Below are 57,671 nucleotides of genomic sequence, written 5' to 3'. Positions count from 1 at the left end.
CGGGGCACACCGCCCGCGCCGCGTACGTACGTCTCGACGACCTCGCGGTCGAGGAAGCGGACGAGCCGGGCGGCGGCGGCCACGGGCCGGACGAACAGGGCGCTGTAGACGGCGTCGAGGTGGAAGCCGACGGCCGCGTGGCGGTGCAGCGGGCCCAGGAGCAGCCGCCCGGGGTCGGCGGGGTCGCTGGCGCCCGCGATGGAGCCGTAGGCCGCCTCGTGGGTGGCGATGGCCTCGGCCTCGGAGACGGCGTCGGCGGCTTCGGGGTGGGCGGCCACCGCGCCGAGCGGGACGTGGGCGGCCCGGGCCGAGCTGTGCCGCCAGGCGCCGTACATGACGAGGGCGCCGGCCAGGGCCAGCCCGGTGCCGAGGACGGAGGTGGTGAGGGTCGGGGTGAGCGTCTCGCCGTCGAACCAGTCGGGCAGCGTGCCGTAGGCGAGGCCGAGGGCGGCCGTGGGGATGAACAGCACCCACAGGACGGCGTTCATGGCCACCGGCTGCTTGCCGTGGTCGGGGACGGGCTCGCCCCGGCCGCGGAAGGCGAGCAGCCACAGCCGGGCCGCGTATCCGGCGGTGAGGAGCGCGGTAAGGAGCCCGGCGAGGAGCACGGTCCAGCCGACGCCCTCGGGGACGCCGGGGGTGTGGCCGGTCGCGGCGTGCTCGGCCGTGCCGAGGACGGCCTCCTTGGAGAAGAAGCCCGCGAAGGGCGGGATGGCGGCGAGCGCGAGCAGCGCGACCGTCATCGTCCAGAAGGCGTCGGGGATGCGCTGGGCGAGGCCGCTCATCCGGGACATGGCGGCGAGGGAGTTGCTGCCGGCGGCGTGGATCACCACGCCCGCGCCGAGGAAGAGCAGCGCCTTGAACGCGCCGTGGGTGATGAGGTGGAAGACGGCGGCACCGCGGTCGTCGACGGCCAGCGCGCCCGTCATATAACCGAGTTGGCCGACGGTCGAGTAGGCGAGGACGCGTTTGATGTCGTCCTGGGCGAGCGCGGCGAGCGCCGAGCCGACCATCGTCACGGCCGCCATGGCGGCCAGGACGGCGAGCGCGGCGGCGGAGGAGGCGAAGACGGGCAGCAGCCGGGCCACGACAAAGACACCGGCGGCGACCATGGTGGCCGCGTGGATCAGCGCGGAGACCGGGGTGGGACCGGCCATCGCGTCCGGCAGCCAGGTGTGCAGCGGGAACTGCGCGGACTTGCCCGCGACCCCGGCCAGCAGCAGCAGCGCGATCAGGGTGGGGTGGTCCAGCGGCACCCCGGCGGTCTCGGAGGTCAGCCGGGTGTGGATCTCGCTGATCCGGAACGTGCCGGTGTCGCCCGCGAGCGCGAAGATGCCGATCAGGAACGGCACGTCGCCGAGCTTGGTGACCAGGAACGCCTTCAGGGACGCCGAGCGCGCGGCCGCGGTCTCCCAGTAGTGGCCCACCAGGAAGTACGAGCAGATGCCCATGATCTCCCAGCCGACGAGCAGCACGATCAGGTCGTCGGAGTAGACGACCAGGAGCATCGCGGCGGTGAAGAGGGAGACGAGCGCGGCGTAGGAGGGGTAGCGGGGGTCGTCCCGCAGGTAGCCGGTCGAGTAGATCTGCACACAGCAGGCGACGACGGCGACGAGGACCGCGACCAGGGCGGCGAAGCCGTCGACCTGCAGGGCGAGGTCGATGGGGACCGAGCCGGTGTCGGCGAGCCGGGTCGCGGCGGTGAGCGGGGCCGTGCCACCGCCCGCTCCCCCGCCCTGCCGTACGGCGACGAGCACGGCGAGCCCGGCCGCGGCGAGGGTCGGCAGCACCGCGAGGGGGCGGACGAAACCGGGGGCGCGGCGGCTCAGCAGGAGCCCGGCCACGGCGCCGAGGAAGGGCAGCAGGGGGACGAGAACGGCGGCGGTCGTGGTCGTCACGCGGTCTGCCTCCGGGCGCGTCGTGCCTGGTCGGCGGCGTTGTCAGTGGGGGCTGCCATGCTGTCGTCCATCGGGTCCTGGCCGTCCGACGGGGGGTCGGCCAGGTCCCGGAGTCTGTCGACGTCGGCGGTGCCGCGGTTGCGGTGGACGAGGAGGACGATGGCGAGGCCGATGCCGATCTCGGCGGCGGCGATGGCGATGGTGAAGAGGGTCAGGGCCTGGCCCGCGTGCAGGGTGTCGCGGAGCCAGACGTCGAAGGCGACGAGGTTGAGGTTGACGGCGTTGAGCATCAGCTCGACCGACATCAGCATCAGGATCGCGTTGCGGCGGGCGAGGACGCCGTACAGGCCCGTGCAGAAGAGGAGGACGGCGAGCACGGCGGGGTAGGCGAGGTGCATCAGCGCTTCTCCTTGCCGCTCTGGGCGTCCCGCGGTTCGGCGGTCTTACGGGACAGGACGATCGCGCCGACGAGCGCGGCGAGGAGGAGCACGGACAGCGCCTCGAACGGCAGCACCCAGTGGCGGAAGAGGCTCTCACCGGAGACGGCGGTGGAGCCCTGGACGCCCTTGTCGAGCTCGATCCAGGTGGTCCGGAAGGCGTCCACGACCACCCACACCAGGACGCCCGCGGCGGCCACGGCCACCGCGAGCGCGGCCGGGCGGTTGCCCGAATCGGCGTCCGGGGAGGGGCCGATGGGCGCCTTGGTGAGCATCAGCCCGAAGAGGAGGAGGACGACGACGGAGCCGACGTAGATCAGCACCTGCACCCAGGCGATGAACTCCGCCGTGAGCAGGAGGTACTCCACGGCGATGCCGCCGAGCGCCACCACCAGCCATAGGGCGGCGTGCACCAGTTGCTTGGTGGTGACGGTGAGGACGGCCGCGCCGAGGGTCGCGATGCCCACCAGCAGGAAGGCGATCTCGACGCCGGTCGGCGACAGGAACCCGTGGCCGGTGGCGGCCAGGTGGACCGCGGGACTCACGTGGCGGCTCCGTTTCCGTCGGATCCGTCGGTGCCGTTGGTCCTGTCGGCCCCGTCGCTCGCGTTGGGCCCGTCGCTCGCGTTGGTCCCGTCGCTCGCGTTGGTCCCGTTGGGCCCGTCGCTCGTGTCGGAGGCGTGCTCCGCCTCGGCCTGCGCGGCCTCGGCGGCGGCCGCGGCCTCCGCGGCGGCGAGCTTGTCGGCGGCCTTACGGGCGGCGCCGATCTCCTTGGGCTCCTCAGCGCGCGGGTCGAGCGCGGGCGGCGCGGGCACCGTCCACATCCACTCGCGGAGCTTGTCCCGCTCATGGGTGAGATCGCGGATGTCCTCCTCCGCGTACTCGAACTCCGGCGACCAGAAGAGCGCGTCGAAAGGACACACCTCGATGCAGATACCGCAGTACATGCACAGGGCGAAGTCGATCGCGAACCGGTCCAGCACATTGCGGCTGCGCTCGCGCCCGCCGGGGGCGGCCGGGGGGACGGTCTCCTTGTGCGAGTCGATATAGATGCACCAGTCCGGGCATTCGCGGGCGCACAGCATGCAGACCGTGCAGTTCTCCTCGAACAGCCCGATCACCCCGCGGGTACGGGGCGGCAACTCGGGCTGCGCGTCCGGATACTGCGCGGTGTGCGACTTCCGGGTCATCGTGCGGAGGGTGACGGCCAGGCCCTTGGCCAGGCCGGATCCGGGGATGCCCATCAGGAGATCACCACCTTGACGACGCCGGTGAGGGCGATCTGGGCCAGTGAGAGCGGAATGAGGCAGGTCCAGGCGAACCGCTGTAGCTGGTCCTCGCGCAGCCGCGGATAGCTGACCCGCAACCAGATCACGACGAAGGCGAGGACGGCCGTCTTCAGCAGCGTCCACAGCCAGCCGAGGCCGTCGGCGAACGGACCGTGCCAGCCGCCGAGGAAGAGGACGGTGGTCAGCCCGCACAGGATGACGATGCCCGCGTACTCGGCGAGCAGGAAGAGCGCGAACCGCAGCCCGGTGTACTCGGTGTACGCACCGAAGATGATCTCGGAGTCGGCGACCGGCGCGTCGAACGGCGGACGCTGCAGCTCGGCGAGACCGGCGGTGAAGAACACCACCCCGCCGACGATCTGCCACGGCACCCACCACCACTCGAACGCCGCGAGGATGCCGGGCAGCGAGACCGTGCCCGCCGCCATCGCCACGGAGGCGGCGGTGAGCAGCATCGGCAGCTCGTACGCCATGAGCTGGGCGGCCGTACGCAGGCCCCCGAGGAGGGAGAACTTGTTCGCCGAGGCCCAGCCCGCCATCAGCGAACCCAGCACCCCGACGCCCATCACGGCGAGCACGAAGAAGATGCCCGCGTCCACGACCTGGCCGACGGCGCCCTCGGCGGGGCCGACCGGGATCGCGACGAGGACGAGCAGGTACGGCAGCAGGGCGACGGCGGGCGCGAGCTGGAAGATCCGCCGGTCGGCGCCGGTGGGTACGACGTCTTCCTTCTGCGCGAACTTCACCCCGTCCGCGACGAGCTGGGCCCATCCGTGGAACCCGCCCGCGTACATCGGCCCGAGGCGGCCCTGCATATGGGCCATGACCTTGTGCTCGGTCTGCCCCACGAGCAGGGGCAGTATGAGGAAGGCGAGCAGGAGGGCGAGCAGTCGCAGCGCGACGTCGAGGACGTCGTTCACGCGGTGCCTCCTGGCTGGTCGTCGGAGTTGGTGTCGGGGGTGTCGGGGGTGTCGGAGGCGGAGTCGGGTTTCTCCCCGCCTCGTCCGTCTCCGTCTGCCCCGGCCTCCGGTGCCTCCGCTGCCTCCGGCTCGCGCGGGGACTCGGCATCCTCGTCCCGCGCGGGGCGCGCGTGATGCCAGGGGGCATCGGACGATCGGGTCCGCGGCGCGGGGCGCCGCGGGTGCGCCGGGGACGCGGATGCGGTCGATTCGGGCTCGACGACGCCATCGGCCGCGGGGGCTTCGGGCGCCGGGGCTTCGGCCGCCGCGCCTTCGGGCGCCGGTGGCTCGGCGGGGGCCGAGGGCTTATCGGCTGCGGCCTGCCGACTGGCGGCCGCGTCCGAGGCCGAGGCTTCCGCCGTGGGCTCCGCACCCGCCGAACGCCGGCTCGCGGACCCCTCACCGGCGGTACGGGAGCGCCGCGCCGGACGCTCGGCCTCTGGAGCATGGGTCTCCCCCGCCGCCTCGGCGCCTGCCGGGCGTTCGGCCGCTGGGGTCTGATCGTCCGCTGTCGGCTCCGCACCGCCCGGGCGCCGGCTTGCCGAACCCTCGCTCACGCTGCGCGAACCCCGCGCCGGGCGTTCGACCGGACCCGGGGCCTCCGCACCCGCCGAGGCCGGAGTCTCCCCCGCCGCCCCAGCCCCTCCCGGACGCTCCGCCGCCGGGGTGTGCGAGTCGGCCGCCGACTCGCCGCTCCCCGGACGCTGGACCACCGAGCTCTGAGCATCCGCCGCCTCCGCACCCCCCGGGCGCCGGCTCGCCGAACCCTCGCTCACGCTGCGCGAACGCCGCGCCGGGCGTTCGGGTGCCGGAGTCGGAGTGTCCGCCGTTGGCTCCGCGCCTGCCGGGCGCTGGCTCGCGGAGCCGGCTGTCGCGGTGCGGGTGCGGCGGGCGGGGCGCTCGCCCGCCGCGGCGCCTGCCGCGCGGGGGCCGCCGCGGGCCGGGCGGGCCGGGGCGGGGGGTAGCTGGCCCTTGAGGGGGCCCCACTCGTTGGGGTCGGGGACGCCCGGCGGCAGCATCTGCCGTCGCTTGGGGGCGTGGCCGGTGCCCGACTCCCCCGGCTCCTTCGCGCCCGGCCATGCCTTGACGACCCGGGCCGCCAGCACGAAGTCCTTGCGCAGCGGATGCCCCTCGAAGCCGTCGGGGAGCAGCAGCGGCGCGAGACCGGGGTGGCCGGTGAAGCCGATGCCGAACATCTCGTGGGTCTCGCGCTCATGCCAGGCCGCCCCGGCATAGACGCCGGTCGCGGTCGGCAGCGCGGCCGCGTCGTGCGGCACGGTGGTGCGCACCAGCAGACCGCGCACCGCGCGCCCGGCCGCACCCGCGCCCCCGCTCCCGGCCGCACCCGCGCCCCCGCTCCCGCCGAGGGCGACGACGTACGCGGCCACCCGGAAGCCGGTGCCCGGCTCGTCGACCGCGCTCAGCCAGTCGAAGTAGCTGCAGCCGAGGGTGTCGCGGGCCGTCTCCAGCGACGCGATCCAGGAGTCGGCCGGGACGTCGACGGTGAGCAGGTCGTACGCCTCCTCCGCCGTGGCGCCCTCGCCGAACAGCTCGGTGGCGGAACGCGGCAGCCAGCCCACGGGCGGGGCGGCCACCGCAGCGGGCTCCGCCACCTCCGCCGGCTCGACCTCTGCGGGCTCGACCTCTGCGGCCTCCGGCGTCTCGTTCCGCTCCGGCGTCTCGTTCGGCTCGGTCATGTCGTGTCTTCCCGCCCCGGAGGCGTGACCAGCCCGCTGCGCAGCGCGGCCGCGGACGGGCGGCCCGAGGCCGTGGATTCGGCACCGCGCCCCGACGTCCCGTAGCGCTCGCCCAGCGACTCGCGCGCGATCTTCTCCTGGAGCTTGAGGATGCCCTGCAGCAGCGCCTCGGGCCGGGGCGGGCAGCCGGGGACGTAGACGTCGACGGGGATGATCTGGTCGACGCCCTTCGTCACGGCGTACGAGTCCCAGTAGGGGCCGCCGCAGTTCGAGCAGGCCCCGAAGGAGATCACGTACTTCGGCTCCGGCATCTGCTCGTACAGCCGCTTGACCGCGGGCGCCATCTTGTCCGTGACCGTGCCGGAGACGACCATCAGGTCGGCCTGGCGCGGCCCCGGCGCGAAGGGGATCACGCCGAGCCGGATGAAGTCGTGGCGGGCCATCGACGCGGCGATGAATTCGATCGCGCAGCAGGCGAGCCCGAAGTTGAAGACCCACAGGCTGTAGCGGCGGCCCCAGTTCAGGACCACCTTCATCGGCTCGGGAGCCAGCCGGGCCAGCGTGCCGAGACGGCGCGGCTCCGGCAGGTCCACCGGAGCGGAGGCGGGGACCGATGCGGGGACCGGCGCGGGGACCGCCGAGGCGGCCGGCGTCGGCGTCGGGTTCGGCGTCGGGTTCGGTGTCACGTCCACTCCAGGACGCCCTTCTTCCATGCGTACAGCAGACCTACGGCGAGGAACCCGAGGAAGATGAACATCTCCACCAGCGTGGCGGCCCCGAAGCCGGGCGCCGCGAAAACCGTCGCCCACGGGAACAAGAAGATCGAGTCCACGGCGAAAATCACATACAGAAAAGCGTAGACGTAGTAACGGACCTGGGTGTGGGCCCAGCCCTCGCCCACCGGGTCCACTCCGCACTCGTAGGTCAGCAGCTTCTCCGGCGTCGGCACGACGGGCCGCAGCAGCCGCCCGGCCCCGAAGGCCACGGCGACGAAGATCACGCCGATCGCCGCCAGCAGTCCGACTACCGTATAGCCGTAGAAGTAGCCGTCCGCGAGCTGGACGCCGGCGCCACTCATGGTGTGTACGGTCGTCGCCTCCGGCACGTCCGCCCTCGCTCCCTGGTCTCGTGGTCCCTGCCCGCTCCTCGTCGACCTCGCGTGTTCGACGATCCGTACGGACGGGAAGTCTAGGCCCTGCCGGCGCCCGGCCGAGCGGCCCGTCCGCCATGCGGTAGGGCTACCCCCATGGCGATCCCCCCGCCGGGCCGGGCAGTCTTGCTGCCATGACCTCCAGTTCCCCCGTCCACGACCCCGACGGCGGCGGCCGTGGCCGCGGCGACGAGCGGCTGCCGCGGCCGCCCGCGTTCGCCTTTCCCGCGCAGACCTGGAAGGAGATCGCCTATCTCCTGGCCAATCTGCCGGTGGGCATTCTCTGCTTCATCTTCACGCTGGTCTGGCTTGCCGTAGGGCTGGGGCTGTCCGTCACGGTGGTGGGGCTGCCGCTGCTGGCCCTGGGGCTGCGCTTCAGCCGGCTCCTCGGCCGGTTCGAGCGGAACCGCGCCAGGTCACTGCTCTTGGTGCGCATCGATGAGCCCAGCCCCCTGCCGTACCGGCCGGGCAGTGGCGTCCTCAGCCGGTTGTGGACGAGTCTGCGGGATCCGGTCGGCTGGCGTGCCACGCTGTACGCCCTGGTCCGGCTGCCGTGGGCGGTGGTCACCTTCGCTCTCACCCTGACCTCGCTGTTCATCGCCTGGCCGGTGCTGCCGTGGATTGCCCGGGGGCTGACGCATGTGGACCGGGCGATGGTGCGCGGGCTGCTGTTCCCCTCCGATGAGCTGGAGCGGCGGATCGCCGAGCTGGAGTCGGACCGGGGCACGGTGGTCGACACCGCCGCCGCGGATCTGCGCCGCATCGAGCGCGACCTCCACGACGGCGCCCAGGCCCGGCTGGTCGCCCTCGCCATGGGGCTCGGTCTGGCGAAGGAGAAGCTGGACGAGGACCCGGAAGCCGCCGCCAAGATGGTCGACGAGGCCCACGGCGAGGTGAAGCTCGCCCTCCAGGAGCTACGCGACCTCGCCCGCGGCATCCACCCCGCGATCCTCACCGACCGCGGCCTCGGCCCCGCCCTCTCCGCGCTCTCGGCCCGCTGCACCGTCCCTGTGACGGTGACGGTCGAGCTGCCGGAACGTCCGGCGCCCGCGATCGAGGGAATCGCCTACTTCACCGTCTCCGAACTGCTCCAGAACATCAGCAAGCACAGCGGCGCCCGCACCGCCGGGGTGGACCTGTGGCGCACCGAGGACCGGCTGCTGATCCAGGTACGGGACGACGGACACGGCGGGGCGTCCACCGACGGGGGCACGGGGCTCGCGGGGCTGACGGAGCGGCTGGGCTCGGTCGACGGGCTGTTCGCGGTGGACTCGCCGCCCGGCGGGCCGACCTCCGTGACCGCCGAGCTGCCCTGGCGCCACCGGACGGGGTCGGCGGCGGGCACGGCGGTGGCACGTTCCCGGTAGCGCGCCTGACGCCGGAGGGCAGGGCCGGCCCCCGGGGGCGAAGCACCTGCCCCCAAAGACAGAGCCAGCCCCCGGCAAGGCCCCTGGCCCGCCCCCGAAGGTAGGGCTAACCCCCCGGTGAAGAGGCCGATCCGCCCGATGGTCGGGCCGACCGCGCTCCGGGACTCTTGGGGGTACGCAGACGACGCGACCACCTCACCCCGGATCGCGTGACCGACCAGGCTCCCGGAGGACGGACGAGACGATGGCCACCGCATACCGACCCTACGAGCCGGGGACCGAGCCCCGTGGCCATCTGGTGCCCGCGGCACTGAAGGCGCCGTTCCAGGACCGGGTCTGGCGTGAGTTCCTCTATCTCGTGATCAGCCTGCCGATGGCCATCCTCACCTTCGTCTACACGATCACGATGATCGCGCTCGGCGCCGGGCTGCTGATCACTTTCCTCGGCGTCCCGGTGCTCGGCGCCGCCCTCGCGGGCTGCCGGGCGCTCGGCGTCGTCGAGCGGGCCCGCGCCCGTGCGCTGCTGCGGCTGGACGTGGCCGAACCCGAGCCCGTCCTCGGCCGGAGGGGTGGCCGCGGGGGCAGGCGCGGGCCGGTCGCCTGGGTGGGCGCGCTGCTCAGGAGCGGCACCTCCTGGCGTCATGTGATCTACGCGCTGATCCATCTGCCCTGGGCGGTCTTCTCCTTCACTTTCGCGATCGCCTTCACCAGCTACGGCTGGGGCTTCGCGACCTATCCGCTGTGGCGCTGGGTCTTCCCCCGGTACGTGGACGAGCCGGGTCTGCAGGTCTTCGGGGACGACCACGGGCGCGCGTTCTATCTGGACACCCCGTTCGAGATCACCGCGACCTGTGTCGTGGGTGTGCTGGTCCTGCTGCTGACCCCGTGGGTGATGCGGGCGCTGACCTCGGTCGACCGGATCATGGTGGCCGGGCTGCTCGGTCCGTCCCGGCTGGCGAGCCGGGTCTGGGAGCTGGAATCGGACCGGGGCACGGTGGTCGACACCGCCGCCGCGGATCTGCGCCGCATCGAGCGCGACCTCCACGACGGCGCCCAGGCCCGGCTGGTCGCCCTCGCCATGGATCTGGGCCTGGCGAAGGAGAAGCTGGACGAGGACCCGGAAGCCGCCGCCAAAATGGTCGACGAGGCCCACGGCGAGGTGAAGCTCGCCCTCCAGGAACTGCGCGACCTCGCCCGCGGCATCCACCCCGCGATCCTCACCGACCGCGGCCTCGGCCCCGCCCTCTCCGCACTCTCGGCCCGCTGCACCGTCCCCGTGACGGTGACCGTCGACCTTCCGCAACGGCCCGCGCCCGCGATCGAGGGAATCGCCTACTTCACCGTCTCCGAACTGCTCCAGAACATCAGCAAGCACAGCGGCGCCCGCACCGCCGAGGTCGATGTCTGGCGCACCGAGGACCGGGTGATGCTGCAGATCACGGACGACGGGCGGGGCGGGGCCGGCACCTCCGCCGGTTCGGGTCTGGCGGGGCTGTCGGAGCGGATCGACGCGGTGGACGGGATCCTCGTCGTCAATTCCCCGGCGGGCGGTCCGACCACCGTGACCGCCGAGCTCCCCTGGCGCTGAAGGCGCACGACCCGACCGACCGACGCTGAGGGCGCACGACCGCACCGGTCGTACGCCCTCGGCGTCGGCCGGTTCTGTGCGACGCGGGCGGCCCAACCCTGGGATGCTGGTCCCCACGGAAACAAGCGAAACGGGGGCCGAGTGGAACGGGGACCGAGCATCGTGCCGGACAGAGTACGGGTGGTCATCGCCGAGGATTCGGTGCTGCTCCGGGAGGGGCTGACCCGGCTGCTGACCGACCGGGGCCATGAGGTGGTCGCGGGCGTCGGGGACGCGGAAGCGCTGATCAAGTCGGTACGGGAGCTGGCCGACGAGGGCGTGCTGCCGGATGTGGTGGTGGCCGACGTAAGGATGCCGCCCACGCACACCGACGAGGGGGTGCGGGCGGCCATCCGGCTCCGCCGTGACCATCCGGGCCTGGGGGTGCTGGTCCTGTCGCAGTACGTGGAGGAGCAGTACGCCACCGAGCTGCTGGCCGGGAACAGCCGCGGCATCGGCTATCTGCTCAAGGACCGGGTGGCCGAGGTGCGCGAGTTCGTGGACGCGGTGGTACGGGTCGCCGAGGGCGGTACGGCGCTCGACCCGGAGGTGGTCGCCCAGCTTCTGGGCCGCAGCCGCAAGCAGGATGTGCTGGCCGGGCTCACCCCGAGGGAGCGGGAGGTCCTGGGGCTGATGGCCGAGGGGCGGACCAATTCGGCCATCGCCCGGCAGCTCGTGGTGAGCGATGGCGCGGTCGAGAAGCATGTGAGCAACATCTTCTTGAAGCTGGGCCTGTCGCCGAGTGACGGGGATCACCGTCGGGTGCTCGCTGTCCTCACATACCTCAATTCCTGAAAGCAGACTTCCGCGGGCCAAAGCCGGGCCAAAGGCTGAACGGGGGATCAGCGGAAAGGACAGCACGGGGGATGGGACACATCATGCCAAACCGTGACATATATGGTTCTTCTTTGGACGTCCACCATGTGATCCGGCCAAGGAAGGCCACCCTTACCGACGTACGATGGTCATGGGACAACAACCGGTCGGCACCGACTGTCCAGGAGCGCCGCCTCAAGGGAGGTCCGAAGCAGTGACCAGCCAGGTCAGTAGCCCGGCCGAGCAGGCCGAACCAGCCGATCAGCCGGGCGGGCAGACGCCCGCCGGCGGGCAGCGAACAGCGGACGGCGGCAAAGAGGTCCGCCGTCTGGACCGGGTGATCATCCGGTTCGCGGGTGACTCGGGCGACGGTATGCAGCTCACGGGTGACCGGTTCACCTCGGAGACGGCGTCGTTCGGGAACGACCTGTCGACCCTGCCGAACTTCCCGGCGGAGATCCGCGCGCCCGCCGGCACCCTGCCCGGAGTGTCGAGCTTCCAGCTCCACTTCGCCGATCACGACATCCTCACACCGGGTGACGCGCCGAACGTGCTGGTGGCGATGAACCCGGCCGCGCTGAAGGCCAACCTCCCCGATGTGCCGCGCGGGGCGGAAATCATCGTCAACACCGACGAGTTCACCAAGCGCCCGATGGCCAAGGTCGGCTATGACCAAAGCCCCCTGGAGGACGGCTCGCTGGACGGCTACCACGTCCACCCGGTGCCGCTCACCACGCTGACCATCGAGGCGCTGAAGGAATTCGGCCTGTCCCGCAAGGAGGCCGAGCGCAGCAAGAACATGTTCGCGCTCGGGCTGCTGTCGTGGATGTACCACCGGCCGACCGAGGGCACCGAGAAGTTCCTGCGGCAGAAGTTCGCGAAGAAGCCGCAGATCGCCGAGGCGAACGTGGCCGCCTTCCGGGCGGGCTGGAACTTCGGCGAGACCACCGAGGACTTCGCCGTCTCCTACGAGGTGGCCCCGGCCACCAGGGCGTTCCCCACCGGCACCTACCGGAACATCTCCGGGAACCTGGCGCTGTCGTACGGGCTGATCGCGGCCTCCCGCCAGGCGGATCTGCCGCTGTTCCTGGGGTCGTATCCGATCACCCCGGCCTCGGACATCCTGCATGAGCTCTCCAAGCACAAGAACTTCGGCGTGCGCAGCTTCCAGGCCGAGGACGAGATCGCCGGGATCGGCGCCGCGCTGGGCGCGGCCTTCGGCGGCTCCCTCGCCGTGACCACCACCTCCGGCCCGGGCGTGGCGCTGAAGTCGGAGACCATCGGGCTCGCGGTATCGCTGGAACTGCCGCTCCTGGTGATCGACATCCAGCGCGGCGGCCCCTCCACCGGGCTGCCCACCAAGACCGAGCAGGCCGATCTGCTGCAGGCCATGTACGGGCGCAACGGCGAGGCCCCGGTGCCGATCGTGGCCCCCAAGACCCCGGCCGACTGCTTCGACGCCGCGCTCGACGCCGCCCGGATCGCCCTGACCTACCGCACCCCGGTCTTCCTGCTGTCGGACGGCTATCTGGCCAACGGCTCGGAGCCCTGGCGGGTGCCGGACGTCGACGAGCTGCCCGACCTCCGCGTCCAGTTCGCGACCGGCACCAACCATGTGCTGGCCGACGGCACCGAGGTCTTCTGGCCCTACAAGCGCGACCCCAAGACCCTGGCCCGCCCCTGGGCCGTGCCCGGAACGCCCGGTCTGGAGCACCGGATCGGCGGAATCGAGAAGCAGGACGGCTCGGGGAACATCTCCTACGACCCGGCCAACCACGAGCACATGGTCCGCATCCGCCAGGCCAAGGTGGACGGCATCACCGTGCCGGACATCGAGGTGGACGACCCGACCGGCGACGCCCGCACCCTGGTCCTGGGCTGGGGATCGACGTACGGCCCGATCACCGCCGCGGTGCGCCGCGTCCGCACCGCGGGCGACCGCATCGCCCAGGCCCATCTGCGCCATCTCAACCCCTTCCCCGCCAACCTCGGCAAGGTACTGGAGGGTTACGAGAAGGTCGTGGTGCCGGAGATGAACCTGGGCCAGCTCGCGACGCTGCTGCGCGCCCGCTACCTGGTCGACACCCGCTCCTTCACCCAGGTCCGCGGGCTGCCCTTCAAGGCCGAACAGCTCGCCACCGCCCTCAAGGAGGCCATCGATGACTGACACCCTCGCCGAGGGCGCGGCATCGGCTCGAAGCGCGCTCTCCCTGGTGCCCAAGAGCGACACCAAGCAGACGATGAAGGACTTCAAGTCCGACCAGGAGGTCCGCTGGTGCCCCGGCTGCGGTGACTACGCGGTCCTCGCCGCCGTCCAGGGCTTCATGCCCGAACTGGGCCTGGCGAAGGAGAACATCGTCTTCGTCTCCGGCATCGGCTGCTCCTCACGCTTCCCGTACTACATGAACACCTACGGGATGCACTCCATCCACGGCCGCGCCCCGGCCATCGCCACCGGTCTGGCCGCCTCGCGGCAGGATCTGTCGGTGTGGGTGGTCACCGGTGACGGCGACGCGCTGTCCATCGGCGGCAACCACCTGATCCACGCGCTGCGCCGCAATGTGAACCTGAAGATCCTGCTCTTCAACAACCGCATCTACGGCCTGACCAAGGGTCAGTACAGCCCCACCTCCGAGGTCGGCAAGATCACCAAGTCGACCCCGATGGGCTCCCTGGACGCGCCGTTCAACCCGCTCTCGCTCGCGCTCGGCGCCGAGGCGGGCTTCGTGGCCCGCACCATCGACTCCGACCGCAAGCACCTGACCGAGGTGCTGCGACAGGCCGCGGCCCACCCGGGCACCGCGCTGGTGGAGATCTACCAGAACTGCAATATCTTCAACGACGGCGCCTTCGAGTCCCTGAAGGACAAGGATCAGGCCCAGGAGGCCGTGATCCGGCTGGAGCACGGGCAGCCGATCCGCTTCGGCGTCGACCAGGCCAAGGGCGTCGTCCGCAACCAGAGCACCGGCGACCTCGAAGTGGTCACCGTCACCGCGGAAAACGAGCACCAGGTGCTGGTGCACGACGCCCACGCCGCCTCGCCGACCACGGCGTTCGCGCTGACCCGGCTCGCCGACGCCGACACGCTCCACCACACCCCCATCGGGGTGCTGCGCGATGTGGACCGCCCGGTCTACGACACCCTGATGTCCCACCAGCTCGACAACGCCGTGGAGCTGAAGGGCAAGGGCGACCTCGGCGCGCTGCTCGCGGGCGGCGACACCTGGACCGTCGTGGGCTGACCCCGGCGGGCCCCGCACTGCCGACGGGCACCTTCGTACAGTCGGAGGGCGCCTTCGTACAGTCGGAGGGCGCCTTCGTACAGTCGGCAGGCACCTTCGTACAGCGGCGGGCACATTCGTACATACGGGCACAGGCGGGTGCCCGGCCGGAGCGTCTGACCACGCCCCGGCCGGGCACCCGCTCTGCTATCCGCATGGCCGACCCCGCCGCCCCGATCCAGCCGCCCGACCGCCCCGCCTACCGACTCAAGCGGCGGCTGCTCGGCCCGCCCCTGGTCACCGAGCGGATCCGGCGCGAGAAGCTGGGCAATCCGGCCGCGCTGGGCGTGCTGGCCTCCGACTGCATCTCGTCGACGGCGTACGGCAGCGAGGAGATGCTGCGGGTGCTGGTGCCGGTCATCGGGGTCGCGGCGTTCACCCTGATCCTCCCGGTGACCGGGGCGATTCTGCTGGTACTGCTGCTGGTCACGCTCTGCTACAGCGATGTGGTGACGATCTACACCCGGGCGGGCGGCTCATACGTGGTGGCGCGGGAGAACTTCGGCCCGGACATCGCCCAGATCGCCTCCGTGGCGCTGCTGGTGGACTACATCGTCACCGTCGCGGTCCAGGTCTCGGCGGGCACCAACGCGATCATCTCGTTCGCCCATCTCGTCGCCGGCACCTGGACCGGTATCGACCATCTCCAACTGCCCCTCAGCGCCCTGGTGATCCTGATCCTCGCCTACGGCAATCTGCGCGGACTGCGCGAGGCCGGGCGGGTCTTCATGGTGCCCGCCTATCTGTTCATCGTCGCCGTCGGCCTGATGCTGGTGGTCGGCGTCGTCCGCGGGCTCACCGGGCGGCTTCCGCACGCCGATGTGCACGCCGCGGGCGCCATGCCCCTCGGCACCTCGGGCAGCGGCTGGCTCTACGGAGCCTCGCTCTTCATCGTGCTGCGCTCGTTCGCCAACGGCGGCTCCTCGCTGACCGGTCTGGAGGCGATCTCCAACAGCGTCTCGGTCTTCCGCGATCCCAAGGGCCGCAACGCCCGCCGCACGCTGATCACGATGAGCTGCATCCTGGGCACGCTGGTCCTCGGGGTCTCCGCCCTCGCCCACTTCACCCACGCCATCCCGTACCGGGACGGCACCCCGACCGTCCTCGCACAGGAGGCCCATCTGGTCTTCGGCGACGGAGTGGTGGGCGCCCTGGGGCTGGCGTTCGTCCAACTGGCGACCGCGCTCATCCTCTATACGGGTGCCAACACGCCGTTCACCGGCTTCCCCTTCCTGGCCAGCTTCGTGGCCGAGGACCGCTTTCTGCCCCGGCAGCTCACCCGGCGCGGCCACCGGCTGGCCTTCTCCAACGGGATCATCGCGCTGGCCGTGGTGGCGCTGGCGCTGCTGGTGGTCACCAAGGCCAATGTGGACCGGCTGGTGGCGCTGTACGCGATCGGGGTGTTCACCGCCTTCACCATGGCCGGGGCCGGGCTGACCGCCTATCACCTGCGGCGCCGGGAGCCGGGCCGGGGCTGGAAGATCGCGGTCAACCTCACCACCGCGGCCGTCTCCGCCGCCGTGGTGCTGATCTTCGGGATCACCAAGTTCACCGAGGGCGCCTGGCTGGTCGTGGTGGTCTTCCCGCTGGGGGTCTGGGCGCTGATCCGGATCAACCGCGAGTACCGCGCGGAGGCGGCCGCCCTGGAGGCGGTGCCGCGCCCCGGGGACGACGTCCCGCGCTGGCGGCGCCATGTCGTCTTCGTCCTGGCGGACAGCATCGACCTCGCGACGGTCAAGGCGCTGCGCTACGCCCATGAGCTGCGGCCCGACGAGGTCCGCGCGGTGCACTTCATGGTGGACGAGAGCCATGCCCGCCGGCTGATGGCGCGGTGGGAGGCGACGGCGGGGGTGACGGTGGCGCTGGAGGTCGTGGCGTGCCCGGACCGGCGGCTGCGCCATGCGGTGATGGAGCTGGCGGCCCGTACCACCGAGGACGGGCAGACCGCGCTGACCCTGCTGGTGCCGCGCCGCACCTACACCTCCCCGCTGGGCAAGCTGCTGCACCGGGGCACGGCGGAGTCGCTGGCGAAGGCGCTGGAGCAGCTGCCGGGAGTCGCGGTGACGATCCTGCCGTTCGCCGTCAGCCTCGCGGCACGGGAGAGCGAGGCCCCGGAGTGACGCGGTTCCGAACCCAAACCCGGACCTGAATCCGGCCCCGGCCCCGGCCCCGGCCTGGGCCCCAGCCCCAGCCCCGGATGAACACACTTACTTAACCCGGAAGCACCTTTCTATTGGTTAGCGCTTCCCTTAAGGTGGGTGTACCGATCCCCGAACAGGAGAGAGTCACACCGATGAGCATTGTCGTCACCGGAGCCACCGGCCACCTCGGCCGTCTCGTCGTCGAGGGGCTGCTGGAGAAGGTTCCCGCCGACCAGATCACCGCGGTCGTGCGCGACACCGCGAAGGCCGCCGACTTCGCCGACCGCGGTGTACGGCTGCACGAGGCCGACTACAACCGGCCCGAGACGCTCTCCGGCGCCTTCGCCGCGGGCGACAAGGTGCTGCTGATCTCCGGCAGCGAGGTCGGGCAGCGCGGTCCGCAGCACCAGGCCGTCGTAGACGCCGCCAAGGAGGCCGGTGTCGCGCTGCTCGCCTACACCAGCATTCTGGGCGGCCCCGCCGCCGACTTCACCCTGGCCGACGAGCACCACGTCACCGAGAAGGCGGTCACCGACTCCGGTCTGCCGTACGCCCTGCTCCGCAACGGCTGGTACAACGAGAACTACACCGAGAACCTCGCCCCGGTCCTGGAGCACGGCGCCGTCGTGGGCGCCGCGGGCGAGGGCCGGGTCGCCTCCGCCTCGCGCGCCGACTACGCCGCGGCCGCCGTCGCCGTCCTGACCGGCGAGGGCCACGAGGGCAAGGCGTACGAGCTCTCCGGCGACACCGCCTGGAGCTTCGCCGAGTACGCCGAGGTGGTCGCGGGGCAGACCGGCAAGGAGATCGTCTACGGCGCCGTCTCCCCGGCGGAGTACCAGACCATCCTCACCGGCGCGGGCGTCCCCGAGCCCCTCGCCGCGGCCCTCTCCGACGTCGAGGTGGCCATCGAGCGCGGCCGACTGGCCGCCACCCCGGGCGATCTGTCCCGGCTCATCGGCCGCCCGACCACGCCCATCGCGGACTCGGTCGCGGCCGCGCTGAAGGGCTGACCGGCCCCGTACGCACCACGGCCCGCCTGTCATCACCGCCATCCGGCCTGTCGTGACCGTCATGCGTCCTGTCATGACCGTCATGCGATACGGAAATGACAGGCGGGCCTCACCGGCGCTACCTTCGGACCCTCGGAACGGGCCCGCCCTGGGCTCGCCATGCCGTCGGGGAGGGTGCCGTGACGCCGCAGGACCAGCAGGAGCGCGCCGATCGCGCCGGTCTCCTCTACGGCTTCGCGGCATACGCCTTCTGGGGGCTGGTGCCGCTCTTCTGGCCGCTGCTGGAGCCCGCCGGCGCGGTGGAGATCCTCGCCCACCGGATGGTGTGGTCGCTGGCGGCCGTCGGTCTGGTGCTGCTGGCGCTGCGCCGCTGGAGCTGGATACGGCCGCTGCTGCGGGAGCCCCGACGGCTGCTCATGATCGCGCTCGCCGCGACCGTGATCTCGATCAACTGGGGCCTGTACATCTGGGGCGTCAACAGCGGCCACTTGGTGGAGGCCGCGCTCGGATACTTCATCAACCCGCTGGTCAGCATCGCCTTCGGGGTGCTGCTGCTGCGGGAGCGGCTGCGGCCCGCGCAGTGGGCGGCGGTCGGCGTCGGGGCGGTGGCCGTGGCCGTGCTGGCGGTGGGTTACGGCAAGCTGCCGTGGATCGCGCTCACGCTCGCCTTCAGCTTCGCGACGTACGGCCTGGCCAAGAAGCGGGTCGGGCTGGACGGGCTGGAGTCGCTGGCCGCCGAGACCGCCGTACAGTTCCTGCCCGCGCTGGGCTTCCTGATCTGGCTCGGGGCGCGCGGTGACAGCACGTTCGCGAGCGAGGGCGCCGGACATGCGGCGCTGCTGGCGAGCTGTGGCTTCGTCACGGCGCTGCCGCTCATCTGCTTCGGGGCCTCGGCGGTGCGGCTGCCGCTGTCGACGATCGGGATGCTGCAGTACGTGGCGCCGACCTTCCAGTTCGCCCTCGGCATCACCGTCTTCCACGAGACGATGCCACCCGAACGGTGGGCAGGCTTCTCCCTCGTCTGGCTCGCCCTTGCGCTGCTCACCTGGGACGCGCTGCGCACCGCGCGGCGGGCGCGGCGGGACCTGGCCAACGCCGCCGCGCGGGCGGCCGCGCTGTCGGCGACAGTGGAGGGCGGTGTCGTTCCGGAGGCGTGTGTCCTTCCGAAGGCGGGTGCCGTTCGGGAGGCGCGTCTCGTTCGGGAGGCGGGTCTCGTTCCCGAAGCCGGTCTGGTTCCGGAGACCGTCATATCGGATGCCGCTGTATCGGACGTCGGCGGGCCCGAGGCCCGGCCGGGACCGATATCCGGCGGCTGATGTCCGGTTCCCGCCCTTGACGCGGAGTCAGCCACACCCGGAGCATCAGCCTCGCGTCATCGCCGCTTCACCGAACCGCAGGTTTCACCGCTCCATCGCCCCCACGGGCACGTGCACCACACAGCGTCACGTCATTCCGTCCTGTCCCCGTTCGGAACCGGAGCCCCCCATGTCGTCATGCGCTGAACGCCGCCCCCGAAGATCCCTGATACGCCGGACGGCCGCCATGGCCGCCGCCGGTACGGCCGTCGCCGCCCTGGTGTCGGCCGCCCCGGCCACCTCCGCCGCCGCCGCACCGGCCCGGCCAGCGGCGGACGCCCGTACCGCCCTCGCGGTGCCGGACGTCTCCGTGGCCAATGTGAAGGCCCATCTGACCCAGCTCCAGTCGATCGCCACCGCCAACGGCGGCAACCGCGCCCATGGCCGCCCCGGCTACAAGGCGTCCCTCGACTACATCAAGGGCAAGCTGGACGCCGCCGGATACACCACCACTGTGCAGCAGTTCACCTCCAGCGGTTCCACCGGCTACAACCTCATCGCCGACTGGCCCGGCGGCGACACCAACAACGTGGTGTTCTCCGGCGCCCATCTCGACTCGGTCACCGCGGGCCCCGGGATCAACGACAACGGCTCGGGCTCCGCCGGAATCCTGGAGACCGCGCTCACCGTCGCCCGCCAGGGGGCGAAGCCCACCAAGCATCTGCGGTTCGCCTGGTGGGGCGCCGAGGAGCTGGGGATGGTCGGCTCCCGCTCCTACGTCAACAACCTGCCGTCATCCGAGCGGGCGAAGATCGACGGCTATCTCAACTTCGACATGATCGGCTCGCCCAACCCCGGCTACTTCGTCTATGACGACGACCCCGGGATCGAGTCGGTGTTCAAGGCGTTCTTCTCCGCCAAGGGCGTTCCCACCGAGATCGAGACCGAGGGCGACGGCCGCTCCGACCACGCGCCGTTCAAGAACGTGGGCATCCCGGTGGGCGGTCTCTTCAGCGGCGCCGACTACATCAAGACCTCCGCCCAGGCCCAGAAGTGGGGCGGCACCTCCGGTCGGGCGTTCGACAGCTGCTACCACCGCTCCTGCGACACCATCAGCAACATCGACGACACCGCCCTGGACCGCAACAGCGACGCCATCGCGTACGCGGTCTGGACGCTCGGCGGCGCCTGATCCCGGATGACGTGCCGTGTTCGGCTCGGTTTTCGGCTCGGTTTTCGGCGCCAACCGGCTCAGGCCGTGATGTCCTTCGCGGTGAACCGGGCCCAGGCCGCCGAGCCGAACACGGCGACGTACAGCCCCTGCAGCCCCAGATTCTTGACCAGCTCGTCCCAGTAGACCGGCTCGCGCAGGAGATCGGCGAAGCTGAGCCAGTAGTGCGGGAAGAGATACGGGTGGATCGCGTGGAGCTGCGGGATGCTGTCGAGGATCTGCACGGTGACCACCAGCCCCACGGTCGTGGCCATGGCCGCGATCCCGCTGTTGGTCAGGGTGGAGATGAACAGCCCCACCGTCGCGATCCCCACCAGCGACAGGGCCACCAGGGTCGCCACACCGAGGGCCCGGAGCAGCGCTTCCTCGAACGAGACGGTGATGCCCGAGATCAGCGTGACATCGCCGAGCGGGAACAGCAGCGCCCCCGTCACCAGGCCCGACAGCGCCACGATCAGGGTCGCGATCAGACAGAAGGCCATGGACGTGGTGAATTTGGCCAGCAGGAGACGGGTCCGTCCGGCGGGGGCGACCAGCAGATAGCGCAACGTTCCGGCGCCCGCCTCACCGGCGATGGCGTCACCGGTGATCACGCCGATCACCATCGGCAGGAAGACGGGCAGCGTCGCCGCCAGTGACGCGAAGACCAGGAAGATCCCGTTGTTGGTGATCTGGGAGAAGAAGGCGGGGCCCTGCCCGTCTCCGCCACGACTGCCGCCGAGGCCGCCGCCGTCGCTCGTCTCGATCTTCACGGCGACGCCGATGAGGATCGGGATCAGCGCGAGCACTCCGAGCAGGGCCAGGGTCCGCCAGCGGCGGAGGGTGGTGGTCAGCTCGGAGCGGAAGAGCGCCAGGGCCCAGAGGGGGTTCGGGCGGGGCGCGTTCGGGGCCTTTCCATCCGTCACGGTGGCCGGTACGCCGGTGTCAACCGTGGCCGGTGTGCCGGTGCCGACCGTGTCCGGTGTGCCGGTGCCGACCGTGTCCGGTACGCCGAGGTCGACCGCCCCTGGTCCCTCAGCCCGCGCCCCCAGTTCCTCAGCCCGCGACATCGAAGCCCTCCCCGGTCAGCGCGACAAAGGCGTCCTCGAGCGAGGCGCGTTCGGCTCCGAAGGCCCGGACCCGTACCCCCGCGCGGACGAGGGCGGCGTTGAGATCGGCCAGCTCCAGCGGTGCGTCGTCCGCGCCGGGGCCGGGCACCGGCAGCTCGCCGGAGACCCGCTCGTCCAGGCTCACCAGATCCGTCACACCGTGCTCCTTCAGGATCCGGACCGCGTCCGCCGGGTCCGGAGTGGAGACGACCAGCCTGCCGCGGCTGCCCGCCGCCAGCTCGGCCACCGTGCCCTGGGCGATCAGACGGCCCTGGGCCATCACGGCGGCGTGCGTGCACACCTGTTCGATCTCGTCGAGGAGATGCGAGGAGAGAAAGACGGTGGTGCCCTCCTCGGCCAGTTCGCGTACCAGGGAACGGATCTCGCGCATGCCCTGCGGATCGAGGCCGTTGGTCGGCTCGTCCAGGACCAGCAGCTCACGCGGCTGGAGCAGCGCGGCGGCCAGGCCCAGGCGCTGCTTCATGCCGAGCGAGTAGGCGCGGGCCTTCTTCCCGGCCGCGGCGGCCAGCCCGACCCGGTCCAGGGCGGCCTCGACGCGGGGGACGCGGGTGCGGGGGTCGGCCGTGGGGTCCGCGGCGTCGTAGCGCAGCAGATTGTCGCGGCCGGTCAGAAAGGGGTAGAGGGCGGGGCCCTCGATGAGGGCGCCCACCCTGGGCAGCACGCTCCGGGCGGCGCGCGGCATCGGCTCGCCGAGCAGTCTGGCTCTGCCCGAGGTGGGCTCGATCAGGCCCATGAGCATGCGGATCGTCGTCGTCTTCCCCGAGCCGTTGGGCCCGAGGAAGCCGAAGACGCTGCCACGCGGCACGGACAGGTCGAGTGCGTCGACCGCGAGCTGTCCGCCCCGGTAGCGCTTGGTGAGCCCGCGGGTCTCCACCGCGGCGTCGTCCCCCTCGGTGGACCGCTGCTCCACGGGCTCCCCTTCGTCATGCGTCGTGTTCTACGCCGTGCGCGCCCAGCGCCTCACTTGGCCGCGTTGGCGGCCTTGACCAGGGCGTCCTTGTCGACCGCGCCGACGAACACCTTGCCGTCATTGGTCAGCAGCGCGTTGACCAGACGGGTACTGACCACCGTGCCGGAGCCGAAGTCGCCCTTGACCTCCTTGCCGAAGCCGCCGAGGAGTCCGGACGCCGCACCCGGGCCGCTGTCGCCGCCGGGGTTCGTGGACGCCGCGCCGCCGGGGGTGTCGAGCCGGGCGATCGAGTCCCAGCCCTTACCGACGGCCTTCAGCCCGGACAGGGCGCCCTGGGCGTCCTTGAAGTCCTTGGAGCCGAAGTCCTTGGAGCGGAAGTCCTTGGCCTCGGGCCGGCCGGCCTTGGGCTCCTCGGTGACCTTGGCGCCCTTGGGCGGAGTGAAGTCGAAGGTGCTGGCCTTGGGCTTGCCGAAGTCGACCTTGGTGTAGCCCACGTCGATAGCCGCCTTGCCGCCGCTCTTCGGGGAGAGCGTGAACTTCAGCGGGACACCGTTGTCCGCGTCCACCGCGATACGGACGGATCCGATCGTGGAGTCGCTGTCCGCCTTGGGCTTGATCAGCAGGTCGTACGCGTCCCGTCCGGCGACCCGGGAGGTGCCGTCGACCGTCACATCCGTGGTGTCGTCCACGGAGGCGAGCACGGTCTTGGCGATCTCCTGGGGCGTGGCGCCCCGCAGGTCCTTCGGCAGCTCCTGCCGGTGGTTGCCCTTGTCCTTCGCCTCCTTGGGGGCGGTGGCGTGGTAGGCGGAGTTGCTCCCGCTGTCGTACGCCCAGATCTCGTCGCCGTTGTGGATCATGCTGTACTCGGCGGCGTTCTCGACGATCGATACCCGCTGCTTGTCGGGGCCATCGGTGGCCACCCGCAGGGTGTGGGAACCGGAGACCAGCTCCATCAGCCGGGAATCGGGCGAGGCGGACGCCTCGCCGCCCTGCGCCCCGCCGAGGTCGGCGAGGGAGCCGCCGCCGGGGAGCGAGGGGATGCCCAGATCGGTGGTGATCTTCACCGAACCGGACATCTGCTGGGCGTCCGATGCCGCCATCTTGCTGATCAGCTCTTGTGCCGAGATCTTCGGCAGGTCGGGGTCACCGGTGCTGGCCAGCGCCGGGACCAGCCCTATGGTCGCCGCCGCGATGCCCGCGACCGCGACCGGGGCGGCGTACCGGGCGGCCTTCTTCCCCCGGGATGGCCGCTTGTCATCCCAGAAGCCGTCATCGGCGACCTGTGTCGGTCGGATCCGTGCCATGTGTGCTCTACCTCCGTCGTCGGCGGCGGTTCGTCAGCTTGCACTCGTCCACCCTCTCGGGCCATTGTCACCCGATCCCGCCATGTGGTGGTCTTTTCATCCCACCAAATCGTGTGACGTGGCGCGTCAGCCCGCAGGATCACCTAGGTGTACTGCTCCGGGATGACACCGCTCCCCCGGGAGTCAGGGTCGGCTCCCCGAAGCCGGGGGCGGTCGGGGCGGGAGCGGGCGCCGGGCGGGGCGTCAGCCGACCGATGGACGGGGGTTGGGCGGGGCGTCAGCCGGCCCGGTTGGCGGGGCGTCAGCCGGCCCGGTGGACCACCGCGTCGCACAGCCCCTCCAGGGCCGCCTTCGCCGGGCCCTCGGGCAGCGGCGCCAGCATCGAACGGGCCTCCGCCGCATAGCGGACCGTCACCCGGCGGGCCTGCTCCAGCGCCGGATGGGCGCGCAGCCGCCGCAGCACCTCGGCATGGCGCGCGTCATCGGTGAGGTCGCCCGCGAGCAGCTCGCACAGCTCGCGGTCCTCGGCCGAACCGGTCGCCTCGGCCCGCTCCCGCACATAGAGCACGGGCAGGGTGGCCACGCCCTCGCGCAGATCGGTGCCGGGGGTCTTGCCGGACTCATGGCTGTCGCTGGCGATGTCCAGCACATCGTCGGCGAGCTGGAAGGCCATGCCGAGCCGCTCGCCGTACTGCGTGAGGATGCTGACGATGGACTCGTCGGCACCCGACATCATCGCGCCGAACCGGCCGGAGACGGCGATCAGCGAGCCCGTCTTGCCGGCCAGCACATCCAGATAGTGCTCGACCGGGTCACGGCCGTCGCGGGGGCCCGCCGTCTCCAGGATCTGGCCGGTGACCAGCCGCTCGAACGCCTCGGCCTGGATCCGCACCGCCTCGGGGCCGAGGTCGGCCAGGATGTGCGAGGCCCGGGCGAAGAGGAAGTCGCCGGTGAGGACCGCCACCGAGTTGCCCCAGCGGACGTTGGCGCTGGAAACGCCGCGCCGCACCTCCGCCTCGTCCATCACATCGTCGTGGTACAGCGTCGCCAGATGGGTGAGCTCGACGACCACGGCCGAGGGCACCACTCCGGGTGCGTGAGGATCGCCGAACTGCGCGGCCAGCAGCACCAGCAGGGGCCGGAACCGCTTCCCACCTGCCCGCACCAGATGCTGGGCGGCCTCGGTGATGAAGGGCACTTCGCTCTTGGTGGCCTCCAGCAGGCCCTCTTCGACCGCCGTCAGCCCGGCCTGGGTGTCGGCTTCCAGAGTCCGGTCCCGCACGCTCAGCCCCAAGGGCCCGACGAAGCTCACGGGGTACTCCTGTCTGCCTACGAATGACGCGAATGTCGATGTGTCGCTGCCTCCACCAACAGGCAGCGTATCCGGTCGGGTATCGATCACTGTGGGCGCCTTCCCGCCTTGTGTGCCTCTCACCGTTCTCTCCCGAACCGGCTACTTCACATCGCGGTACCGCGATCGCAGCAGATCATTCATCCCCCGGCCCCCGACACGTCAGCCAACCCGCCCCACCGACCCGGCCTGCCGACCGGTCGACCGACCCGGCCCGCTGACCGGTCAACCGACCCGGACACGGGCCGGGGCAGCCGACCCGACCCGCCGACCGGTCAGCCGCCCCGGACACGATCCGGTCAGCCAACCCGGCACGCCAACTGGTCAACCAGCCCAGTCCGCCGACCGGTCGACTTGGCCCCGCCCGGCGACCGGTCGGCACGGGCCGGGGCAGCCAACCCGGTCCGCCGACCGGTCGACTGGCCCGACCCGCCGACCGGTCAACCGACCCGGGCACGATCCGGTCAGCCAACCCGGCACGCCAACTGGTCAACGAGCCCGGCCACAGGGCGGTCAACCGACCCGCCCCGCCCGGTCAACCAACGCCGCCACGGGCCGGGGCAGCCCACAAACCGGGGCAGCCCACGGGCCGGGGACGGCCATCAGTCGAGGTGGGCCTTCGGCAAGGCAGGCCACCGGCCGGAGCTGGCCAGGGGCCAGGTCGGACCACCGGCCAAGGCAAGCCACCGGCCGGGACGGACCAGGAGCCAGGTCGGACCACCGGCCAAGGCAAGCCACCGGCCGGGACGGGCCAGGAGCCAGGCCGGACCACCGGCCGGGGCCAGGGCAGGCCAGCGGCCAAGGCGGCCATCAGCCCAGGCGGCGATCGGCCGGGCAGGCCGATGGCCGTTGGCTCGGCAGGCGCTCATCCGTGTGCGGCGGCCACCGCCTTCGCCAGCCGGGGCGACGCGTACTCCGTGCCGCAGACGAACCGCATCACCGGACCGAAACTCGCCGCCGCGGGCAGCCCGGTGAAGTACAGCCCGGGGACCGAGGAGCCGTATCCGGCGTCGAGCCAGGGTCCCCCGGCGCCGGTGACCAACTCGGAGCGGAGCCCGGGCCCGAGGAAGTCCAGCGCGGCGACGCTCATCCGGTAGCCCGTCGCGGCCATCACATGGTCGGCGGCCAGCTCACCGACCCGGCCGCTCCCGTGCAGGCTGAGCACCGGCCGGCCATCGGCTCGCACCGTGACCCGGCTGATCCGCCGCCCCTGGGTGACCCGCACCCGTCCGGCGAACCGATCCCTCAGCCACCAGGCGCCCTTGGGCCCCAGCACCTTGCGGACCAGGTACTCCCGGGTCGGTGCGGGCAGCCGCCGGAAGCCCACGGCGTGGTACGACAGCGCGTACAGCGACCAGGCGCGACCGAACGGCGACTCGGGCCGCAGCCTGGGCTGGTGGTCCGGCGGGGAGCCGAAGGCGACCGCGCGCGGTCCGCGGGCCACCACCCGCACGGTGGCGCCCGCCTCGGCCAGCAGCACCGCGCTCTCCAGCGCCGACTGCCCGGCCCCGACGACCACCACCTCACGCCCCTGGAAGCGCGCGAGGTCACGGTGTTGCGAACTGTGCGAGACGGGGCCGCCGGGAGCGGGCCCGTCCGGTACGGCGGCGGCCAGCTCATGGGGGAGGTGGACAAGCCCGCTGAGGCCGCTGGCGACGACGACGGCGCGCGCGGTGAACTGCTCCCCCGAGTCCAGCTTCAGCTCGAACCGGCCGCCCCGCCGGTCGACCGAAACGACCCGCACCCGCTCCAGCTCCGGCACCAGCCGCTCCTGGAACCACAGGCCGTAGGCCGAGAAGGTCTCGACGGGGATCAGGTCCCAGTCCGACTCATAGCGCGGGCCGCCCATCGCATGGCAGAAGTCCAGCAGGGTGTGTCCCGGCTGCGGTGCGTCGATGTTCGAGGCGACCGGTGTGGACTTGAGCAGCATGCCCGCGGGCATCCGCTCGCGCCAGCTCACCATCGGATCCCCGAAGACACGGACCGGCAGCCCGCGGGCGCGCAGATGAGCCGCGGTCGACAGACCATACGGACCGGCCCCGATGACCACTACTGGATCGTTCATGAATCCCCCCAAGGTGTTCAGCGTTCACTTGGCGCGCCACAGCCGGTACAGCTGGGCCGCGCCGGGCCGCAGCGAGCGGGCCAGCATGGTGAAGAACGGCTTCATGTCGTCCCGCGCGGCCCAGGCGAGCTCGGTCCCGCTCGCCCTCGCCGGGGCGTGCGGGGTGATGTATCCACTGCGGCGATAGGCGAGCAGCGCGGGGAGGTCGATGTTCTCGACCGTGAACCGGCGGTCCGGCCGCTGCCCGGCCCCGGGGACCGCACGCCCCGTCAGATCGAGATGCTGGGCCCGGACGACATCGATCCCCGCAGCGCTCTCGAAGAGCCGGAACTGGGCGCCCATCCGCGGATTGAAGTCCAGCAGCTTGTACCGCCCGTCGCGCCGGTCCAAGCGCCAGTCCAGATCGACGATGCCGCTGAAGCCGATCCGCTGGACGAACTGGGCCGCCATCCGCGCCAGCTCTTCGTTCTCCACTACATAGGCGCATGCCGTCATCCCCGCGTGCGGCGGCCAGGACCGCACCTTGACCCCGGTGAACATCGCCAGCGGTGTACTCCGGGAGTCGAAGTACCCATGCACGATCCAGTCCTCGGCGTCCTCGCGCGGCAGATACTCCTGCAGGACCACCCCGGGCCGCGGTCCCCACCGCCGCGCCAGCTCCATCAGCTCCCGCGGGCCCTCGATCCGGGTGGTGCCGCCCACCGCGGGCTTCTTCCGCCGCTCGAACGCCTCCCGGTTCTTGGCGACCACCGGAAACCGCGCGCTCGCCGCGAACGCCTTGACGTCGGCGTAGGTATCCGGGAAGGCGGCCTCGGGCGTGGGCACCCCGTGCTTGACGCACAGCTCATGCAGCCCCTGCTTGCTCGCCAGCCGCCTGGGCAACTCGGGCTCGGCGCGAGGGAAGAGGAAGCCGCCCTCCCCGGCGAGCCGATCCGCGTGCTCGGCGATCAGCACCGCCGCTTCCTCATCCGTGGGCAGCAGAACCGTCGGCCGGCCGATCGCCCGGCCTATCCGCAGCAGCCCTTCCACCAACCGCTCCGGCCGCTCGCTGCCGGTGGTCGGCCAGACGAAGGCCCTCTCCAGATAGCGTGAGAGCGCCGCCGGGGTCCAGCGGTCCTCGGTGACCGCGTACATGGGGACACCGAGACGCCCCAGGGACCGGATGGCTCCGACGCCACCGTGATGCAGTGGATAGTGGCCGATCTTCACGACCAGAGCGGGTACGGAACGGTCCACCGCGAACGGCACGGCACTGCTCGCCACGAGCCCCCCTCGGTCACCGCAGCGCAGTGGCCCCCCCACTGTGCGTGACCTCGAGGAAGGACGCTACTTCGGAATCGCCGCCTCCAGCAAGGATTTTCCGGACATTGCCATCTCTTTAGGGGGTAGCCGACACGGTGCCACCTTCCTTTCTTCCCCGCACTCCCCTCGCCTTAGGGTGTGCTGCACCCCCAGCAGTGACCAGGAGAAGGCGAGGCAGCCCCGATGCCGCAGCGATCCCCGCTGGACCTGCCCGAAGGCGACCCCTTCGGCCCGCACAACCTCCCCTATGGCGTCTTCACCACGCCGCACGCTCCTCATCTGCGGAAAATCGGGGTGCGCTACGGAAACCATGTGCTGGACGCCGGCGCCGCCGCGGCCGCCGCCGCCTCTCCGCACGCCGAACAGCTCGGTGCCGACACCCTCAACCCGCTGATGGCCGCGGGCCGCCCGGTCTGGCAGGCCGTCCGCGCCGAGGTGCTCGACTGGCTCACCGACCCGGCGCACCGGTCGACCATCGAGCCCCTGATGCACCCCCTCCCCACCGTCGCGCTCCATCTCCCCTTCGAGGTGGCCGACTACGCCGACTTCTATGCGAGCGAGCACCACGCCACCAACACGGGCAGGATCTTCCGCCCCGACGGCGACGCGCTCACCCCCAACTGGAAGCACATGCCGATCGGCTACCACGGCCGGGCCGGCACCATCGTCGTCTCGGGCACGCCCATCGTCCGCCCACAGGGCCAGCATCTGCCCCCGGCCGATACCTCCGCACCACACGCTTCCTCCTCCACTCCGGTCTTCGGCCCCTCCCTGCGCCTCGACTTCGAGGCGGAGGTGGCCTTCGTCGTCGGCGCCCCTTCCACTGTTAATACACCGGTGCCCCTCTCCGGGTTCCACGACCACGTCTTCGGCGTCTGTCTCCTCAACGACTGGTCCGCGCGCGACATCCAGGCATGGGAGTACCGCCCGCTCGGCCCCTTCCTCGGCAAGTCCTTCGCCACCTCCCTTGCCGCGTGGGTCACCCCGCTGGAGGCCCTCACCGCCGCCCGTACCAGCCCGCCCGCCCGCGACGTCCCGCCCCTCCCCTACCTGGACGACAGCGCCGCCGAGCCCGGCGGGCTCGATCTGCGTCTCGAGGTCGCCCTCAACGGCCACACGGTCTCCCGTCCGCCCTTCTCCGCCATGTACTGGACCGCGGCCCAGCAGCTCGCGCATCTGACGGTGAACGGCGCCTCGCTGCGCACCGGCGACGTCTTCGCCTCCGGCACGGTCAGCGGGCCGCGCCCGGACGAGCTCGGCTGTCTCCTCGAACTCACCTGGGGCGGCCGCCGGCCCCTGCGTCTCCCCGACGCCACCCGGACGTTCCTGGAGGACGGTGACGAAGTGACCATCACGGCCTGGGCGCCGGGCCCGCAGGGGGTCCGTATCGGCCTGGGCGAGGTGACCGGCCAGGTCGTCCCGGCCACGCCCTGACACGGCTGCTAATTTGTCGTGCTCCCGCCCTGACGATCGAGGAGAGACACGTGAACAAGACAGTGGGCATCGCCGGCACGGTGGCGGCGGCCGCCCTGCTACTGACCGCATGTGGCAGCGACGGAGGCGACGACAAGAAGGACACCTCCAAGGACCCATCCTCCGCGTCGAGCGCCCCGGCGGAGGGGGGCGCGGACGCGAAGGTCTCCGGCACCTATGTGGCGAAGTCCGGTGACGAGGCCGTCATCCTGTCCATCAGCGGCAAGCAGGCCGTCCTGATGGCCGGCAAGCACATCTGCAACGGCGAATACGCCGACATGGGCGGGAAGATGCTCATGCTCAAGTGCGCCGACGGCAACACCGAGCGCAGCGCGGGCAAGGTCACCCTGGGCGCGGACGGCAAGACCCTCACGGTCGACTGGGACGCCCTCGCCAAGAACGACACCTTCGTCAAGGCGACCTCGCCCAGCGACCTTCCCTCGGGCCTGCCGACGTCGCTTCCCTCCGGCATCCCGACCGATCTGCCGAGCGGCATCCCGACCGACCTCCCGACCGGCTGAACCACGGCGCCGGCCCCGTCCGGCGCCCGGGCCCCTGGCGCACCACCGCGCCAGGGGCCCGCCGCGCGCAGTGGCAGATCTTGCCGCCGCGGCGACAAAACCGCAGGCGGCAGCGGTACGAAAGCCGCCATCAGGTGGCGCAACACTTCGGCAACACCATCGGCCCGGCCCCGTCGGTATGGTCCCCGTACGATCCCGCCGACCAGCAAACCCCGGAGCCGGCCGATGCCAGCCGAACGCCCCCGCGAGCACGCCCCGCCGGTCGCCGCCGCGCGCCGCCGGCGGCTCCGCGCCGACCGGGCACGGCAACTCGCCGATCTCCTCCGCCACCAGGTCCTCACCGGCGGCTTCCCCGGAGGCGTACTTCCCCTGGAGGACGCGCTCGGCCAGGACTACGGCGCCTCCCGCAACACCGTGCGCCAGGCGCTCGACCTGCTGCGCGCCGAGCGCCTGGTGGAGCGGCAGCCCGGGGTGGGCACGGTCGTCGTCGCCGAGAAGTACCCGCACGGCCTCGACCGGCTGATGGGCCTGGCCGAGACCCTTCACGAACACGGCCGGGTCACCAATGAGGTGCGCACCGTCGGCCCGGTCCCCGCGCCCGCCTGCGTCGCCGACCGGCTGTGCGTCCCCGCCCGTACCGATGTCCTCTACGTCGAGCGGCTGCGCCGGCTCGGCGGACTCCCGCTCTCCCTCGACCTCACCTACCTCCCGATGGACATCGGCGCCGAGCTGATCGGCGCCGATCTGGAGAACACCGATGTCTTCCGGCTGATCGAGAAGATCACCGGACAGTCCCTGGGCACCGCCGGGATCACCCTCGAGGCCGTCAACGCCGACGCCCACTCGGCCGCCGTTCTGCAGGCCCCGCGCGGTGCGGCGGTCCTGATGCTGGAGCGGCTCACCCATCTGTGCGATGGACGCCCGGTGGACCTGGAGTTCATCCGGTTCCGCGGCGACCGGATCACCATGAGCGGCCAGTTGCGCCGCACCGCCTGAGCCTCCCCGACCGCCTCCCCCGCGACCACCTTTCGCCCCTTCACGCCCTTTCTGGAGACAGCCATGCCGCTGGCGCCCCAACGTGCCGATGTGCCCGTGACGATCGACGAGTCCAAGTGCATCGACGGCTGCACCCTGTGCGTGGACATGTGCCCCCTCGACTCCCTCGCGATCCACCCCGACAGCGGTAAGGCGTACATGCACGTCGACGAGTGCTGGTACTGCGGCCCGTGCGCCGCCCGCTGTCCCACCGGCGCGGTCACGGTCAACATGCCCTATCTCTTGAGGTGAAAGGCCCCTCGATGCAGCGCACGACCCTTCCGTCGGCCCTCGCCGCCGGCGCCCTGCTGCTGTCCCTCACGGGCTGCGGCGGGAACGCGGAAGCGGGCGGCAAGACCGTGACCGTCACCGTCGGCTACCAGTCCAAGACCATCAACACCGTGACCGCGGGCACCCTGCTGCGCTCGCTCGGCTCCTTCGAACGCGAGCTGCGTGCCCTGGGCCGCCGCGACGGCCATACGTACAACGTGAAGTGGGAGGACTACGCCACCGGAGCGCCCATCACCGCCCAGATGATCGCCGGTAAGGTCGACATCGGCTCGATGGGCGACTTCCCGCTCCTGATCAACTCCGGGCGCGGCACCCAGTTGAACGCACCGACTCGCCTCGTCTCGGTCACCGGTTACAACCTGCGCGGCGGCCTCAACACGGTCCTCACCGCACCCGGCTCCAAGCTGCGCGCCCTGTCCGGGCTGCGCGGCAAGAACGTCTCCACCAGCGTCGGCTCCGCCGCGGACGGCACGCTCGTACGGGCTCTGCAACAGGCGGGCATCGACCCCGAGGGCGGTATCCACAAGCTCAACCAGCAGCCCGCCGTGGGGGCCTCGGCCCTCGAAGCGGGCAGCGCGGACGCCCTCTCGCAGTTCGTGGCCTGGCCGGGGCTGCTCGCCTTCCAGGGCAAGGCCAAGGCGCTGTACGACGGCGCCCGGCTGAACCTCCCCACCTTCCACGGGGTCACCACGCGCGAGGCGTTCGCCGAACAGCGCCCGGCCGTCGTCCAGGCGTTCCTCGCCGCCCAGATCGACGCCACCCGCCATCTGCGCGCCCATCCGCTCGACGCCACCCGTAAGGTCGCCACCGCGACGGGGCTGCCGCCCGAAGTGGTCTATCTCTACAACGGCACCGGCGGCATCGCGACCTTCGACCCCACCCTCAAACCACGGCTGACCACCGCGCTCGAGAAGGACGTCCCGGTGCTGCGCGCCGCCAAGCTGGTGGGCCCGGTCGATGTGCCGTCCTTTGTCGACGACCGCTATCTCAAACGGGCGTACGGAAGTGCCGACGCCTATGCGAAGGCGCTGCGCGCCACCCCGCCCGCCTCGCCGAACCAGCTCTGGCTCAAGGGCGAGGACCGGCTCCGCACCTTCGCGACCCCCACCGGACTGCTGCGCTTCGCCGGAAGCCACCGCGACCGCGTCCGGGCCGCCTACGTGCCCGACGCGACCACCGGCACCCGGTGGTTCGCGGACCGGGCGGTGTGGGTCCGCAATGGCCGCGACCTGCGGGCCTTCGTCACCCCGGACAACGCCCGCACCTGGGCCGCCGCCCACCCCGGCGCGCGCACGATCAGCTACGCCGCGGCACTGGCGGCAGCCCGATGAGCGCGCCCACCGCGCCCGTAAGGACCCGCCCGGCCCCCGGAGCCCCCGGAGCCCGGGCCGCCACCGCGCCCCGGCCGCTCCGGCGCCGTCCCTGGGTCCGCTACGCCCTGCGCACCGGTTCGCTGCTGGCCGCCCTCGGCCTGTGGCAGGCGCTCACCACCCTCGACATCAATCTGTGGCTGCGTTTCGCGCAGTTCCCCTCCGCCACCGATGTAATCCGGGAGTTCGCCGACCGCCTCGGCACCGGCGCCTACTGGCAGGACCTGACCGACTCCCTCACCCGCATCCTCACCGGTTTCGCCCTCGCCGCCGTGCTCGGCGTGGCGGTCGGCACCGCCATCGCCCGCTCCCCTCTCGTCTCCGATCTGCTCGGCCCCGTCCTCGAGGTGTGCCGTCCGATCCCGGCCATCGCGCTGGTGCCGGTGGCGATCCTGATGTTCCCCAGCAATGAGCAGGGGATCGTCTTCATCACCTTCACCGCCGCCTTCTTCCCGGTCATGGTGAGCACCCGGCACGCGGTCCGCGCGCTGGCCCCCGTATGGGAGGAGGCGGTGCTGACCATGGGCGGCGGGCGCGGGCGCGTCCTGGTCTCCGTTGTCCTGCCGGGGGCGCTGCCCGGGATCCTCGGCGGGCTCTCCGTCGGCATCGGCGTCTCATGGATCTGTGTGATCTCCGCCGAGATGATCTCCGGCGCCTACGGGGTCGGCTACCGCACCTGGCAGGACTACACGATCGTCGACTACCCGGGCGTCTTCGTCGGCATGACCACGATCGGCGTGCTCGGCTGGCTCACCTCCACGGCGGTCGAGCTGGCCGGACGGCGGCTGACCCGTTGGCTGCCCCGTACGGAGACCACCGGCCGGCCGGCGCCCTCGCGCAAGGAGGCAGCCACCCCGTGAGCACATCCGACGTCACCACCACCCCGGCCCCGCCCACCGCCGAAGCCGCCCCGCCGGGCGTACGGCTGCGCCTGGAGGACGCCGCCCTCGGCCGCCCCGGCGCACCCGTCCTGCACGGTCTCGATCTTGAGGTCGCGCCCGGTGACATCCTTACGGTTGTCGGCCCGTCCGGATGCGGCAAATCCACCCTGCTGCGTACCCTCGCCGGGCTGCTGCCCGCGCTCGGCGGGCGGGTCACCCAGGACGGCACGCAGATCACCCGGCCGGACGCCGACCGGGCGCTGATCTTCCAGGAGGACGCGCTGCTGCCCTGGCGCACCCTGCGCGCCAATGTCGAACTTCCGCTCGCCATAAGGGGCGTACCGCGCACGGCGCGCCGCGACCGGGCCGCGGCCTGGCTGGAGCGCGTCGGGCTCGCCGAGCACACCGGGCGGCTTCCGCACCGGGTCTCGGGCGGCCAGCGGCAGCGCGCCCAGCTCGCCCGGGCGCTCGTCGGCGCGCCACGCGCCGTCCTCATGGACGAGCCGTTCGGCGCCCTCGACGCACAGACCCGCGCCGGGATGCAGCGGCTGCTGGTCGAGGTGCTGGAGGGCACCCGCGCCACCGTCGTCTTCGTCACCCACGACGTGGACGAGGCGCTGTTCCTCGGCGACCGGGTGGCGCTGCTGGGCGATGCGGATGGCGGCGGCCGGGTGCTGGACATCCCGCATCCGCGCGAGCGCGCCGCCCATGACGCGGCGGCGACCGTCGCGCTGCGGCGTCAGGTCCTCGAATCCCTCGGCATGTGACTCGGATCCCTCGCTATGCGAATCGCTCGGCATGCGAATCCCCCGGTATGCGAATCCCTCGGAATGTGAAAGGCCCAACTCCGTGAACACAAGGGAGCACAGGGAGCACATGGAGACCGCCGCGCCCATGGAGATTCCCGCCCTCGACGCGGCCGAGGAGCTGTCCTGCGACGTCCTCGTCATCGGCGGCGGCACGGCCGGCACCATGGCGGCGCTCACCGCCGCCGAGCACGGCTCCTCCGTCCTCCTCCTCGAAAAGGCGCATGTCCGCCACTCGGGCGCGCTCGCCATGGGCATGGACGGCGTCAACAACGCGGTCATCCCCGGCCGGGCCGAACCCGATGACTACGTAGCCGAGATCACCCGCGCCAACGACGGCATCGTCGACCAGTCCACCGTCCGCCAGACCGCGACCCGCGGCTTCGCCATGGTCCAGCGGCTGGAGCGGTACGGCGTGAAGTTCGAGAAGGACGAGCACGGCCAGTACGCGGTCCGCCAGGTGCACCGCTCGGGCTCGTACGTCCTGCCGATGCCCGAGGGCAAGGACGTCAAGAAGGTCCTCTACCGGCAGTTGCGGCGGCGTGAGATGCGCGAGCGGATCCGCATCGAGAACCGGGTGATGCCGGTCCGGGTCCTCACCGCCGGCGGCCGGGCCGTCGGCGCCGCCGGATTCCACACCCGCACCGGCCACTTCGTGACCGTGCGCGCCGGTGCGGTGATCCTGGCCACCGGCGCCTGCGGCCGGCTCGGCCTGCCCGCGAGCGGCTATCTCTACGGGACGTACGAGAATCCCACCAATGCGGGCGACGGCTACGCCATGGCGTATCACGCCGGGGCCGAGCTGACCGGGATCGAATGCTTCCAGATCAATCCGCTGATCAAGGACTACAACGGCCCGGCCTGCGCCTATGTCGCCAATCCCTTCGGCGGCTACCAGGTCAACCGGCACGGTGAGCGGTTCGTGGACTCCGACTACTGGTCGGGGCAGATGATGTCGGAGTTCGCGGCGGAGGTGGCGAGCGAACGCGGCCCGGTCTACCTCAAGCTCAGCCATCTGCCGGAGGAGTCGGTGGCCGCGCTGGAGTCCATCCTGCACTCCACCGAACGCCCCACCCGCGCCACCTTCCACGCGGGGCGCGGCCACGACTACCGCACCCATGACGTGGAGATGCACATCTCCGAGATCGGGCTGTGCGGCGGCCACTCGGCCTCGGGGGTGCGGGTGGACGCCCATGCCCGGACCACCGTCCCGGGGCTGTACGCGGCCGGTGACCTGGCCTGCGTACCGCACAACTACATGATCGGTGCCTTTGTCTTCGGCGACCTGGCGGGCGCGGACGCCGCCCGATACCAGGCGTACCAGGGCGAACTGCCCCCGGACCAGCTCGCCGACGCACATGAGCTGATCTACGCCCCGCTGCGGAACCCCGAGGGGCCGCCGCAGCCGCAGGTCGAGTACAAGCTCCGGCGCCTGGTCAACGACTATGTGGCCCCGCCCAAGAGCGGCGCCCGGCTCTCGCTCGCCATCGAGGCGTTCGAGCGGATGCGCGGGGACATCGCCACGATGGGCGCCGGTACGCCCCATGAGCTGATGCGCTGCGCCGAGGTGACCTTCATCCGCGACTGCGCGGAGATGGCCGCGCGCTCCTCGCTGGCCAGGACGGAGAGCCGGTGGGGGCTCTATCACGAGCGCACGGACCATCCGGTGCGCGACGACGAGGGCTGGCTGCACCATCTGGATCTGCGCAAGTCGGCGGCGGGGGCGATGGAGTTCACCGCGCGTCCGGTCGCGCCGTATCTCGTCCCGGTGGCGGAGTACGCGCCGACGGGCGGGCCATCCCGCCCGCTCGGCGAGGTGCGGCCGGAGCAGGTGGCCACGGCGGGGCCGCGCGAAAGCGCTCCGCGGGCGGGGGCGGGGGCGGGGGCGGGACGGGCGGATGACGACCGTAAGGAGGGCACGGGCGCCCCCGACCTCCGTACGGCCCTCACCGCCGCCTCCCCGCGCATCCTCGAACTCCTCGCCCTCGCCGAGGAGCAGCCGGAACTCCCCGCTCTCCGGCCCTATCTGGCCGATCCCGACCCCGCGGTGCGCCGGGCCGCCGTCGCCACCCTGACCGAGACCGCACCGCCGGGCACCGGCCCGGTCCTCGCGGCGGCCCTGGCCGACGCGGACGCCGGCGTACGCGCCGATGCCGCGGCCTCGCTGCGGGAGCTGGTCGAGGTGCTGCCCCCGGACGCCGCTTTGCGTGAACCCCTGGTCCACGGACTGGCCGGGGCCGATCCGGTGGTGCGGGCGGCGGCGCTGGACGTCCTGCGCGCGCTGGGCCTCGGCGACGCGGAACTGTTCGCCCGGGCGCTGACGGACGCGGCGATCGGGGTCCGTATCCAGGCCGTACGGGGGCTGGTGTCGGTGGACGCGCTCACCGCGCTGGAGCCGGGAGCCGCGGACGCGTCGCGAGAGGTGCGGGTGGCGACGGCGGGGGCGCTGGGCACCCTGGCCTCCGGCGGCCGGGCGGCGGACGCCCGGCGGCTGCTCACGCCGCTGCTGCGGGACCCGGACGTCCTCGTGCGGGCCGCCGCCCTGGAGGCCCTGGCCTCGGCGGGGTGTCCCGCGCCGCTGGACGCGGAGGTAGTGGCGGCGCTGGGCGACTCCGCCTGGCAGGTGCGCAAGGGGGCGGCGACGGCGCTGTCCGCTGCCGCGCCGGAACTTGGCGTCCCGGCGCTGGTGCGGGCCCTGGCCGACCCGCACGCCGATGTGCGGAAGGCGGCGGTGCTGGCGTTGCTGCCGCTGGCGGAGCGGGAGGTGGGCGCGGCGCGGGAAGCGCTGTCCTCGGTTCGGTCCGACCCGGACGCGGACGTACGGGCCTACGCGGCGAGGGCAAGGGCGACGGCCTAGCCTTCCCCCACCCCACCCCACCCCACCCCTTCCCGAACCGGGGCTGCGCCCCCGGCCCCCGCCGGGGGCTCCGCCCCGGACCCCGCTCCTCAATCGCCGGAGAGGCTGGAAATGCTCCGGCCGCCGCGCCGTCCCATCGGCCGGACTGCCACCACCGCCCGCACCGGGCTGGGCCCGCGGCCATACGGGCCAACGGCCGCGGGGCCCGGCGGGGACGCCCTCACCGCTCCCGGCAGGCGGGAGCCCTGGCAGCAGGAGCTGCACGGCGCGAAGGTCGTACCGCGCCGCCCCCGCGCGGGGGCCCTGGGGCGCAGCCCCAGGTTTCGGGAAGGGGCGGGGTGGGGCAAACTCCGGCGCCTACCCAGCCCGCCCCATCCCGCAGCATCCGATATGCGGCTCCGCCGCCCGGGGGCTGGGAGGTGGCCTCGAGCGCCGGGACCGGAGTTGGCCTCATCCGCCGGAGGCGCTGAGTTGCTCTCGCCGGAGGAGCTGGGAAACGCTCCCGCCGGGCGCGGGCACCGTTGTGGTGTCCGTGCCCGGCCGGGGTTGGGGGCGCTGAGCGCCCTGGGGGCGGGGTGGGGAGGGCTACCGGACGAAGACGCCCGCCTGGCTCGCCAGATCCAGGAAGTACTGCGGGGCGACGCCCAGGACCAGCGTGACTGCCACGCCGATCGCGATGGCCGACGAGGTCAGCGGGCTGGGCACGGCCACGGACGGGCCGTCCGTGCGCGGCTCGCTGAAGAACATCAGCACGATCACCCGGATGTAGAAGAACGCGGCGATCGCCGAGGAGATCACACCGATCACGACCAGCGCGCCCGCCCCACCGTCGGCCGCCGCCTTGAATACCGCGAACTTCCCGGCGAAGCCGCTGGTCAGCGGGATACCGGCGAAGGCCAGCAGGAAGACCGCGAAGACGGCGGCCACCAGGGGCGAACGGCGGCCGAGCCCGGCCCACTTGGACAGGTGGGTGGCCTCGCCGCCCGCGTCCCGCACCAGGGTGACCACCGCGAAGGCGCCGAGGGTCACGAAGGAGTACGCGGCGAGGTAGAAGAGGACGGAGGAGACGCCCTCGGGCGTGGTGGCGATGACACCGGCCAGGATGAACCCGGCGTGGGCGATCGACGAGTACGCCAGCAGCCGCTTCACATCGGTCTGGGTGACGGCCACGATCGCACCGCCCAGCATGGTGACGATGGCGACGCCCCACATCACCGGCCGCCAGTCCCAGCGCAGCCCCGGCAGTACGACATACAGCAGCCGCAGCAGCGCGCCGAAGGCCGCGACCTTGGTGGCCGCCGCCATGAAGCCGGTCACCGGGGTCGGGGCGCCCTGGTAGACGTCGGGCGTCCACATGTGGAACGGCACGGCGCCGATCTTGAACAGCAGTCCCATCAGCACCATCGCCCCGCCGATCAGCAGCAGTGCGTCATTGCCCATGGTCCCGGCGAGCGCCGGGGTGACGTTCCTGACCTGGCCGTCGACGACGTCCGCGATCCCGGAGTAGGTGACCGTGCCCGCGTAGCCGTACAGCAGGGCGATGCCGAAGAGCAGGAACGCCGAGGAGAAGGCGCCCAGCAGGAAGTACTTGACGGCGGCCTCCTGCGACAGCGCGCGATGGCGCCGGGCGAGGGCGCACAGCACGTACAGCGGCAGGGAGAAGACCTCCAGCGCCACGAAGAGCGTCAGCAGATCGTTGGCGGACGGGAAGACCAGCATGCCGCCGACCGCGAAGAGGACCAGCGGAAAGACCTCGGTGGTGGTGAAGCCCGCCTTGACGGCGGCCTTTTCCGCGTCGCCGCCGGGCACCGCGGCGGCCTGCGCCGCGAAGGAGTCGACGCGGTTGCCGTGCACCAGCGGATCCAGCCGCCGCTCGGCGAAGGTGAACACCGCCACCAGCGCCACCAGGAGAATGGTCCCCTGCAGGAAGAGCGCCGGTCCGTCGACCGCGATCGCGCCCATGGCCGCGACGTGGGCCTTGCTGGTGCCGTAGTGCCCGGCGGCGAGGCCGATCACGGCGGCGAAGGCCGCGGCCAGGGCGACCACGGAGACGAACACCTGCGCGACGTACCGCTGGCGGCGCGGCAGAAGCGCCTCGATCAGGACACCGACGATCGCGGCGCCGAGCACGATCAGCGTGGGCGACAACTGGCCGTACTCGATATCGGGCGACGGGATCTTGTCGGGCGCCGCCGCCGCTGTTGTCCACAGGCTGTGGACAGTGGCCGCGTGGGTCACTTGGCACCTCCGGAAGCACCGTCGTGGGAAGCACCGTCGGACTTCGGGCTGTAGTTGAACCAGCCCGCGTCGGTGACGGGGTGATCGGGCCTGGGATCCTTCTTGTCCACCACGGACATGGTGTGGTCGACCGCCGGGTTGACGATGTCGGCCAGCGGCTTCGGGTAGACGCCGAGGAAGATCAGCAGCGCGATGAGCGGGGCCACGACGACCAGCTCACGCACCCGCAGATCGGGCATGGAGCGCACCTCGGCCTTCACCGGACCGGTCATGGTGCGTTGGTAGAGGATCAGGACGTAGAGCGCCGCCAGCACTATTCCGACGGTCGCGATCACGCCGAACACCGGGTAGCGGCTGAACGTGCCGACCAGGACCAGGAATTCGCTGATGAACGGCGCGAGTCCGGGCAGCGAGAGGGTGGCGAGCCCGCCGATCAGGAAGGTGCCGGCGAGCACCGGGGCGACCTTCTGCACACCGCCGTAGTCCTCGATGAGCCGCGAACCACGCCGGGTGATCAGGAACCCGGCCACCAGCATCAACGCGGCCGTGGAGACGCCGTGGTTGACCATGTAGAGCGTGGCGCCGCCCTGGCCCTGGGTGGTCATCGCGAAGATGCCCAGGATGATGAAGCCGAAGTGGGAGATCGAGGCATAGGCGATCAGCCGCTTGATGTCCCGCTGGCCGATCGCCAGCAGCGCCCCGTAGATGATGCTGATGAGCGCCAGGATCATGATCGCCGGAGTGGCCCACTTGCTGGCCTCCGGGAAGAGCTGGAGGCAGAAGCGGAGCATCGCGAAGGTGCCGACCTTGTCGACGACCGCGGTGATCAGCACGGCGACCGGGGTGGTGGCCTCCCCCATCGCGTTGGGCAGCCAGGTGTGCAGCGGCCACAGCGGCGCCTTCACCGCGAAGGCGAAGAAGAAGCCGAGGAACAGCAGCCGCTCGGTGCTGGACGCCATGTCCAGATGACCGCCCGCCCGCGCCTGGACGATCTCCTGCAGCGAGAAGGTGCCGGTGCCGAGCTGATCGGCGGTGACCGCGTACAGACCGACCACCGCGGCCAGCATGATCAGCCCGCCCGCCAGGTTGTAGAGCAGGAACTTCACCGCGGCGTACGAGCGCTGAGTGGCCGTCTCCTCCTCGGAGCGGCCCCCGGCCCGGTCCCCGAAGCCCCCGATGAGGAAGTACATCGGGATCAGCATGGCCTCGAAGAAGATGTAGAAGAGGAAGACGTCGGTGGCCTCGAAGGAGATCACCACCATCGCCTCGACCATCAGGATCAGCGCGAAGAAGCCCTGGGTCGGCCGCCAACGGCTGTTGGGCCGGGCGCCTTCCAGCGGATCGGCGTCATGCCAGCCCGCCAGGATGATGAAGGGGATGAGCACCGCGGTGAGCGCGATCAGCGCAACCGCGATCCCGTCCACACCCAGTTCGTAGCGGACGCCGAAGTCCTTGATCCAGGCATGGGATTCGGTGAGCTGGAAGTGGGCGCCGCCGGGATCGAAGCGGACCAGCACGACCGCGGCGAGGGCGAGCGTGAGCAGGGAGAAGCCCAGTGCCACCCACTTGGCGGCGGCGCGCTGGGCGGCGGGCACGGCGGCGGTGACGACCGCGCCGAGCGCGGGCACCACGGCCGTGGCCGTCAGCAGGGGAAATGACATGACTCAGACCGCCCTCATCAGCAGGGTCGCGGCGATGAGCACCGCCGCACCGCCGAACATCGAGACCGCGTACGTTCGGGCGTAGCCGTTCTGCAGCTTCCGCAGCCGGCCGGAGAGTCCGCCGACTCCGGCCGCGGTGCCGTTGACCACCCCGTCGACCAGCTTGTGGTCGACATAGACCAGACCGCGGGTCAGGTACTGGCCGGGTTTGACGAGTGCGACATGGTTGAAGTCGTCCTGCAGCAGATCGCGCCGGGCGGCGCGGGTGAGCAGGGAGCCGCGGGGGGCGGTGCGCGGCACCGGCCGGCGTCCGTACTGCGCCCAGGCGAGCGCCACACCGATCAGCAGCACCACCATCGTTCCGCCGGTGACCGCCGCGGCGCTGAGCGGGGAGTCGCCGTGGCTGTGGCCGGTGACCGGCTCCAGCCATTTCAGGAACGAGTCGTTGAGGCTGAACAGCCCGCCCGCGAAGACCGATCCCACGGCCAGGACCATCATGGGGATGGTCATGGACGAGGGCGACTCGTGCGGATGCGGCTCCTGGCCTGCCTCGTCGGGCACCCAGCGCTTCTCGCCGAAGAAGGTCAGCAGCATCACCCGCGTCATGTAGTACGCGGTGATGGCCGCGCCCAGCAGGGCCGCGCCGCCGAGGATCCAGCCCTCGGTGCCGCCCTTGGCGAAGGCCGCCTCGATGATCTTGTCCTTGGACCAGAAGCCGGAGAGCCCCGGGAAGCCGATGATCGCGAGATAGCCGAGCCCGAAGGTGACAAAGGTGATCGGCATGTACTTCCTCAAGGCCCCGTACTTGCGCATGTCGACCTCGTCGTTCATGGCGTGCATGACCGAACCGGCCCCGAGGAAGAGCCCCGCCTTGAAGAAGCCGTGGGTCACCAGGTGCATGATCGCGAAGACATAGCCGATCGGGCCGAGCCCGGCGGCCAGGATCATGTAGCCGATCTGCGACATGGTGGACCCGGCCAGGGCCTTCTTGATGTCGTCCTTGGCACAACCGACGATCGCACCGAAGAGGAGCGTGACCGCGCCGACCGTGACCACCGCGGTCTGGGCGTCCGGGGCGTTGTCGAAGATCGCGCCGGAGCGGGTGATCAGATACACGCCCGCGGTCACCATCGTCGCCGCGTGGATCAGGGCCGAGACCGGGGTCGGGCCCTCCATCGCGTCCCCGAGCCAGGACTGCAGCGGCACCTGGGCCGACTTACCGCAGGCGGCGAGCAGCAGCATCAGCCCGATCGCGGTGAGCTTGCCCTCGCTCGCGTGGTCCGCGTTGGTCAGCACCGGGGCGAAGGTGAAGGTCCCGAAGGTCGTGAACATCAGCATGATCGCGATCGACAGGCCCACATCGCCGACGCGGTTGACGATGAACGCCTTCTTCGCCGCCGTCGCCGCGCTGGGCTTGTGCTGCCAGAAGCCGATCAGCAGGTACGAGGCGAGACCGACGCCCTCCCAGCCGACGTACAGCAGCAGGTAGTTGTCGGCGAGGACGAGCAACAGCATGGCCGCGAGGAAGAGGTTGAGATAGCCGAAGAAGCGGCGGCGGCGCTCGTCGTGCTCCATATAGCCGATCGAATAGATGTGGATCAGCGTGCCCACACCGGTGATCAGCAGGACGAAGGTCATGGACAGCTGGTCGAGCTGGAAGGCGACGTCCGCCCGGAAGCCGCCCACCGGGATCCAGCTGAAGACCTTGCTGTGCAGGGCCCGGTCGTGCTCGCCGCGGCCGAGCATCTCCGCGAAGAGCACGGCGCCGATCACGAAGGAGGCGGCGGCGAGCACCGTGCCGATGTAGTGGCCCTTGCCGTCCAGCCGCCGCCCCCCGCACAGCAGCAGGGCAGCGCCGAGAAGCGGCGCCGCGACAAGCAATCCGATGAGGTTCTCCACTTGAACGCGACCCCTTCTAGAGCTTCATCAGGCTGGCGTCGTCGACCGAGGCCGAGTGGCGGGAGCGGAAGACGGACACGATGATCGCGAGACCGACCACGACTTCCGCCGCGGCCACGACCATCGTGAAGAACGCGATGATCTGGCCGTCGAGATTGCCGTGCAGCCGGGAGAAGGTGACGAACGCCAGGTTGCACGCGTTCAGCATCAGCTCGACGCACATGAAGAGGACGATCGCGTTCCGCCTGATCACGACACCGGCCGCACCAATGGTGAACAACAGGGCGGCCAGGTAGAGGTAGTTGACCGGATTCACTTGGCGACTCCCCTCGAGTTCGCGCCGGCCGCGTTCTCGCCGTTCTCACCGTTCTCGCCGTGCTCCGGCTCCGCGGCGTCCTCGGCCTTCTTGCCGGTGTCCTTGGCCTTGCGGCCCAGCCAGCGCTGCGAGCGCTGCTCCAGCGCCGCCAGCTCGGCCAGCGCCTCGCTGGAGACGTCCCGGATCTGACCGCGGCCGCGCAGCGTCGCGTTGACGGTGAGCTCGGACGGGGTGCCGTCGGGCAGCAGACCGGGGATGTCCACCGCGTTGTGCCGCGCGTACACGCCGGGGGCGGGCAGCGGCGGCACGTTCCGCCCGGTGCGCACCCGCGCCTCGGCCTGCTCGCGCTGGGTGCGGGCCCGCTCGGTGCGCTCGCGGTGGGTCAGCACCATCGCGCCGACCGCCGCGGTGATCAGCAGCGCGCCGGTGATCTCGAAGGCGAAGACGTACTTGGTGAAGATCAGTGCCGCCAGGCCCTCCACATTGCCGCCGGCGTTGGCCTGGCCCAGGCCGTTCCACGTCGTCAGCGACGCGTTGCCGAGCCCGGCGCACAGCAGGATGCCGAAGCCGAGCCCGCACAGGGCGGCGAGCCAGCGCTGCCCCTTCAGGGTCTCCTTGAGGGAGTCGGCCGCGGTGACACCGACCAGCATCACCACGAAGAGGAAGAGCATCATGATCGCGCCGGTGTAGACGACGATCTGGACGACGCCCAGGAAGTACGCGCCGTTGGCGAGGTAGAAGACCGCCAGGACGATCATGGTGCCCGCCAGGCACAGGGCGCTGTGCACGGCCTTGTGCATCAGGATCGTGCACAGCGCGCCGATCACGGCGACGGTGCCGAGCACCCAGAACTGGAGGGCCTCACCCGTGGAGGTGGTGGAGGCCGCAGCGGCCAGAGTGCCGCTCATGCCTGCACCCCCCGCTGCCGGTCCTGCGGCTCCTGCGACTCCTCGTCCCCCGCGGCCTTCTCGGACGGGGTCTCGCCCTTGCTGACCGCGACCTGCTGGGAGGTGCCGGGCGCGGCCTCGGTCACCAGACCCCGGTAGTAGTCCTGCTCGTCGGTGCCGGGGTAGATGGCGTGCGGGGAGTCGACCATCCCGTCCTCGAGGCCCGCGAGCAGCTCTTCCTTGGTGTAGATGAGCGAGGTGCGGCTGCGGTCGGCGAGCTCGTACTCATTGGTCATGGTCAGCGCCCGGGTGGGGCACGCCTCGACGCACAGGCCGCACAGAATGCAGCGCAGATAGTTGATCTGGTAGACGCGGCCGTAACGCTCGCCCGGGGAGTAGCGCTCCTCGTCGGTGTTGTCCGCGCCCTCCACATAGATCGCGTCGGCGGGGCAGGCCCAGGCGCACAGCTCGCAGCCGATGCACTTCTCCAGCCCGTCCGGATGACGGTTGAGCTGGTGGCGTCCGTGGAAGCGGGGCGCGGTGGGCTTCTTCTCCTCTGGGTACTGCTCGGTGAGCCGCTTCTTGAACATGGCCTTGAAGGTCACGCCGAAGCCGGCCACCGGATTCTGGAAGTCAGGCACCGTCGGCCTCCTTTCCGTCACTGACAGTGTCGGGGCCACCACTGACAATCAACTCGCGCTCGGTGCGCGGACGTCGGCGGGGGACGGGCGGCAAGGTCTGGCCGGGCAGCGGCGGCACCGGGAAACCGCCCGCCATCGGATCGAAGGCGGGCTCCGGTCCCTGTTCCGCTCCGGCCTCGGCCTCGGTCGCCGAGCGGTCGCGGAAGAAGTCGACCACGAAGGACAGCAGCAGCAGCGCGATCACCGCGCTGCCCACGTACAGCACGATGTCCTGGTAGTCGTAGTTCTCGTTGCGCAGCGCCCGGACGGTGGCGACCAGCATCAGCCAGACCATCGAGATCGGGATGAGCACCTTCCAGCCCAGCTTCATGAACTGGTCGTAGCGCACGCGCGGGAGCGTGCCGCGCACCCAGATGAAGACGAACAGCGAGGTGACGACCTTGCCGACGAACCACAGCATCGGCCACCAGCCGTGGTTGGCGCCTTCCCAGAAGGTGCTGATCGGCCAGGGCGCCCGCCAGCCGCCGAGGAAGAGGGTGACGGCGACCATCGAGACGGTAACCATGTTGATGTACTCGGCGAGCATGAACATCGCGAACTTGATCGACGAGTACTCGGTGTTGAAGCCGCCGACCAGGTCGCCCTCGGACTCCGGCATGTCGAACGGCGCCCGGTTGGTCTCACCGATCATCGAGACGATGTAGATGAGGAACGAGACCGGCAGCAGCACCGCGTACCAGCGGTCGTGCTGCCCTTCGACGATCTGCGAGGTCGACATCGACCCGGAGTAGAGGAAGACCGCCGCGAAGGAGAGCCCCATCGCGATCTCGTAGCTGATCATCTGGGCGCAGGAGCGCAGGCCGCCCAGAAGCGGATAGGTCGATCCGGAGGACCAGCCCGCGAGCACGATGCCGTAGATGCCGACCGAGGCGGTGGCGAGGATGTAGAGGACGGCGATCGGCAGATCGGTCAGTTGCATCGCGGTGCGATGGCCGAAGATCGAGACCTCGCCTCCCGAGGGGCCGAACGGCATCACCGCGACCGCCATGAAGGCGGGGATGGCCGCGACGACCGGCGCCAGGACGTAGACCACCTTGTCCGCGCCCTTGACGACCACGTCCTCCTTGAGCATCAGCTTCACGCCGTCCGCGAGGGACTGCAGCATGCCCCAGGGGCCGTGGCGGTTGGGCCCGATGCGCAACTGCATCCAGCCGACCACTTTGCGCTCCATGACGATGGAGATCAGCACCGTCACCATCAGGAACGCGAAGCAGAAGACGGCCTTGATCAGGACCAGCCACCACGGGTCGGTGCCGAACATGGACAGGTCCTCTGCGGCGAGATACCTCACTGGGTCACCTCCGTCGCGGGGGCAGTGATCGTGACGACATCACCGGGGCGGGCTCCCAGATCGCGGTGGACACCGCCGCCGACGGAGGCCAGCGGCAGCCAGACCACCCGGTCGGGCATCGGGGTGATGCTCAGCGGCAGTTGGACCGAGCCGGCCGGGCCGCTGACGCGGAGGATCTGGCCGTCCTCGACGCCCGCCTCGCCCGCTGTGGCGGCCGACAGCCGGGCCACGGCCGCGTGGCGGGTCCCGGCCAGCGCCGGATCGCCCTCCTGCAGCCGGCCCTGGTCGAGCAGCAGCCGATGGCCGGCGAGCACCGCCTCGCCCTCGGCCGGCCGGGGCAGCGGGCCGCCCGTCTCCAGCGAGGCGGTGGCGCGCGGGCCCTGCCAGGTGCCGAGCCGGGTCATCTCGGCGCGTACGGCCTCGACGTCCGGCAGCTCCAGGGGCGCGTCCAGCGCGTCGGCCAGCATGTGCAGCACCCGGGCGTCCGGCAGCGTATGACGGCGGGTCATCTGGTCGGGTTTGAGCGCCGCCTCGAACGGCCGGGCCCGCCCCTCCCAGTTGAGGAAGGTGCCGGACTTCTCGACGACCGCCGCGACCGGCAGCACCACATCGGCCAGCTCGGTGACCTCCGAGGGCCGCTGCTCGAGGCTGACCACGAAGTCGACGGCGTCCAGGGCCTCCAGCGCCCGCGCCGGATCGGGCAGATCGGCGACCTCGACACCCGCGACCAGCAGCGCGCCGAGCCCGCCGACCGCCGCGGCCTCGATGATCTGGCCGGTGTCCCGGCCCACCTGGTGCGGCAGGTCGCTGGTGCCCCAGACGGAGGAGACCTCCTCGCGGGCCCGCGGGTCGTGGGCCGGGCGGCCGCCGGGCAGCAGCCCGGGAAGGGCGCCCGCCTCGATCGCGCCCCGCTCCCCCGCCCGGCGCGGAATCCAGGCGAGTGTGGCCCCGGTGGCGGCGGCGGCCCGTACGGCGGCGGTCAGCCCGCCGGCCACGGACGCCAGCCGCTCGCCCACGATGATCACCGCGCCCCCTTCGCGCAGCGCCTCGGCGGCCCGCTCCCCGCTCTCGTCCAGACCGGTGCGGCCCGCGATGGCGTCCAGCCACTCCGGCTCGGTGCCGGGGGCGGCCGGCAGCAGCGTGCCGCCCGCCTTCTGCAGGCCCCGGGTCGCGTGGCCGGCCAGCGAGAAGGTGCGCTGTCCGTGCTTGCGGTGTGCCTTGCGCAGCCGCAGGAAGACGCCGGGCGACTCCTCCTCGGACTCGAAGCCCACCAGCAGCACGGCCGGGGCCTTCTCCAGCGTGGCGTAGGTGAGCCCGCCGCCGTCCAGGTCACGCCCCCGGCCCGCGATATGGGTGGCCAGGAAGTCGGCCTCCTCATCGCTGTGCGTACGGGCCCGGAAGTCGATGTCGTTGGTGTCCAGGGCGAGCCGCGCGAACTTCGCGTAGGCGTACGCGTCCTCGACGGTCAGCCGGCCGCCGGTGAGCACGCCGGTACGGCCGCGCGCCATCCCCAGCCCCTCGGCCGCCGCGTCCAGCGCCTCGGGCCAGCTCGCCGGCTCCAGCTTCCCCGTCTCACGGTCGCGCACCAGCGGCGTGCTGAGCCGCTCGGGCAACTGCGCGTAGCGGAAGCCGAAGCGGCCCTTGTCGCAGATCCACTCCTCGTTGACCTCGGGGTCGTCCGCCGCCAGCCGCCGCATGACCTTGCCGCGCCGGTGGTCGGTGCGGGTCGCGCAGCCGCCCGCGCAGTGCTCGCACACACTGGGCGAGGAGACCAGGTCGAAGGGGCGGGAGCGGAAGCGGTACGCCGCCGAGGTCAGGGCGCCCACCGGGCAGATCTGGATGGTGTTGCCGGAGAAGTACGACTCGAACGGGTCGCCCTCGCCGGTGCCCACCTGCTGCAGCGCGCCCCGCTCCAGCAGCTCGATCATCGGGTCGCCCGCGATCTGGTTGGAGAAGCGGGTGCAGCGCGCGCACAGCACACAGCGCTCGCGGTCCAGCAGCACCTGGGCCGAGATCGGCACCGGCTTGGCGAAGGTGCGCTTCTTGCCCTCGAAGCGGCTGTCGGCCTGTCCGGCGCTCATCGCCTGGTTCTGCAGCGGGCATTCACCGCCCTTGTCGCAGACCGGGCAGTCCAGCGGGTGGTTGATCAGCAGCAGCTCCATCACCCCGCGCTGTGCCTTCTCGGCCACCGGGGAGGTGAGCTGCGTCTTGACGACCATCCCGTCGGTGCAGGTGATGGTGCAGGAGGCCATCGGCTTGCGCTGGCCCTCCACCTCGACGATGCACTGGCGGCAGGCGCCGGCCGGGTCGAGGAGCGGATGGTCGCAGAACCGGGGGATCTCGATGCCGAGCAGTTCGGCGGCACGGATGACCAGCGTCCCCTTGGGGACCGAGATCTCGATCCCGTCGATGGTGACGGAGACCAGGTCTTCTCGCGGCACCGCCGCCTCCCCGCCCGACGAGGGTGCGTTGGTGGTCACGGTCATGCGTTCACCCCCAGGTGAGTGGAGCGCGGCTCGTCGGCCCAGACGGTCGACTTGGCCGGGTCGAACGGACAGCCTCCGCCGGTGATGTGCTGCTCGTACTCCTCGCGGAAGTACTTCAGCGAGGAGAAGATGGGGCTGGCCGCGCCGTCGCCGAGGGCGCAGAAGGACTTGCCGTTGATGTTGTCGGCGATGTCGGCCAGCTTGTCGAGGTCGTCCATGCGCCCCTTACCGGCCTCCAGATCGCGCAAAAGCTGCACCAGCCAGTACGTGCCCTCGCGGCAGGGTGTGCACTTGCCGCAGGACTCATGCGCGTAGAACTCGGTCCAGCGGGTCACCGCCCGTACCACGCAGGTGGTCTCGTCGAAGCACTGGAGCGCCTTGGTGCCCAGCATCGACCCGGCCGCGCCCACGCCCTCGTAGTCCAGCGGGACGTCCAGGTGCTCCTCGGTGAGCAGCGGGGTGGACGAGCCGCCCGGGGTCCAGAACTTCAGCCGGTGGCCGGGGCGCATCCCGCCGCTCATGTCGAGCAGTTGGCGCAGGGTGATCCCGAGCGGGCCCTCGAACTGTCCGGGATTGGCCACATGGCCGGACAGCGAGTAGAGCGTGAAGCCCGGGGACTTCTCGCTGCCCATCGAACGGAACCATTCCTTGCCCTTGTTGAGGATCGCGGGAACCGAGGCGATGGATTCGACGTTGTTCACCACAGTGGGGCAGGCGTACAGACCGGCGACCGCGGGGAAAGGGGGCCGCAGCCGGGGCTGGCCGCGGCGTCCCTCCAACGAGTCCAGCAGCGCGGTCTCCTCACCACAGATGTACGCGCCGGCGCCCGCGTGCACGGTGATGTCCAGACCGGGAAGTCCGTCCACCCCGAGCTTGTCCCGCCGCCGTTCCGCCGTACCGAGGTAGCCCGCCTCGTACGCCTCGCGAACGGCCTCGTGCAGCCGCCGCAGCACGGGGACGGTCTCGCCGCGCAGATAGATGAAGGCGTGCTCGGAGCGGATGGCATGACAGGCGATGACCATGCCCTCGATGAGCGAGTGCGGATTGGCGTAGAGAAGGGGGATGTCCTTGCAGGTGCCCGGTTCCGACTCATCGGCGTTGACGACGAGATAGTGCGGCTTGCCGTCGCCCTGCGGAATGAACTGCCACTTCATTCCGGTGGGGAAGCCGGCGCCGCCACGTCCGCGCAGACCCGCGTCCTTCACCAGCGCGATCACCGCGTCGGGGTCCATGGCGAGGGCCTTGCGCATGCCCTCGTAGCCCTCGTGCCGCAGATAGGTGCGCAGGGCCCAGGAGTTCGGCTGGTCCCAGAAGGCGGAGAGCACGGGTGCCAGCAGCTTCTCGGGGCTGTGCCCATTGACCTCGGTTGTCACGGTCATCACTCCCCCTCCTCGGCGACCGGACCTGCGGGGTGGTGCGGATCGGAGGCGGAGGTCCGCTGCGGCGCGTCATGCGAGCTGGGATGCGTCGGCGGCGCCTCGTCCTGTGGGGCGTCAGCGGACCTCGGCGAGACGACCCGGCCGGGCGCGGTCTCCCCCTTGGCCAGCCGCAGCCCGACCAGCGAGGCGGGGCCCGCGGAGCCACCGGCCTCGACGGCGCCCGGACGGGCGTCGGGGAAGCCGGCCAGGATCCGGGCGGTCTCCTGGTAGGTGCACAGTGGCGCGCCCCGGGTCGGCTCGACCGTCCGGCCCGCCCGCAGATCGTCGACCAGCCCCTTGGCGGACTCGATGGTCTGGTTGTCGAAGAACTCCCAGTTGACCATCACCACGGGCGCGTAGTCGCAGGCCGCGTTGCACTCGATGTGCTCCAGGGTGACCTTGCCGTCCTCGGTGGTCTCCCCGTTGCCCACGCCCAGGTGGCTCTGCAACTCCTCGAAGATCGCGTCGCCGCCCATCACCGCGCACAGGGTGTTGGTGCACACCCCCACCTGATAGTCGCCGGAGGGCTTGCGCCGGTACATCGTGTAGAAGGTGGCGACGGCGGTGACCTCGGCGGTGGTCAGCCCCAGCACCTCGGCGCAGAACCGCATGCCGGTGCGGGTGACATGGCCCTCCTCGGACTGCACCAGATGCAGCAGCGGCAGCAGCGCGCTGCGGCTGTCCGGGTAGCGGGCGATCACCTCCCGGGCGTCCGCCTCGAGCCGGGCGCGTACCTCGGCGGGGTAGTCGGGGGCCGGCAGCTCCGGCATCCCCAGCTGTACGTCTGTCACCGGTCCACTCCTCCCATCACGGGGTCGATGGACGCGACGGCCACGATCACATCGGCGACCTGACCGCCCTCGCACATCGCCGCCACGGATTGCAGATTGGTGAAGGACGGGTCGCGGAAGTGGACGCGGAACGGGCGGGTGCCGCCGTCGCTGACCATGTGGGCGCCCAGTTCCCCCTTGGGCGACTCGATCGCCGCGTACGTCTGTCCGGGAGGCACCCGGAATCCCTCGGTCACCAGCTTGAAGTGGTGGATCAGGGCCTCCATGGAGGTGCCCATGATGTTCTTGATGTGGTCCAGGGAGTTGCCGAGGCCGTCCGGGCCGAGCGCGAGCTGCGCGGGCCAGGCGATCTTCTTGTCCGCGACCATCACCGGACCCGGCTCGAGCCGCTCCAGGCACTGCTCGACGATCCGCAGCGACTGGCGCATCTCCTCCAGCCGGATCAGGAAGCGGCCGTAGGCATCGCAGGTGTCGGCGGTCGGCACCTCGAAGTCATAGGTCTCGTAGCCGCAGTACGGATCGGTCTTGCGCAGATCGTGCGGCAGCCCGGTGGCCCGCAGTATCGGGCCGGTCACGCCGAGCGCCATGCACCCGGCGAGGTCGAGATAGCCCACGTTCTGCAGCCGGGCCTTGAAGACCGGGTTCCCGGTGGCGAGCTTGTCGTACTCGGGAAGGTTCTTGCGCATCGTCTTGAGCAGGGCCCGGATCTGGTCGACCGCCCCCGGCGGCAGATCCTGGGCGAGCCCGCCGGGCCGGATGAACGCGTGGTTCATCCGCAGGCCGGTGACCAGCTCGAAGACGTCCAGGATCAGCTCACGGTCGCGGAAGCCGTAGATCATGATGGTGGTCGCGCCGAGCTCCATACCGCCGGTGGCGATGGCCACCAGATGCGAGGAGAGCCGGTTGAGCTCCATCAGCAGCACCCGGATCACCGTGGCCCGGTCCGGGATCTGATCCTCGATGCCGAGCAGCTTCTCGACGCCCAGGCAGTACGCCGCCTCGTTGTAGAAGGGCGTCAGATAGTCCATGCGCGTCACGAAGGTGGTGCCCTGCGTCCAGTTCCGGAATTCGAGGTTCTTCTCGATCCCGGTGTGCAGATAACCGATTCCGCAGCGGGCCTCGGTGACCGTCTCGCCGTCGATCTCCAGGATCAGCCGGAGCACCCCATGGGTGGAGGGGTGCTGCGGACCCATGTTGACGATGATCCGCTCGTCGTCGGCCTTCGCCGCGGCGGCCACGACCTCGTCCCAGTCGCCGCCGGTGACGGTGTAGACGGTGCCTTCGGTCGTCTCGCGTGCGGAGGCAGAAGGCGTTGCGTGGGGGGCAGTCATCAGCTGTACGACCTCCGCTGGTCCGGAGCAGGGATCTGGGCGCCCTTGTACTCGACGGGGATGCCGCCGAGCGGGTAGTCCTTGCGTTGCGGGAAGCCCTGCCAGTCGTCGGGCATCATGATCCGCGTCAGCGCGGGATGACCGTCGAAGATCAGGCCGAAGAAGTCGTAGGTCTCGCGCTCATGCCAGTCGTTGGTCGGATAGACATCGACGATCGACGGGATGTGCGGATCGCTGTCGGGGGCGCACACCTCCAGCCGGACCACCCGGCCATGGGTGAGCGACCGCAGGTGGTAGACGGCGTGCAGCTCGCGGCCCTTGTCGCCGGGGAAGTGCACCCCGCTGACGCCGGTGCACAGCTCGAAGCGGAGCGCCGGGTCGTCGCGCAGGGTCCGGGCGACCCGCGGGAGGTGCTCGCGGGCGATGTGGAAGGTCAGCTCATCGCGGTCCACGACGGTCTTCTCGATCGCGTTCTCCGGGAGCAGCGACTGCTCCTCGAGCGCGCCCTCGAGTTCGTCGGCGACCTCGTCGAACCAGCCCCCGTACGGCCGGGTGGCCTGGCCGGGCAGCCGTACGGGGCGCACCAGCCCGCCGTAGCCGGTGGTGTCGCCGCCGTTGTTGGCGCCGAACATCCCGCGCTGGACGCGGACGGGCTCGCCCTGGTCGCCGCGGCGGCCGGGGAGGTTCTCAGCGTTGAGGTCCTTGTCCGGGTTGACCCCGTTGGACCCATTGGCCTCGGTCAACGCCTTTCCCCTCCGTTCGCTTCTCCGCCCACGAGGCGCAGAGGTGCGGCCTTCGTCGCCGTCTGCGGCCCGGTGGCCTCGTGTGCGTCGCTCACCGAAGAAGCCCCTTCATCTCGATCAACGGCAACGCCTTGAGCGCCGCCTCCTCCGCCTCACGGGCCGCACGCTCGCGATTGACGCCGAGCTTCTCCTCGCGGATCTTCTGGTGCAGCTTGAGGATCGAGTCCAAGAGCATCTCGGGGCGCGGCGGACAGCCGGGCAGATAGATGTCGACCGGGACGATGTGATCGACGCCCTGCACGATCGCGTAGTTGTTGAACATCCCTCCGGAGGAGGCGCAGACGCCCATGGAGATGACCCACTTCGGGTTCGGCATCTGGTCGTAAACCTGGCGCAACACCGGGGCCATCTTCTGGCTGACGCGCCCGGCGACGATCATCAGGTCGGCCTGGCGGGGCGAGCCGCGGAAGACCTCCATGCCGAAGCGCGCGAGGTCGTAGCGCCCGGCACCCGTGGTCATCATTTCGATGGCACAGCAGGCCAGGCCGAAGGTGGCCGGGAAGACGGAGGACTTACGGGCCAGCCCGGCGGCCTGTTCCACGGTGGTGAGCAGGAACCCACTCGGGAGCTTCTCTTCGATACCCATGCGATGTTTCCCCTATCTCCTCTTGAGCCCCTTTAGTCCCACTCCAGGCCGCCGCGCCGCCATACGTAGGCGTAGGCCACGAAGACGGTGAGCACGAAGAGGAGCATCTCCACGAGCCCGAACAACCCGAGGGCGTCGAAGGTGACGGCCCAGGGGTAGAGGAAGACGATCTCGATGTCGAAGACGATGAAGAGCATCGCCGTCAGGTAGTACTTGATGGGGAAGCGCCCACCGCCGGACGGATGCGGAGTCGGCTCGATGCCGCACTCATAGGCCTCGAGCTTGGCCCGGTTGTAGCGCTTGGGGCCGATGATCGCGGCCATGAGCACCGAGAAGATCGCAAAACCTGCCCCGAGGGCTCCCAGTACGAGGATGGGCGCGTATGCGTTCACCGTCCTCGCTCCCTTCAGTCGACGATGACTGCTTGGCGGACCGCACGGACATGCCGGTCACCCCACGAAGATCGCGCACATGTGAGGCAGTTCACAAGCCCGTTTCGCCTGCATCCTATGCCCGTCGGTCTGTGATCTGCGACACGGGGTACGACAACGTCTTTGTGATCTCCACCACCTGACGAAGGATCATGAAGTCGGATGAGCGGTGATCTTGTACGTGAAGCATCCGAACGACCACGAGAAGTGACATTCCGAGACGTCATCACAGGTGAGCGCGTTGCGCTCCTACCAAGACATGGTACATACATGCAAATTTGCGATGGACTTTGTCGCCCTGATAAGCGTCCGCCATCCTCACGGGCGACTCTCATCCCGGGCGTCGATCGATCACGGGTCGATCACCGATTGATCACCGGCTCGCGCACGCGTTCACGAGCGGCTCGGAGCGAGTGAGGTATCCCACGCCCGAACCGGTTGTGGATCTAGATTTCCCGGGAATCCTTTGTACGCGGGCCGCATCGGTGGTAGATCGCCCGTAGACACCGTATGGCCGCCAAATGCCGTGCGTAGAGACATGATCGAGAAATTCGGGCATGGCTGACGAGGGGCCCACGAAGATCGTTTGGTCCGATTTTTGGGCGTGTGCACGTCAAATGTGGCGCACCCCACTTTTGTTGATCTGGGCCTTAGGGCCCTGATAGCCAGGGACCTATGTCCCCAGTCGCACACATACCCAGCCACCGGAAGCCCCGCCGTGCCGCGTCCACGCGTGCACTCCGCGCAGGGATGACCGGTGGCTTCCTCACCCTCGCGGTGGCCGGTGCCGCCGTGCCCGCCTCCGCCACGGAGTCCAAGGCCGCCCCGGCCGAGTCCACCCTGGAAATGCCGACCGTCAGCGCCACGCTGGCGAGCACGGCCGCCCAGACCGCCGACGCCACGCAGCAGGCCGCGTCCGACTACGAGCTCCGGGCACAGCAGGAGCAGGCGGAGGCCCACGCGAAGATCGCCGCCAAGAAGGCCAAGGCGGAGGCCGACCGTAAGGCGAAGGAAGCCCGCGAGGCGGCCCGTAAGGCGGCCGCCAAGCGTGCGGCCGAGGCCAAGGCCCAGGCGGCGAAGGCGTCGCGCTCCGCCGAGCGCACCACGCTGTCCACCACCAGCGTCAGCAACGCCACCGGCAACACCGCCACGCTGATCAGCTTCCTGAAGGCGCAGCTCGGCAAGGCGTATGTGCTCGGCTCCAGCGGTCCGTCCTCCTACGACTGCTCCGGGCTGACCCAGGCCGCCTTCAAGCAGATCGGCGTGAGCCTGCCGCGGGTCTCCCAAGACCAGTCCACCACCGGCACCTCGGTCTCGCTGGACTCCCTGCAGCCGGGCGACCTGCTCTACTGGGGCAGCGCCGGCAGCGCGTACCACGTCGGTGTCTACGTCGGTGGCGGCAACTTCATCGGCGCCCAGAACTCGAGCACCGGGATCGTCGAGCGCCCGCTGGACTACGACATGCCCACCGGGGCCGTGCGCGTCCTGTAAGGCGGCGCGTTCCCGTAAGGCGCGCGTCCTGGCGGCGCGTCCTGATTAAAAAATAGGCGCACCTCCCGACACATGGGCCCGGGGCCGCCGTCCCACCGCGGACGGCGGCCTCACGACCCCATCGCGCGCCTACTGCGCGTAGACCTTCTCCAGGAACTCGCCGAGGAGGTCGTCACTGAGGTGGTGCGCCAGATCCGCCTCGGAGATCATTCCGACCAGCCGCTTGTTCTGGTCGATCACCGGCAGCCTGCGGATCTTGTGCTCCTCCATCTCCCGCAGGACGTCGGTGACATCGGCGTCCGCGGGAATCCAGCGCGGGGTGCCCTCGGTGAGCTGTCCGACGGGCGTCCGGGACGGATCGCAGTTCTCCGCGATGCATCCGACCACGATGTCGCGGTCGGTGACGATGCCGCACAGCCGCTCGTTGCTGTCGCTGACCGGCAGGGCCCCCACGCCCAGGTCCCGCATCATCTGGGCGGCACGCAGCACCGACTCGTTCTCCGGAATCCACTGCGCGCCCGGGTGCATGATGTCCGCTGCCTTCGTCATGGTGTACCTCCTGCCAGGCCCACCGGCGGTGGAACCTGCCCTGTGAGCCCCATCGATCCGGCGTCACCGCGGCTGGCGCGCACGGCGCCCCCTGCCTTCATTGTCACCACCGCCCCACGGCGACGTCATGTCGAGCCCGGCGGCGGCTGTCGGTGCCCGGTGCCAGACTGAGTAACGAGGCAATCCCGGACAGAGCGAGGCAATCGCCAGCAGGACTTCCCGCGTCTTCGCGCTCGACCGTCGAAGGAGCGCCCATGCTCACCACCGATTACGTCCCCGGCGCCCCCAACTGGCTCGATCTGGGCGCCCCCGACACCGAAGCGGCCGTGGCCTTCTACGGCTCCCTGATGGGCTGGCGCTTCGAGTCGGCCGGCCCCGAGGCGGGCGGGTACGGCTTCTTCACCCTGGGCCGGAAGACCGTCGCGGCCGTCGGGCCGCTCACCGAGGAGGGCGCACGGTCCGCCTGGACGCCGTATTTCCACACCCGTGACGCCGAGGAGACCGCGCGGACCGTCGAGCAGTCGGGCGGCACGGTGCGGCTCGCTCCGTTCGACGTCTTCGAGGAGGGGCGGATGGCCCAGTTCACCGACCCCGGCGGCGCCCGCTTCGCCATCTGGCAGCCCGGCAGGACGGCGGGGCTGGACGCGGTCAACGACCCCGGCGCCCTGTGCTGGACCGAGCTGCACTCCCCCGATCCCCCCAGGGACCTGGCCTTCTACCGCAAGGTCTTCGGCTGGGACGCCGAGGAGATGTCCTTCCCCGGCGGGGCGTACACGGTGCTGATGACCACCGGCGCCGGCCGGGAGGGCTCCTTCGGCGGCGTCGCCCAGCTCCAGGAGGGGCATTCGACGCCCCCGCAGTGGCTGCCGTACTTCGAGGTGGCGGACTGCGACGCGGTGGTGGCCAAGGGACAGGACCTGGGCGGTTCGGTGCTGATGCCGGCCATGTCGGCCGAGGGGATCGGCCGGATGGCCTGGCTGGCGGATGTGGTCCGGGCGCCGTTCGGCGTCATCGCGAGCGGCGGCCCGGGCGCCTGAGCGCTCCGCTGGAAGTGCCGCAATACGTGGTCGGCCGTCTGCGGCGTCGCCGTGGCTGTGGTCGCGCCCCCCGGCGGAGCCGCATATTGATACAGCCCCGCGCCCCTTCGGGGCGCTTGGCCGCCCTTCGGCCGGGCCGAGGCCCTTACGGGGCCGTCAGGCTCGCGGGGTCACCTTGGTGAGGCCGTTGATGATGCGGTCCATCGCGTCGCCGCCCGTCGGATCCGTCAGATTCGCCAGCAGCTTCAGGGTGAACCGCATCAGCATTGGATGCGTCAGCCCG

The 57,671-nt window shown here is 71.1% G+C and carries 49 protein-coding genes (2 of these 49 only partly in view); 19 read left to right on the top strand and 30 right to left on the bottom strand.

The window, feature by feature from the left end; translation table 11 throughout:
- The 8 genes in view from STRVI_RS02820 to STRVI_RS02785 are tightly spaced (each overlapping or abutting the next) and all read right to left on the bottom strand, a layout consistent with a single transcriptional unit that may run on beyond the window.
- Nucleotides 1-1,898 carry the 5' portion of an NADH-quinone oxidoreductase subunit 5 family protein gene (locus tag STRVI_RS02820; protein WP_014054106.1) on the bottom strand. 121 nt of this gene lie to the left of the window's left edge, so 1,898 of the gene's 2,019 nt are visible here — the first part of the coding sequence; it begins with the start codon at nt 1,896-1,898; its stop codon lies off the left edge, out of view.
- Nucleotides 1,895-2,296 (bottom strand): NADH-quinone oxidoreductase subunit NuoK, encoded by a 402-nt coding sequence (nuoK, locus tag STRVI_RS02815; RefSeq protein ID WP_014054105.1) that lies wholly within the window; start codon nt 2,294-2,296, stop codon nt 1,895-1,897. The genes STRVI_RS02820 and nuoK (STRVI_RS02815) overlap by 4 nt, the downstream gene beginning before the upstream one ends.
- Nucleotides 2,296-2,880, bottom strand: a complete 585-nt coding sequence (locus tag STRVI_RS02810) for an NADH-quinone oxidoreductase subunit J family protein (RefSeq protein WP_014054104.1) — start codon at nt 2,878-2,880, stop codon at nt 2,296-2,298. Before STRVI_RS02810 ends, nuoK (STRVI_RS02815) begins: the two co-directional genes overlap by 1 nt.
- A complete protein-coding gene (locus STRVI_RS02805) occupies nt 2,877-3,578 on the bottom strand; it encodes a NuoI/complex I 23 kDa subunit family protein (protein WP_014054103.1) in 702 nt (233 codons plus the stop codon). The genes STRVI_RS02810 and STRVI_RS02805 overlap by 4 nt, the downstream gene beginning before the upstream one ends.
- Nucleotides 3,578-4,543 (bottom strand): complex I subunit 1/NuoH family protein, encoded by a 966-nt coding sequence (locus tag STRVI_RS02800; protein ID WP_014054102.1) that lies wholly within the window; start codon nt 4,541-4,543, stop codon nt 3,578-3,580. The genes STRVI_RS02805 and STRVI_RS02800 overlap by 1 nt, the downstream gene beginning before the upstream one ends.
- Entirely contained in the window at nt 4,540-6,279 is a 1,740-nt protein-coding gene (locus STRVI_RS02795) for an NADH-quinone oxidoreductase subunit C (RefSeq protein ID WP_014054101.1), read from the bottom strand. Before STRVI_RS02795 ends, STRVI_RS02800 begins: the two co-directional genes overlap by 4 nt.
- Entirely contained in the window at nt 6,276-6,971 is a 696-nt protein-coding gene (locus tag STRVI_RS02790) for an NADH-quinone oxidoreductase subunit B (protein ID WP_014054100.1), read from the bottom strand. The genes STRVI_RS02795 and STRVI_RS02790 overlap by 4 nt, the downstream gene beginning before the upstream one ends.
- Nucleotides 6,962-7,357, bottom strand: a complete 396-nt coding sequence (locus STRVI_RS02785) for an NADH-quinone oxidoreductase subunit A (protein WP_043237738.1) — start codon at nt 7,355-7,357, stop codon at nt 6,962-6,964. The genes STRVI_RS02790 and STRVI_RS02785 overlap by 10 nt, the downstream gene beginning before the upstream one ends.
- Before the next feature lie 206 nt (nt 7,358-7,563).
- Here STRVI_RS02785 and STRVI_RS02780 point away from each other — a divergent pair, with 206 nt between their 5' ends.
- From STRVI_RS02780 to STRVI_RS02740, 9 genes are all read left to right on the top strand, one after another.
- Complete coding sequence (locus STRVI_RS02780) at nt 7,564-8,796, top strand: sensor histidine kinase (protein WP_014054098.1); 1,233 nt, start codon at nt 7,564-7,566, stop codon at nt 8,794-8,796.
- Nucleotides 8,797-9,040: 244 nt separating this feature from the next.
- On the top strand, nt 9,041-10,384 hold the full coding sequence (locus tag STRVI_RS02775; RefSeq protein ID WP_014054097.1) for a sensor histidine kinase: 1,344 nt from the start codon (nt 9,041-9,043) through the stop codon (nt 10,382-10,384).
- 162 nt (nt 10,385-10,546) lie between these two features.
- A complete protein-coding gene (locus STRVI_RS02770; protein ID WP_014054096.1) occupies nt 10,547-11,218 on the top strand; it encodes a response regulator transcription factor in 672 nt (223 codons plus the stop codon).
- 235 nt (nt 11,219-11,453) lie between these two features.
- Entirely contained in the window at nt 11,454-13,406 is a 1,953-nt protein-coding gene (locus tag STRVI_RS02765; protein WP_014054095.1) for a 2-oxoacid:acceptor oxidoreductase subunit alpha, read from the top strand.
- The gene (locus tag STRVI_RS02760; RefSeq protein WP_014054094.1) at nt 13,399-14,481 is read left to right on the top strand and encodes a 2-oxoacid:ferredoxin oxidoreductase subunit beta; all 1,083 of its coding nucleotides are present in this window, start codon (nt 13,399-13,401) and stop codon (nt 14,479-14,481) included. Before STRVI_RS02765 ends, STRVI_RS02760 begins: the two co-directional genes overlap by 8 nt.
- 194 nt (nt 14,482-14,675) lie before the next feature.
- On the top strand, nt 14,676-16,640 hold the full coding sequence (locus STRVI_RS02755; RefSeq protein WP_014054093.1) for an APC family permease: 1,965 nt from the start codon (nt 14,676-14,678) through the stop codon (nt 16,638-16,640).
- 173 nt (nt 16,641-16,813) lie between these two features.
- Nucleotides 16,814-17,671, top strand: a complete 858-nt coding sequence (locus tag STRVI_RS02750) for an SDR family oxidoreductase (RefSeq protein ID WP_014054092.1) — start codon at nt 16,814-16,816, stop codon at nt 17,669-17,671.
- Between the two features lie 179 nt (nt 17,672-17,850).
- Nucleotides 17,851-18,987: an EamA family transporter RarD gene (rarD, locus tag STRVI_RS02745; RefSeq protein ID WP_014054091.1), complete on the top strand. Its 1,137-nt coding sequence runs from the start codon at nt 17,851-17,853 to the stop codon at nt 18,985-18,987.
- Between the two features lie 226 nt (nt 18,988-19,213).
- Entirely contained in the window at nt 19,214-20,158 is a 945-nt protein-coding gene (locus STRVI_RS02740; RefSeq protein ID WP_014054090.1) for a M28 family metallopeptidase, read from the top strand.
- Nucleotides 20,159-20,217: 59 nt separating this feature from the next.
- Here the strand turns inward: STRVI_RS02740 and STRVI_RS02735 are convergent, their stop codons facing one another.
- From STRVI_RS02735 to STRVI_RS02710, 6 genes are all read right to left on the bottom strand, one after another.
- On the bottom strand, nt 20,218-21,246 hold the full coding sequence (locus STRVI_RS02735; protein ID WP_014054089.1) for an ABC transporter permease: 1,029 nt from the start codon (nt 21,244-21,246) through the stop codon (nt 20,218-20,220).
- Nucleotides 21,233-22,216, bottom strand: coding sequence for an ABC transporter ATP-binding protein (locus tag STRVI_RS02730; RefSeq protein WP_014054088.1), 984 nt, complete (start codon nt 22,214-22,216; stop codon nt 21,233-21,235). The genes STRVI_RS02735 and STRVI_RS02730 overlap by 14 nt, the downstream gene beginning before the upstream one ends.
- Before the next feature lie 50 nt (nt 22,217-22,266).
- Nucleotides 22,267-23,520 (bottom strand): LolA family protein, encoded by a 1,254-nt coding sequence (locus STRVI_RS02725; RefSeq protein ID WP_014054087.1) that lies wholly within the window; start codon nt 23,518-23,520, stop codon nt 22,267-22,269.
- Between the two features lie 301 nt (nt 23,521-23,821).
- Entirely contained in the window at nt 23,822-24,832 is a 1,011-nt protein-coding gene (locus STRVI_RS02720; RefSeq protein ID WP_014054086.1) for a polyprenyl synthetase family protein, read from the bottom strand.
- 904 nt (nt 24,833-25,736) lie between these two features.
- Nucleotides 25,737-26,936 carry an FAD-dependent oxidoreductase gene (locus STRVI_RS02715; protein WP_014054085.1) on the bottom strand — a complete coding sequence of 400 codons (1,200 nt, stop codon included), beginning with the start codon at nt 26,934-26,936 and terminating at the stop codon, nt 25,737-25,739.
- A gap of 24 nt (nt 26,937-26,960) precedes the next feature.
- Nucleotides 26,961-28,199, bottom strand: coding sequence for an ATP-grasp domain-containing protein (locus STRVI_RS02710; protein WP_014054084.1), 1,239 nt, complete (start codon nt 28,197-28,199; stop codon nt 26,961-26,963).
- Nucleotides 28,200-28,421: 222 nt separating this feature from the next.
- Here STRVI_RS02710 and fahA point away from each other — a divergent pair, with 222 nt between their 5' ends.
- The 8 genes from fahA (at nt 28,422) to STRVI_RS02670 (ending at nt 37,472) form a co-directional block, all read left to right on the top strand.
- Nucleotides 28,422-29,672 carry a fumarylacetoacetase gene (fahA, locus tag STRVI_RS02705; RefSeq protein WP_014054083.1) on the top strand — a complete coding sequence of 417 codons (1,251 nt, stop codon included), beginning with the start codon at nt 28,422-28,424 and terminating at the stop codon, nt 29,670-29,672.
- A 50-nt stretch (nt 29,673-29,722) separates the two neighbouring features.
- Complete coding sequence (locus STRVI_RS02700; protein WP_014054082.1) at nt 29,723-30,232, top strand: hypothetical protein; 510 nt, start codon at nt 29,723-29,725, stop codon at nt 30,230-30,232.
- A gap of 225 nt (nt 30,233-30,457) precedes the next feature.
- On the top strand, nt 30,458-31,228 hold the full coding sequence (locus STRVI_RS02695) for a GntR family transcriptional regulator (protein WP_014054081.1): 771 nt from the start codon (nt 30,458-30,460) through the stop codon (nt 31,226-31,228).
- 63 nt (nt 31,229-31,291) lie between these two features.
- Entirely contained in the window at nt 31,292-31,519 is a 228-nt protein-coding gene (locus tag STRVI_RS02690; RefSeq protein ID WP_014054080.1) for a 4Fe-4S dicluster domain-containing protein, read from the top strand.
- 11 nt (nt 31,520-31,530) lie between these two features.
- Complete coding sequence (locus tag STRVI_RS02685; RefSeq protein WP_014054079.1) at nt 31,531-32,889, top strand: ABC transporter substrate-binding protein; 1,359 nt, start codon at nt 31,531-31,533, stop codon at nt 32,887-32,889.
- Nucleotides 32,886-33,788: an ABC transporter permease gene (locus tag STRVI_RS02680; RefSeq protein WP_014054078.1), complete on the top strand. Its 903-nt coding sequence runs from the start codon at nt 32,886-32,888 to the stop codon at nt 33,786-33,788. Before STRVI_RS02685 ends, STRVI_RS02680 begins: the two co-directional genes overlap by 4 nt.
- The gene (locus tag STRVI_RS02675; RefSeq protein WP_014054077.1) at nt 33,785-34,576 is read left to right on the top strand and encodes an ABC transporter ATP-binding protein; all 792 of its coding nucleotides are present in this window, start codon (nt 33,785-33,787) and stop codon (nt 34,574-34,576) included. The genes STRVI_RS02680 and STRVI_RS02675 overlap by 4 nt, the downstream gene beginning before the upstream one ends.
- Nucleotides 34,577-34,685: 109 nt before the next feature.
- Nucleotides 34,686-37,472, top strand: coding sequence for a fumarate reductase/succinate dehydrogenase flavoprotein subunit (locus STRVI_RS02670; protein ID WP_014054076.1), 2,787 nt, complete (start codon nt 34,686-34,688; stop codon nt 37,470-37,472).
- Between the two features lie 585 nt (nt 37,473-38,057).
- Here STRVI_RS02670 and nuoN read toward each other — a convergent pair.
- From nuoN to STRVI_RS02600, 14 genes are all read right to left on the bottom strand, one after another.
- On the bottom strand, nt 38,058-39,710 hold the full coding sequence (gene nuoN, locus STRVI_RS02665; protein ID WP_014054075.1) for an NADH-quinone oxidoreductase subunit NuoN: 1,653 nt from the start codon (nt 39,708-39,710) through the stop codon (nt 38,058-38,060).
- On the bottom strand, nt 39,707-41,371 hold the full coding sequence (locus tag STRVI_RS02660) for an NADH-quinone oxidoreductase subunit M (protein WP_014054074.1): 1,665 nt from the start codon (nt 41,369-41,371) through the stop codon (nt 39,707-39,709). The genes nuoN and STRVI_RS02660 overlap by 4 nt, the downstream gene beginning before the upstream one ends.
- Nucleotides 41,372-41,374: 3 nt before the next feature.
- Complete coding sequence (nuoL, locus tag STRVI_RS02655) at nt 41,375-43,270, bottom strand: NADH-quinone oxidoreductase subunit L (RefSeq protein WP_014054073.1); 1,896 nt, start codon at nt 43,268-43,270, stop codon at nt 41,375-41,377.
- Between the two features lie 16 nt (nt 43,271-43,286).
- Nucleotides 43,287-43,586, bottom strand: coding sequence for an NADH-quinone oxidoreductase subunit NuoK (gene nuoK, locus STRVI_RS02650; protein WP_014054072.1), 300 nt, complete (start codon nt 43,584-43,586; stop codon nt 43,287-43,289).
- Nucleotides 43,583-44,494 carry an NADH-quinone oxidoreductase subunit J gene (locus tag STRVI_RS02645; RefSeq protein ID WP_014054071.1) on the bottom strand — a complete coding sequence of 304 codons (912 nt, stop codon included), beginning with the start codon at nt 44,492-44,494 and terminating at the stop codon, nt 43,583-43,585. Before STRVI_RS02645 ends, nuoK (STRVI_RS02650) begins: the two co-directional genes overlap by 4 nt.
- A complete protein-coding gene (gene nuoI / locus STRVI_RS02640; RefSeq protein WP_014054070.1) occupies nt 44,491-45,114 on the bottom strand; it encodes an NADH-quinone oxidoreductase subunit NuoI in 624 nt (207 codons plus the stop codon). The genes STRVI_RS02645 and nuoI overlap by 4 nt, the downstream gene beginning before the upstream one ends.
- Nucleotides 45,107-46,435, bottom strand: coding sequence for an NADH-quinone oxidoreductase subunit NuoH (gene nuoH, locus STRVI_RS02635; RefSeq protein WP_043237725.1), 1,329 nt, complete (start codon nt 46,433-46,435; stop codon nt 45,107-45,109). The genes nuoI and nuoH overlap by 8 nt, the downstream gene beginning before the upstream one ends.
- Before the next feature lie 26 nt (nt 46,436-46,461).
- Nucleotides 46,462-48,951 carry an NADH-quinone oxidoreductase subunit G gene (locus STRVI_RS02630; RefSeq protein ID WP_014054068.1) on the bottom strand — a complete coding sequence of 830 codons (2,490 nt, stop codon included), beginning with the start codon at nt 48,949-48,951 and terminating at the stop codon, nt 46,462-46,464.
- Nucleotides 48,948-50,330, bottom strand: coding sequence for an NADH-quinone oxidoreductase subunit NuoF (nuoF, locus tag STRVI_RS02625; RefSeq protein ID WP_014054067.1), 1,383 nt, complete (start codon nt 50,328-50,330; stop codon nt 48,948-48,950). The genes STRVI_RS02630 and nuoF overlap by 4 nt, the downstream gene beginning before the upstream one ends.
- The gene (gene nuoE, locus STRVI_RS02620) at nt 50,330-51,139 is read right to left on the bottom strand and encodes an NADH-quinone oxidoreductase subunit NuoE (RefSeq protein ID WP_050993878.1); all 810 of its coding nucleotides are present in this window, start codon (nt 51,137-51,139) and stop codon (nt 50,330-50,332) included. Before nuoE ends, nuoF begins: the two co-directional genes overlap by 1 nt.
- A gap of 17 nt (nt 51,140-51,156) precedes the next feature.
- On the bottom strand, nt 51,157-52,491 hold the full coding sequence (locus STRVI_RS02615; RefSeq protein WP_014054065.1) for an NADH-quinone oxidoreductase subunit D: 1,335 nt from the start codon (nt 52,489-52,491) through the stop codon (nt 51,157-51,159).
- Nucleotides 52,491-53,234: an NADH-quinone oxidoreductase subunit C gene (locus STRVI_RS02610; RefSeq protein ID WP_014054064.1), complete on the bottom strand. Its 744-nt coding sequence runs from the start codon at nt 53,232-53,234 to the stop codon at nt 52,491-52,493. The genes STRVI_RS02615 and STRVI_RS02610 overlap by 1 nt, the downstream gene beginning before the upstream one ends.
- A 91-nt stretch (nt 53,235-53,325) precedes the next feature.
- On the bottom strand, nt 53,326-53,880 hold the full coding sequence (locus STRVI_RS02605; RefSeq protein WP_014054063.1) for a NuoB/complex I 20 kDa subunit family protein: 555 nt from the start codon (nt 53,878-53,880) through the stop codon (nt 53,326-53,328).
- Nucleotides 53,881-53,912: 32 nt separating this feature from the next.
- Entirely contained in the window at nt 53,913-54,272 is a 360-nt protein-coding gene (locus STRVI_RS02600) for an NADH-quinone oxidoreductase subunit A (RefSeq protein WP_014054062.1), read from the bottom strand.
- Between the two features lie 714 nt (nt 54,273-54,986).
- Between STRVI_RS02600 and STRVI_RS02595 the strand changes: the two genes are divergently transcribed.
- Nucleotides 54,987-55,802 carry a C40 family peptidase gene (locus STRVI_RS02595; RefSeq protein WP_014054061.1) on the top strand — a complete coding sequence of 272 codons (816 nt, stop codon included), beginning with the start codon at nt 54,987-54,989 and terminating at the stop codon, nt 55,800-55,802.
- Between the two features lie 129 nt (nt 55,803-55,931).
- Here STRVI_RS02595 and STRVI_RS02590 read toward each other — a convergent pair whose 3' ends face one another.
- Nucleotides 55,932-56,351 carry a CBS domain-containing protein gene (locus STRVI_RS02590; protein ID WP_014054060.1) on the bottom strand — a complete coding sequence of 140 codons (420 nt, stop codon included), beginning with the start codon at nt 56,349-56,351 and terminating at the stop codon, nt 55,932-55,934.
- Between the two features lie 254 nt (nt 56,352-56,605).
- Here STRVI_RS02590 and STRVI_RS02585 point away from each other — a divergent pair, with 254 nt between their 5' ends.
- The gene (locus STRVI_RS02585) at nt 56,606-57,388 is read left to right on the top strand and encodes a VOC family protein (protein WP_014054059.1); all 783 of its coding nucleotides are present in this window, start codon (nt 56,606-56,608) and stop codon (nt 57,386-57,388) included.
- A 156-nt stretch (nt 57,389-57,544) separates the two neighbouring features.
- Here STRVI_RS02585 and STRVI_RS02580 read toward each other — a convergent pair whose 3' ends face one another.
- Nucleotides 57,545-57,671: the 3' end of a geranylgeranyl reductase family protein gene (locus tag STRVI_RS02580; protein WP_014054058.1), read on the bottom strand. 1,184 nt of this gene lie beyond the right edge of the window; 127 of the gene's 1,311 nt are visible here — the last part of the coding sequence; the start codon falls outside the window, past its right edge — the gene reads right to left on this strand; the stop codon is at nt 57,545-57,547.

The sequence above is a fragment of the Streptomyces violaceusniger Tu 4113 genome (genome assembly GCF_000147815.2).
In the GTDB taxonomy this organism is placed as follows: Bacteria; Actinomycetota; Actinomycetes; order Streptomycetales; family Streptomycetaceae; genus Streptomyces; species Streptomyces violaceusniger_A.
This window is presented reverse-complemented; position numbering and strand designations above follow the sequence as displayed.

Excerpts from the sequence above, each read along its gene's own strand:
- STRVI_RS02670 (WP_014054076.1), top strand. The coding sequence starts at position 34,686 with ATGGAGACCGCCGCGCCCATGGAGATTCCCGCCCTCGACGCGGCCGAG.
- STRVI_RS02755 (WP_014054093.1), top strand. The coding sequence starts at position 14,676 with ATGGCCGACCCCGCCGCCCCGATCCAGCCGCCCGACCGCCCCGCCTAC.
- STRVI_RS02750 (WP_014054092.1), top strand. The coding sequence starts at position 16,814 with ATGAGCATTGTCGTCACCGGAGCCACCGGCCACCTCGGCCGTCTCGTC.
- STRVI_RS02595 (WP_014054061.1), top strand. The coding sequence starts at position 54,987 with ATGTCCCCAGTCGCACACATACCCAGCCACCGGAAGCCCCGCCGTGCC.
- STRVI_RS02585 (WP_014054059.1), top strand. The coding sequence starts at position 56,606 with ATGCTCACCACCGATTACGTCCCCGGCGCCCCCAACTGGCTCGATCTG.
- STRVI_RS02805 (WP_014054103.1), bottom strand. The coding sequence starts at position 3,578 with ATGGGCATCCCCGGATCCGGCCTGGCCAAGGGCCTGGCCGTCACCCTC.
- STRVI_RS02645 (WP_014054071.1), bottom strand. The coding sequence starts at position 44,494 with ATGAGCGGCACTCTGGCCGCTGCGGCCTCCACCACCTCCACGGGTGAG.
- fahA (WP_014054083.1), top strand. The coding sequence starts at position 28,422 with ATGCCGCAGCGATCCCCGCTGGACCTGCCCGAAGGCGACCCCTTCGGC.
- STRVI_RS02695 (WP_014054081.1), top strand. The coding sequence starts at position 30,458 with ATGCCAGCCGAACGCCCCCGCGAGCACGCCCCGCCGGTCGCCGCCGCG.
- STRVI_RS02680 (WP_014054078.1), top strand. The coding sequence starts at position 32,886 with ATGAGCGCGCCCACCGCGCCCGTAAGGACCCGCCCGGCCCCCGGAGCC.
- nuoK (WP_014054105.1), bottom strand. The coding sequence starts at position 2,296 with ATGCACCTCGCCTACCCCGCCGTGCTCGCCGTCCTCCTCTTCTGCACG.
- STRVI_RS02615 (WP_014054065.1), bottom strand. The coding sequence starts at position 52,491 with ATGACTGCCCCCCACGCAACGCCTTCTGCCTCCGCACGCGAGACGACC.
- nuoF (WP_014054067.1), bottom strand. The coding sequence starts at position 50,330 with ATGACCGTGACAACCGAGGTCAATGGGCACAGCCCCGAGAAGCTGCTG.
- STRVI_RS02735 (WP_014054089.1), bottom strand. The coding sequence starts at position 21,246 with ATGTCGCGGGCTGAGGAACTGGGGGCGCGGGCTGAGGGACCAGGGGCG.
- STRVI_RS02690 (WP_014054080.1), top strand. The coding sequence starts at position 31,292 with ATGCCGCTGGCGCCCCAACGTGCCGATGTGCCCGTGACGATCGACGAG.
- STRVI_RS02630 (WP_014054068.1), bottom strand. The coding sequence starts at position 48,951 with ATGACCGTGACCACCAACGCACCCTCGTCGGGCGGGGAGGCGGCGGTG.
- STRVI_RS02740 (WP_014054090.1), top strand. The coding sequence starts at position 19,214 with ATGGCCGCCGCCGGTACGGCCGTCGCCGCCCTGGTGTCGGCCGCCCCG.
- STRVI_RS02785 (WP_043237738.1), bottom strand. The coding sequence starts at position 7,357 with ATGAGTGGCGCCGGCGTCCAGCTCGCGGACGGCTACTTCTACGGCTAT.
- STRVI_RS02605 (WP_014054063.1), bottom strand. The coding sequence starts at position 53,880 with ATGGGTATCGAAGAGAAGCTCCCGAGTGGGTTCCTGCTCACCACCGTG.
- STRVI_RS02775 (WP_014054097.1), top strand. The coding sequence starts at position 9,041 with ATGGCCACCGCATACCGACCCTACGAGCCGGGGACCGAGCCCCGTGGC.
- STRVI_RS02725 (WP_014054087.1), bottom strand. The coding sequence starts at position 23,520 with ATGGCACGGATCCGACCGACACAGGTCGCCGATGACGGCTTCTGGGAT.
- STRVI_RS02760 (WP_014054094.1), top strand. The coding sequence starts at position 13,399 with ATGACTGACACCCTCGCCGAGGGCGCGGCATCGGCTCGAAGCGCGCTC.
- STRVI_RS02715 (WP_014054085.1), bottom strand. The coding sequence starts at position 26,936 with ATGAACGATCCAGTAGTGGTCATCGGGGCCGGTCCGTATGGTCTGTCG.
- STRVI_RS02660 (WP_014054074.1), bottom strand. The coding sequence starts at position 41,371 with ATGTCATTTCCCCTGCTGACGGCCACGGCCGTGGTGCCCGCGCTCGGC.
- nuoE (WP_050993878.1), bottom strand. The coding sequence starts at position 51,139 with ATGCCGGAGCTGCCGGCCCCCGACTACCCCGCCGAGGTACGCGCCCGG.
- STRVI_RS02795 (WP_014054101.1), bottom strand. The coding sequence starts at position 6,279 with ATGACCGAGCCGAACGAGACGCCGGAGCGGAACGAGACGCCGGAGGCC.
- STRVI_RS02685 (WP_014054079.1), top strand. The coding sequence starts at position 31,531 with ATGCAGCGCACGACCCTTCCGTCGGCCCTCGCCGCCGGCGCCCTGCTG.
- STRVI_RS02780 (WP_014054098.1), top strand. The coding sequence starts at position 7,564 with ATGACCTCCAGTTCCCCCGTCCACGACCCCGACGGCGGCGGCCGTGGC.
- STRVI_RS02590 (WP_014054060.1), bottom strand. The coding sequence starts at position 56,351 with ATGACGAAGGCAGCGGACATCATGCACCCGGGCGCGCAGTGGATTCCG.
- nuoH (WP_043237725.1), bottom strand. The coding sequence starts at position 46,435 with ATGTTCGGCACCGACCCGTGGTGGCTGGTCCTGATCAAGGCCGTCTTC.